This window comes from Caballeronia novacaledonica, assembly GCF_900258035.1.
GTDB lineage: Bacteria > Pseudomonadota > Gammaproteobacteria > Burkholderiales > Burkholderiaceae > Caballeronia > Caballeronia novacaledonica.
In genome coordinates this window covers 1-56,831 of sequence record NZ_OGTP01000022.1, presented here as the reverse complement: position 1 = coordinate 56,831, position 56,831 = coordinate 1, and the positions used below count along the sequence as shown (strand labels likewise).

The window sequence follows — 56,831 nt, the reverse complement described above, 5'->3', positions numbered from 1 at the left end:
TCGTTTCTCGCGGTGCTCACGTCGGTCGCTTTCTTCTCGCTCGCGGTGTGGAGTTCGGGCGATGCGCTCGTCGGCGGCGCGCACGACATGGTGGGCCTGCCGGTCAATCCGTGGACGCTCGGCACCGCGTACATGGTGTTCGCAGTGCTCGTGCTGATCGTGTGCATCTACGGCTTTCGCTTCATGCTGTGGGTCAACAAGATCGCCGTGTGGGCGGCGAGCCTCATGTTCGTGCTCGGCGCGTTCGCGTTCGCGAAGGCCTTCGACATGCACTACGCGGGCACGCTCCATCACGGCGGCGCGGGCTTCTGGGCCGCGTTCATCGGCGCGGCGCTGGTGGCGCTCAGCAATCCCGTTTCGTTCGCTTCGACGCTCGGCGACTGGGCGCGCTACATTCCGCGCTCGACGCCGCGGCATCGCGTGATGGGCGCCGTGTTCGCCGCGCAGATCGCGACGTTCGTGCCGTTCTTCTTCGGCCTCGCGACCGCGACGATCATCGCGACGCAGGCGCCGAGCTACATCGGCTCGAACGATTACGTGGGCGGTCTGCTCGCGGTGTCGCCGCGCTGGTTCCTCTTGCCGATGTGTCTCATCGCGATCATCGGCGGGATGTCCACGGGCACGACCGCGCTCTACGGCACGGGCCTCGACATGTCGAGCATGTTTCCGAAGTACCTCAATCGCGTGCGTGCGACGGCGCTGATCGGCACGCTCGCCATCGGCTTCATTTTCGCGGGCCGCTTTGCGTTCAACCTCGTGGAAAGCGTGGCGACGTTCTCGACGCTCATCTGCACGTTCAGTTGCCCGTGGATGGCGATCATGGTGATCGGCTTCGTGCAGCGCGGCGGCTTCTATCTCGCCGACGATCTGCAAGTGTTCAATCGCGGCGAGCGCGGCGGCCACTACTGGTTCACGCATGGCTGGAACTGGCGCGCAATGGGCGCGTGGCTGCCGGCGGCGTTCATCGGTCTCGCGTTCGTGAATCTGCCGGGACAGTTCGTCGGGCCGCTGGGCGCGCTTGCGGGCGGCTGCGATCTCAGCGTGCCGGTGTCGTTCGTCGTGGGCGGCGTGCTGTATCTGACGATGCTGTGGCGCTTTCCCGAACCCGACGCCGTGCATGGTCCGCAAGGCCGCCGCCTGATCGGCGCATCGCGCGGGCGCGATCTCGCGGGCAGTCGCGAACAGGCCGAATAACGCTGCACGTTTCGAATCGATCAATTAAAACGCTGGAGACACGCAGCATGAATTCAAAGATGGCCGTCGCGGCGACGATGCTGTTCGCGTCCGCCGCCGCGCAGGCGCAAAGCACGGTGACGTTGTTCGGCGTACTGGACGAAGGCATCAATCTGACGAGCAACGCAGGCGGACACAAGGCATGGCAAATGTCGAGCGTCGATCTGGTGACGAGCCGATGGGGCCTGAAGGGCAGCGAAGATCTCGGCGACGGGCTGCATGCGATCTTCGATCTGGAAAGCGGCTTCATGCTGGACAATGGCGCCGCCTATTACGGCGGCCGGCTGTTCGGCTATCAGTCGTATGTCGGACTGCAATCCGATACGCTCGGGACGCTCACGTTCGGACGCCAGCTCGATTCGGTGAGCGACGTGATCGGCCTCATGACGGCGAACGGTTACTGGGGCGGCTATCTGTTTTCGCATCCGCTCGACAACGACAATACCGACGCCACGTTTCACGCGAACAATTCGGTCAAGTTCACGAGCAACGACTACGGCGGCGTGTCGGCGACCGCGCTATACGGATTCAGCAATCAGGCCGGCGCGTTCGCGGGCAATCGCACGTATGGCGCGGGGCTGAAATACAGCTATGCGACATTCACGATTGGCGCTGTCTTTGAAAACCTGTCGGCTCCAGGCGCGACATCGACCGGTTCCGTGGCTTCGGACGAGGCGGGCTTCGTCGCGGCGAATCAGAAGATTTACGGTATCGGCGCGAGTTATGGAGCAGGACCGGCGACGCTGGGCCTCGTCTATACCCATGTGAACGTGCAGCAGCCGGTGTCGTCGCTTTATCTCGGCGATTTCGGCGTGAATGACGCGAGCCTGCATTTCGATAACATCGAATTCAACGCGAAGTACGACATTCAACCGGATTTATCGATTGCTGGCATGTACACGTACACGATGGCGCATCTGAAGCAGGGCGGTTCGGAGAGTTCGATGCACTGGAATCAGATCGGCGTGATGGCTCAGTATTTCTTGTCCAAGCGCACCGGCGTTTATACGCAGCTCGTCTATCAGAAGTTGAGTGGCGGCAATACGGGCACGCCACTCGATACGGCGTTCATTCCGGGCGCGGCGAGCCCATCGTCGAATTCGCATCAGATGGTGGCGCGAATCGGGATGACGCACTCTTTCTGACGTTCGGCGCGCCGCGCTCGTAGCTCGAATGTTGTTATCGCGGTTGTCCATGCCTTGTTATCGGCATGGACTTTTTTGCTTTTGAAGAGCTTTCATTGCTTATCGCGGCGCGTGCGAATTGGAACGCGGCACGGCAATTGCGGGTCAATGTTCATGCAGACGGCAATCGTCTGCGTCCATACTTCAGCCAGATTAAGGAGGGACGGAACATGAGCAAGGCAACCAGCGCACTTATCGCGGCCGTGGCCGCACTCACCCTGTCGGCGGGCGCTTATGCACAGAGCGCCGGAGGCTCGAACGGCGCGGGTTCGGCGGGCAGCACGGCAAGCCCCGCGAACCAGGTGAATGGCGCAACGGGCGGCTACGGCACGCCGGGCATGACGAATTCGGATAGCGGCATGGGCACCAAGGCGCCGAACTCGGGCCTGCCGAGCAGCACGAACAGCAACTCGACGTCGGGTACGGCGGCTCCCGCGACAAGCAATAACACGCTTGCCACTCCGAGCGTGAAGTCGCCTGCTGCCCAGTAAAAGCGGTAGAAACGACAACCAGCCGCGACACGCTGCCGGATTCGACAGCATGTCGCGTGCAACTAATTCCCGGTGACCAGTTCCTTTGTTTGCAGCGTAATCGCCGACAAACCTTTCTCCACGATTTCCCGCCAATCGCTGGAAACCACGACCTGCTTCGATTCTCTGACGTGCGTCTTCACGGTCTGAGCGCCATGAAGACCGCCGACATCGCCCGACAGTTGCAGTTCTGACTTCTGGTTTGTCGTAACCGACCAGAAGCCGGGCTGGAACCATGCCCAAAAATCGATGATTTTTGTAGCCAACCCGAAGTCAAGGCGTCGGCAATACAGCTGCTCGATTCAATACTAACGGCAGAAGCGGCGCGAACTTGAGAGTCGCATATGTCCTCTGCGCTCGCCAACTCTGTCCTGTCGCGGCAATGACACGAACCTTTCGTTTGAGACAAATTTTGATCTCTTCGATCGCGATGCTCGGTAGAATTCCGGCGAGCAAAAAAGATGAAACGGGCGTCCCGACGTTTTGAACGTCGCACTCTAAATTATTCCAACGTCGTGCCGTTAACCTGCTCGCAGGAAAAATCAATCACCGAATGGGTACGGGTGGCCCCGCCGCCGGATGGAGCGCATCCTGTCGTGCGGCCGCCGGTCGTCCCGGCCCGAGTACCACGTTTCCGAACGCGAATCACCGCATGCCCGATCTGCACTGGACCATTCCGGTTGCTCGCTGGTCTTTCTGGCCTGCCGCTGCATCCGCCGCTCCCGACCTTGGCTTCATCGAGCCATTGACGCGGCGCAGGCTCAGCACGCTGTCGCGGGCTGCGTTGAAGGTCGCGCACGACTGCGGCGCGCATCTGCCCGCCGTGCGTCTGGTATTCGCGTCGCGTCACGGCGAACTGCGCCGCACGACCGACATCCTGCACACCATCGACGCCGGCAAGACCGTGTCGCCCACCTCCTTCAGTCTTTCCGTGCTCAACACGATGACCGGCATCCTCGGCATCGTGCGCGGCGACCGCACGGCGGCCAGCGCGCTATCGGCGGGCAACGAGAGCCTCGGCTACGCGCTGCTCGAAGCATATGCGCAATATGCGACGGATCCGTCGAGTCCCGTGCTGATCGTTTTCGCCGATGAACCCGCCGACGCCACATACGGCCCGGTCGAAGCCGAAGTGGAAGGCGGCGCGCTGGCGATCCTGCTCGACGCATCCGCGCAAACCGGCCGGCTGGCATGTACGCGCGCCGCGCTCAGTGACCATGCCGATCCGTCGCGCATGCCGTTCGCATCGCAAAGCGCGGCCGTGCAGCACTGCCTCGAAGCGCGGACGTCGAGCGAATGGCAAGGCACGACATCTACGTGGCAATGGTGCTGGCATGAAGGCGCTTGACCGGCACTGGCGCCTCGCCGCGACGGCGCTGGCATTCGCGGCGTTCGGCGTCTGCGGGCTCGGCTTCTCGCTGATCCTGTTTCCGCTCGCGTCGATCTGGCCGCATCGCGATTCGAAGCAGCGCATCATCGTCGCGGTCATTCACACGTTCTTTCGCGCGCTCGTCGCCGTGCTCGTGCGCGTGGGCGTCATGAAACTCGATGTGCGCGGCGCGCGCGCGCTCAAGCGCAGCGCGGAGCGCCCGGCCATCGTCGTGGCCAATCACCCGACGTGGCTCGACGTGATGGTGCTCCTGTCGCTGACGCCGCGCGCGTGCTGCGTCGTGAAGAACGCGCACTGGAGCAATCCGTTCTTCTGGGGCGTGATGCGCGCCGCGGAATACGTGAGCAACGCGGACCCCGTCGAACTCGTCGAGGCGGGCGCGCGGCAACTCGCGCGCGGCTACACGATGATCATCTTCCCCGAGGGCACGCGCAGTCCGACACGCAACCGCCTGCACGCGTTCTCGCGCGGTTTCGCGCACATGGCGCTGCAGTCCGGCGCGCCGATCCTGCCCGCGCTGATGGACTGCGATCCGCCCGCGTTCACGAAGGACATGCGCTGGCACGACGTGCCCGAACGCGCCTTCCACATGCAAGTGAACGTGCTCGACGCCCTGAGCGCCGCCGAACTCGCCGCGAGCGACGAACCACCCGCGCTCGCCGCGCGATCGGTGACGAGCGCCATCGAGGCCCACATTACCCAGCATCTGATCGACTATGGATTCTTTAAAGCTTGAACTCAAACGGCTGCTGATCGAGGCGCTCGATCTCGAAGACATGCAGCCCGGCGATATCGACGACGACGCGCCGCTCTTCGAAACCGATGGCGTAGGGCTCGATTCGATCGACGCGCTCGAGATCGGCATCGTGCTGCGCGAACACTACCAACTGAACGTGGCGTCCAACGACGAAAACACGCGAGGGCATTTCCGTTCGATCAACACGCTCGCCGCGCTGGTGGCGAGCCAGCGCGAGCTTGCGCACGTTGCGGACGGCACCATGAAAGAAGGGGAATGACGGTGACCGACAACGAGATCCTTGAGCGCATCCGCGCCATCTTCGAAGAGAACTTCGCGATCGCGCCCGAGCGCGTGACGCCCGAAGCGCACCTGTATGAAGAGCTCGATCTGGACAGCATCGACGCTGTCGATCTCGCGATCAAGCTCCAGGAAATGACCGGCCGCCGCATCAAGCCGGAAGAGTTCAAGTCGGTGCGCACGGTCGCGGACGTGGTCGCCGCTGTCGGGTCGCTGCTCGTCGAACAGGAATGATCCAGCCGCCGAACGTCGGCGATGTGAAGGCGCGCGCCCGAAGCGGCTTCGCGCTGAACGTCGCGCTCAAGCTCGCCTATCCCGCGGTCATTCTCGGGACGTGGGTCTGGAACGCGCCGCGCTATGCCGGCTGCCTGCTGTTCGTGCTGATCTGGCTGCAACGCTGCATCGGCACGGGCGTGGTCGGCGTGTCGCTGCGCAGGCTCACGCGCGTGGACTGGATCGTGGCGTTCATGCTGAGCCTGGCGTCGGCTGCGATCGTCTGGACCGACAGCGAACGCCTGCTGCGCATCTATCCGTCGCTCGTCAATCTGGGCTTGCTGATCGCGTTCGGCGCGACGCTCGTGCGCGGCCCGTCGATGATCGAGAAGTTCGCCCGCGTCGGCACGCCCGATCTCAGCGAAGCGGCCGTGCGCCACACGCGCCGCGTCACGCAGATCTGGTGCGCGTTCTTCGTCGCGAACGGTCTGTTCTCGCTCCATACCGCGCTGCATTGGCCGCGCGAGGCATGGTCGCTCTACAACGGCGCGATCTCGTACGGATTCGTCGGCGCGCTGATCGTCGGTGAAATCGCATGGCGCTATCTCGTGATCCTGCCGCGCGCGCGGCGGGCGGAGGCGGCATGATCGCGTTGCACGATTTGCTGTGCGCGGATCGCGATCCGCTGACGCCCGTCTGCCGCGACGATCGCGCCGGCACCGCGAACGATATCCTCACGCACGCGGCGTTCCGCTCGCGCACGGCGGCGCTCGCCTGGTGGCTGCGCGAGCAGAACGCGCGACGCTATGCGTTGTGCATCGACGATCCGTTCGACTTCGCCTGCACGCTCTTCGCGCTTTTCGCATGCGGCAAGGAGCCGGTGATTCCCGCGAGCTCGGCGCCCGGCTATCTCGCCGATCTCGCCCACGCGTACGACGCCATGCTGACCGGCGACGACGTTCGCGCGCTCGCCGCCACGCAAGCGCTGCGGCCCGCCGCGCCGCTCTCGCGCATCGATCCGCACGCGCCGCTCACGCTCTACACGTCGGGCAGCAGCGGCAGCCCCAAGCCGATCCACAAGACGCTCGCGCAGTTCGACGCCGAAGTGCGTACGCTCGAGCGCGAGTGGGGCGCGCTCGTCGGCGACGCGACGATGCTCGCGAGCGTCCCGCATCGCCATATCTACGGGCTGTTGTTCCGCGTGATGTGGCCGCTCGCGGCGGGCCGCGCGTTCGATCGCGCCCTGTGCGCCGAGCCGAAGCAGATTCAGGCGCGCATCGCGAGCTGCGGCGCGACCGCGATGGTGTCGTCGCCGGCGCAACTCGCGCGCTGGCCCGCGCTCGCGGGTTTCGACGCACTGACGCCCGCGCCGCGCGTGTTCTTTTCGTCGGGCGGCCCGCTCGCGGCGGACGCGGCGCACGCCTGCGCGCGCGCGTTCGGCGCCGCGCCCGTCGAGATTTACGGCAGCACGGAAACGGGCGGCATCGCGTGGCGCAGGCAGAACGAAACGGCCGCGTGGCGCGCGCTTCATGGCGTGGACGTGCGCCGTACGGACGATGGCGCGCTCGAAGTGCGCTCGCCGCATCTGGGTCACGACGACTGGCATCGCACCGACGACGCGATCCACTTCGACGACGACGGCCGCTTCCGCCTGCAAGGCCGCCTCGACCGCGTCATCAAGCTCGACGGCAAGCGCATGTCGCTGCCCGACATGGAAGCGCGGCTCGCGCTGCATCCGTATGTGGCGCAAGCGTGCGTCGTGCCGCTTGCGGGGGCATCGCGCGAGCGCGTGGGTGCGGTCGTCGCGTTGAGCGATGCCGGCAGCGCCGCGCTGCGCGACGAAGGCCGCGTCGCGCTCGCGAAGTCGCTGCGCCGTCACCTCGCCGCGTATTTCGACGTCGTGCTGCTGCCGCGCCGCTGGCGCTTTCGCATCGCGCTGCCGTTCGACGTGCGCGGCAAGTTGCCGGTCGCGTCGGTTGCCGCGGCGTTCGGCGCGCGCGCCGAAGGCTTCGAGATGCTCTCGGAAGCGCGCGACGGCGACAGCCTGCGTTACGAGCTGCGCGTGCCGCCGACGCTTGCGCACTTCGGCGGCCATTTCCCGAATCTGCCGATTTTGCCCGGCATCGTGCAAGTCGATTGGGCGATCCGGCTCGCGTCGGAGCACGTCGCGGGCGCGCGCGATACGGCATCGGTCGATCGTCTGAAGTTCATGGCGCCCGTGCCGCCCGGCGCGGTGCTCGACCTGGAACTCGCGCACGATGCCGCGCGCCGCCGCGTGCGCTTCGCGTATCGGCTGAACGGGCGCGATTGCTCGTCGGGCGTGGTGGTTTATCGGGAGCACGCATGAGCGGCGCGAATCTGCGGACGTGCATCGTCATCCCGATCTACAACCACAAGGACGCGATCGGCGGCACGCTCGCGCGCCTGAGCGTGCACGGCCTGCCAATGTTCGTCGTCGATGACGGCAGCGACGAAGCCACGCAAGCCGTCCTCGCGCAACTCGCCGCCGAATACGGCGCGCGGATGACGCTGCTGCGCCTGCCCGTCAACGGCGGCAAGGGCGCGGCCGTGATGGCGGGTCTGCGGGCGGCGCGAAGCGCGGGCTACACGCACGCGTTGCAGATCGACGCCGACGGCCAGCACGACGCCAACGACGTGCCGCGCTTCATCGCGGCCGCGCGCGCCGAGCCGGGCGCGGTGATCCTCGGGCGCCCCGTCTACGACGAAAGCGTGCCGAAGTCGCGTCTCTACGGCCGCTACGCGACGCACGTGTGGGTGTGGATCGAAACGCTGTCGTTCACGATCCGCGACTCGATGTGCGGCTTTCGTCTGTATCCGCTCGACGCGGTCTGCGCGCTCATCGACAGCGTGCGGATCGGCACGCGCATGGACTTCGATATCGAAATTCTCGTGCGTCTGCACTGGCGGCGGCTCGCGTTTCGCACCGTGCCGACGCGCGTCACGTACTCGACGGACGGCGTCTCGCACTTCGACGTGCTGTGGGACAACGTGCGCATCAGCGCGAGCCACACGCGGCTCGTGTGCGGCATGCTGCTGCGTCTGCCGATGCTGCTCGCACACAAGGCGCTGCCGCGAAAAACAGCCGCCGCGCGCGCGGACGCGGGCTGGTGGCGCGTCGCGGAGCGCGGCAGCCGGCTCGGCATGGCGCTGCTCGCGCTCAGTTGCCGTCTGTTCGGCATGCGCTTCACAAGTCTGTGGCTGCATCCGATCGTCGGCTATTTCCTGTTGACGGGACGCGGTGCGCGCGTCGCGTCGCAACGCTATTTCACGCAACTCGAACACGCCGCGACGGGCGAGCGCACGCCGCAACCCGGCTGGCGTTCCGCGTACCGGCAGATGCTCGCGTTCGCGCAATCGGGGCTGGACAAGCTCGCGGCGTGGTCCGGCCGCATCGCCGAAGAAGACGTGATCTTCGACGATCCCGCCGCGTTCGAAACGCTCGTCGCGAGCGGGCGCGGCGCGCTCGTGATCGGCGCGCATCTCGGCAACCTCGAAATGATGCGCGCGCTCGCGGTGCGCAACGGCCGCGCGAAGGTGACGGCCATCGTCTACACGGAGCACGCGAAGCGCTTCAACAGCGTGCTGTCGTCGGCGCATGTCGATTTCTCCAGCCGTCTCATGCAGGTGAGCGACTTCGGCCCCGAGACGTCGATGATGATGAAGGCGCGCATCGACGCGGGCGAGCTGCTCGTGATCGTCGGCGACCGCGTGCCCGCGCACGAGTCCGGCCGCACGACGGACGCGCGCTTTCTCGGCGCGCCCGCGCCGTTCGCGCAAGGCCCGTACGTGCTCGCGCATGCGCTCGGCTGTCCCGTGTACCTCTTTTTCTGCCTGAAAGAGCAGGACGGCCGGCATCGAATGTATTTCGAGCCTTTCGCGGAGCGCATTTCGCTGCCGCGCCGCGAACGCGCGCAGCACATCGCGGCGTGGGCGCAGCGCTATGCGTCGCGCCTCGAACACTATTGCCGCAAGGCGCCCTATCAGTGGTTCAACTTTTTCGATTTCTGGGCGCGTCCCGGCAAAACGATGACGGAAGCCGCAGCACCCGGAGGAAACGATGTCCGAGCATGATCTGATCGACGAACTGCGTTCGCAGGCGGTGACTTTCGGCGGCCGGCGCCTGACGATCGAAGAAGTCGTATCGATCGCCACACGCCGCGCGCCGGTCGCGCTGAATCGCGATCCCGCCTGGCGCGCGCGCATCGAGCGCGGCGCGGACTTTCTGCGCCGTCATCTCGCGGCGGGCAAGACCGTGTACGGCGTGAACACCGGTTACGGCGATGCATGCGTCGTCGATGTGCCGATGGCACTCGTCGAAGCGCTGCCGCTGCAACTCACGCGCTATCACGGTTGCGGCATGGGCGCGCATCTCGACGATGAAGCGACGCTCGCCGTGATCGCCGCGCGTTTGAATTCGCTGGCGTACGGATTTTCCGGCGTGCGTTTCGTGCTGCTCGAACGGCTCGCGGACCTCATCAACCATCGCGTATTGCCGCGCATTCCGTCGGAAGGCTCGGTTGGCGCGAGCGGCGATCTGACGCCGCTGTCGTATGTGGCGGCGGCGCTCGTCGGCGAACGCGACGTGAAGTTCGGCGGCGCCTTGCGCGATGCCGCCGGCGTGTGGTCCGCGCTCGGCGTCGCGCCGCTCAGGCTCGCGCCGAAAGAAGGGCTCGCGCTGATGAACGGCACGGCGGTCATGACCGGCCTCGCGTGTCTCGCGTTCGCGCGCGCCGGTCACCTGACGCGTCTCGCCGCGCGTCTCACGGCGCTCTCCACGCTGGCGCTCGACGGCCGCGCCGCACACTTCGACGCGACGATCTTCGCGGTGAAACCGCACGCGGGTCAGGCCGAAGCCGCCGCATGGATTCGCGCCGATCTCGCGGGCCGCGACGACACGCCGGGCCATCGGCTGCAGGATCGCTATTCGATTCGCTGCGCGCCGCACGTGATCGGCGTCGTCGCCGACGCGCTCACGTGGATGCGCCGCGACATCGAGAACGAACTGAACAGCGCGAACGACAACCCGCTGATCGACCCGGACGCCGAGCGCGTGCTGCACGGCGGCAACTTCTACGGCGGGCATATCGCGTTCGCGATGGACGCGCTGAAGACCGCCGTCGCCAATCTCGCGGACCTGATGGATCGCCAACTCGCGCTGATCGTCGACGACAAGTTCAACAACGGCCTGCCGCGCAATCTGACCGGCGCGACGCACGCGCGCGCGCCGATCAATCACGGCTTCAAGGCCGTGCAGATTTCGGCGTCGGCGTGGACGGCCGAGGCGCTCAAGCACACGATGCCCGCCAGCGTGTTCTCGCGCTCGACGGAAGCGCACAACCAGGACAAGGTCAGCATGGGCACGATCGCCGCGCGCGACTGCCTGCGCGTGCTGGAACTGACGGAGCAGGTCGCGGCTGCGCATACGCTCGCCGCCGTGCAGGCGCTGAATCTGCGGCTGCGCCTCGCTCCGGACACGCCCGTGCCCGCGCCGTTGCGCGAATTTGCGGAAACGGTCGCGTCGGTGTCGCCGTTCGTCGATGAAGACCGCGCGCTCGAACGCGACCTGCGCGAATTGACGGCGCGCATCGCGGCGTGCGCGCTCGTCGATGCGAACGCGGAGAACGCGTGATGCCCGAAGTCATGCAGACGCGCACGCTCAAGGCGAGCGCGATCGTCGAAGTGCCGTTCCACGACGTCGATGCGATGAACGTGTGCTGGCACGGCCACTATCTCAAGTATTTCGAGGCGGGGCGCTCGGCGTTGCAACGCGCGTTCGATTACGACTATCGCGAGATGCAGGCGTCGGGCTATGTGTGGCCGGTCGTGGAGGCGCATCTGAAATACGTGCGTCCCGCGACTTACGGACAGCGCATCGAAGTGCGCACGGAACTGCTCGAATACGAGAACCGGCTGAAGATCGGTTATGAGCTCGTCGATTGCGAAACGGGCCAGCGTCTGACGAAGGGTTACACGATTCAGGTCGCCGTCGATGCGGCCACGCAGGAATTGCAGTTCCTGTCGCCGCCGGTCGTGTTCGAGAAGCTGGAGCGCGTATGGGCGCGTTGACGAAATTGCGCGCGGCGCTCGTCGCGTTGCTGCTCGCCGCGACGTCCGCGCAAGCCGCGAACGGCGACTCGACGCTCGTCTCGCAAGTGACGTCGCGCCTCGCGCAAATGAAGGGCGTGCGCGCGCAGTTCACGCAGACGCAGACACTCTCCGCGATGAAGCAGCCGCTCGTCAGCACGGGCATGCTCACGTTCCAGCGCGAGCGCGGCGTGATCTGGCGCGTGGACACGCCCTACGCGGCGACGTACGTCATCACCGACGCGGGCGTCGCGGAAGTCGATGCGAACGGCAAGCGCATCCGCACGAAAAGCGCACAGGGCGTGCGCGGCGTCGCGCAAGTTTCGAAGATGATGCGCGCGATGCTCGGCGGCGATCTGTCCGCGCTGTACTCGCAGTTCGATGTCGATGCACACGGCTCGCCCTCGGACTGGGCGCTCGACCTGAAGCCGAACCAGCCGCAGCTCGCGCAGGCCATCAAGGGTTTGCACATGACGGGCGGCGCGTTTCTGCGCAGCCTGCGCATCGATCTCGCCAGCGGCGACGTCACGCGCATCGAGTTCACGAAGAGCGAAGCCGCCGACGACCTGCCGTCCGTCGAACATAACTTGCTGGGCGCGCCATGACGCCGTGGCACTGGCAATGCACGACAACGTCGCCGTGGCGCATCCGCGCCGCGTGGTTCGCGTTCGCGCTCGTCGTCGTGCTGTATTGCGTGCATCGTTTCAGCGGGCCGTCGCCGCTGGAGACGAACCTGCTCGCGCTCTTGCCCGCGACGGAAGCGGATCCCGTCGCCGAAAAAGCCGTGGACCGGCTCGCCGGCGCGCTCGGCGACCGCACGGTGTTCCTCGTGTCGAGCCGTGACGCGGATCACGCGAAGGCCGCCGCCCGCCAGTTCGGCGCGGCGCTGAAGGAAAGCGGCGCGTTCGCGTCGGTGACGGCGGAACTGCCGCCGTTCGATATCGCGCAGATCGGCGCGCTCTACACGCCTCATCGCTTCGGCCTGCTGACGCAGGATGACCGCGACGCGCTTGGCGTTTCATCGTCCTTGCGCGACATGCTGATGCAGCGCATCTACAGCCCCGTGCGCGGTCCGCTCGCGACGCAGCTCGCCGCCGATCCGTTCGGCTGGCTCGAGCACTGGCTCGCCGACTTGCCGCTCGCGACGTCGAATCTCGAACTCGAAGACAACATGCTCGTCGCGCATCGCGGCGACGCGACGAGCGTGCTGGTCGTCACGACGCTGAACGGCTCGGCGTACGAATCGCGCGTGCAGCGCGCCGTGCTGTCGGCGGCGTCGCGGGCGGAGGCGTCGTTGCGGTCCGCCTGGCCCGACGCGGCCGTCGCGCGCGCGGGCGCCGTGTTCTACGCGGAGTCGGCGCGGCGCGCATCGGAGCGCGAGGTGCATCTGATCGGCATCGCGTCCGCTTGCGGCATCGCGCTCCTGATGCTGTGGGTGTTCCGCTCGCCGCGCTTGCTGCTGCTCGGATTTCTGTCGACGGCGCTCGGCATCGGCGGCGCACTGGCCGTCACGATGGCCGTGTTCGGCAAGCTGCATCTGCTGACGCTCGTGTTCGGCGCGAGCCTGATCGGCGAGGCCGTCGATTATTCGATTCAATACTTCGTCGTCTATCTCGGCGCGCCGCGCGAGTGGGACGCGAAGCACGGCGCCCGCTCGGTGCGGCCCGCGCTCTCGGTGGCGCTCGCCACCAGCCTGCTCGGCTATGCGATCCTCGCGTGGGCGCCGTTCCCTGCGCTCAAGCAGATCGCCTGTTTCGCGATGACGGGCATCTGCGTCGCGTTCGCGTCCGTCATGTGGCTGCTGCCCGCGCTGCTGCCGAAGGGACCGAAGGCCACGCAGCGGCGTCTGTTCGCGCGCGCGGCCGTGCTGCTCGTCCGCTGGCAGCGCGCGATCGGTGCGAAGCGTGCGTGGGCCGTCGCGGTCGCGCTCGTCGTCGTATGCGCGCCGGGCTGGCTGATGCTCAAGAGCGACGATGACATCCATCTGCTGATCCAGCGCGATCCGGCGCTCGTCGAGCAGGAAAACCGGGTGCGCGATGCGGTCGGCATCGACAACACCGCGCAGTTTTTCGTCGTGCAGGGCGCCACGCAGGAAATCGCGTTGCAGCGCGCGGAAGCGCTCGGCGCGAGGCTCGATGCGCTGCCGCAAGCGCAATCGGTGGACGGCTGGCGCGCGGTCACGCAGTTCGTGCCGTCGGCGCGGCGTCAGGCCGAAGACCGCGCGCTGCTCGCCGGGCGCGTGTTCGCCGATCCCGCCGCCTTGCGCGCGACGCTGCTGCAAGCGGGTTTTCGCGACGATATCGCCGACGCGTGGATCGCCTCGTTCGCGCAGACGGACGCGCCGCCGCTGACCGTCGAGCGCTGGCTCGCGGCGAACTGGTCGAAGCCGTTTTCGCATTTGTGGCTCGGCGCGGTCGAGGCGCACGGGGCGCGCGGATATGCGGCCATCGTGATGCCAGGCCGCGTCACGCCGCAAAACCTGCCCGCGCTGATCGAGACGGCGCGCGCGACGGAAGGCGTCGCGTTCGTCGACAAGGCCGCGAGCGTGTCGAAGCTCTTCGGCGCCTATCGCGTCGACAGCGCCATGTGGCTCGGCGGCGCGCTCGTGCTCGTGCTCGCGCTGGTGAGCGCGCGCTATCGCCTGCGCGGCGGCATCGCGACCATTTTGCCCGTGCTGCTCGCCGTCGGCGTGACGCTCGCGGCGTTCGGCTACGCGCGCGTGCCGCTCAATCTGTTCAACTGTCTCGCGCTGATGCTCGTGCTCGGCGTCGGCGCGAATTACGCGGTGTTCCTGCGCGAAGGATGCCTGCGCGACGGCGCCGATCTCGGCGCGGTGTGGACCGGCGTGCTGCTCTCGGCGGCGACGACGCTGCTGTCGTTCGGCATGCTCGGCATGAGCGCCATGCCCGCGCTGAAGAGCTTCGGCATCACGCTCACGCTCGGCATTCTCGTATCGGTGCTGCTCGCGCCGATGGGCATGCCAACTCAAGTGAGAAAACACGCATGACGTTTCCACCTGTCTATCTGAATGCGCTCGGCATGATCAACGCGCTCGGCGACGACACCGGCGCGGTCGCGGCCGCGCTCGCCGCGTCCCGATCGCCCGGCATGGCGGCGATGCCCATGAAAAACGGTGACGCGTTCGTCGGCCGCGTGCTCGCACCGCTCGACATCGCGCCGCCCGACGCGCTCGTCCGCTTCGATTGCCGCAACAACCGGCTGCTGCTCGCGGCGCTGGAACTCATCCGTCCGGAGATCGAGGCGGCGCGCGAGCGATACGGCTCCGGGCGCATCGGCGTGGTGCTCGGCACGAGCACGTCGGGCGTGAGCGCGGCGGAAGACGCCTTCGCGCATCGCACGAAGACGGGCGCGTTGCCGTCGAACTTCGATTATCGGCAAATGGAAATCGGCACCGCTGCGCCGTTCGCCGCGGCCGCGCTCGACGTGCAAGGCCCGGCGTTCACGATTTCGACCGCGTGCACGTCGAGCGCGAAGGCGTTCGCGGCCGCGCGCCGTCTGCTGCAACTGAATCTGTGCGATGCGCTGATCGTCGGCGGCGTCGATACGCTGTGCGAGCTCACCGTGCAGGGCTTCGCGTCGCTCGATTCGGTCAGCCCCGCGCGCACCAATCCCATGAGCCGCAACCGCAGCGGCATCAACGTCGGCGAAGGCGCGGCCCTGTTCCTGATGACGCGCGACGAAAGCGCCGTGCGTCTCGCCGGCGTGGGCGAATCGAGCGACGCGTATCACGTCTCGGCGCCCGATCCGCAAGGCGTCGCCGGCGAAATGGCGCTGCGCGCGGCGCTCGCGGACGCGGGCGTATCGGCTGGCGGCATCGGCTATGTGAACATGCACGCAACGGCCACGCGCAAGAACGACGAAATGGAAGCGCACCTGATGGCCCGCGTGTTTCCGGACGGCGTGCCCGCAAGCGGCACCAAGCCGTTCACGGGACATCTGCTCGGCGCGGCGGGCGCGACGGAACTGGGTTTCGCGTGGCTCACGCTCGCGCGCGACGACGCCACATTGCCGCTGCATCGCTGGGACGGCGAAGCGGATGCCGCATTGCCCGCGCTCGATCTCGTCGAGACGGAGCGCCGCCTCGCGCGCGCGGCGGGCTTGCGTTACGTGATGAGCAATTCGTTCGCATTCGGCGGCAGCAATGCCAGCCTGATTCTCGCGGGCTGACGACGATGAATTTCACCGACAAGCACGACACGGCCTTTCCCGCGATCGAATCGATCATTCCTCATCGCGGCACGATGCTGCTTCTGGACGCCGTGACATCGTGCGGCGACGAGACGCTGACGGCGCGCGCCACCGCGCGGCCCGACGCGTGGTACGCCGACGAGCACGGCGCGATGCCCGCGTGGATCGGCATCGAACTGATGGCGCAGAGCATCGCCGCGCACGTTTCGCTGATCGCGATGCGCGCGGGCGGAACCGCGCGCCCCGGCGTGCTGCTGGGCACGCGCAGTTATCAGGCGCACGTGAGCGCGTTCCCGCGCGGCGCGCGGCTCGCGATCGGCGTGCGCGAAGTGCTGCGCAGCGAAGAAGGCCACGGCGCGTACGAATGCACCATCGAACACGACGGCGTGCGTTATGCGGACGCCGTCATCAAGGTATTTCAGCCACATGATTTTCAGACGTTCATCGAAGGGAGCGTGAGCGCATGAGCCGTCGAGTTCTCGTAACGGGTGCGAGCCGTGGTATCGGCCGCGCCATTGCTTATCAACTGGCCGCCGACGGCTTCGCCGTCTCCGTGCATTGCCGCACGGGCCGCGCCGAAGCCGAAGCGGTCACCGCCGGCATCGCCGCGCAGGGCGGATCGGCGCGCGTCATCCAGTTCGACGTGCGCGAGCGCGACGCCTGCCGCGCCGCGCTCGAAGCCGACATCGCCGCGCATGGCCCGTACTACGGCGTCGTGTGCAGCGCGGGCGTGACGCGCGACGCCGCGTTTCCGGCGCTGACCGGGGAAGACTGGGACGTCGTGCTCGAAACGGGCCTCGACGCGTTCTACAACGTGATCCATCCGTTGACGATGCCGATGGTCCGCGCGAAGCAGGGCGGCCGCATCGTGACGATCGCGTCGGTGTCGGGTGTGATCGGCAATCGCGGGCAGGTGAACTACAGTGCCGCGAAGGCCGGGTTGATCGGCGCGACCAAGGCGCTCGCGGTCGAGCTCGCGTCGCGCAACATCACGGTCAACTGCGTGGCGCCGGGGTTGATCGAAACGGGCATGCTCGAAAACGTGCCCGTCGAACACGTGTTGAAGACCGTGCCGATGAACCGCGTCGGCCAGCCGGGCGAAGTGGCGGGCGTCGTCAGCTTCCTGCTGTCGGACGCGGCTTCGTATGTGACGCGTCAGGTCATCGGCGTGAACGGCGGGATGATCTGATGAAGCGCGTCGTCATTACGGGCATGGGCGGCGTCACGGCGCTGGGCGATTGCTGGCGCGACGTCGAAGCCGGACTGAAGGCGGGCCGCAACGCGGTGCGCCGCATCGACGAATGGGACTTCTTCGAAGCGCTGCACACGCGGCTCGCGTGTCCGCTGCCCGCGTTCGAACAGCCCGCCGACTGGCCGCGCAAGAAAACGCGCTCGATGGGCCTCGTGTCGATGTACGCGGTGCGCGCAAGCGAACTCGCGCTCGCCGACGCGGGCCTCGCCGGCGACACGTCGATCGGCGACGGGCGCATGGGCGTGGCGTACGGTTCGTCGTCGGGTTCGGTCGCGCCGATCCGCGCATTCGGCACGATGCTCAACACCGGGTCGATGACCCAAGTCACGTCGAATAGCTACGTGCAGATGATGCCGCACACGACCGCCGTCAACGTGAGCCTCTTCTGGGACTTGAAGGGGCGCGTGATTCCGGCGTCGTCGGCGTGTTCGTCGGGCAGTCAGGCGATCGGCTTCGCGTACGAGGCCATCGCGACGGGCAAGCAGACGATGATGCTCGCGGGCGGCGCGGAAGAACTCTCGGGACCGGCGGTCGCCGTGTTCGACACGCTCTACGCGACCAGCACGCGCAACGACGAGCCGCAGCTCACGCCGCGCCCGTTCGACGCGAAGCGCGACGGTCTCGTGGTCGGCGAAGGCGCGGCCACGCTCGTCCTCGAAGAATACGAACACGCGAAGGCGCGCGGCGCGACGATTCATGCGGAGATCGTCGGCTTCGGGTGCAATTCGGACGGCGCGCACATCACGCAGCCGACCGCGAGCACGATGGCGCGCGCCATGCAGCTCGCACTGGACGACGCACGGCTCGACGCAGAAGCGATCGCCTACGTGAACGCGCACGGCACGTCGACGGATCGCGGCGATCTCGCGGAAAGCCAGGCGACCGCGCAGACCTTCGGCGAGCGCATGCCGATCAGCTCGCTCAAGAGCTATGTCGGGCACACGCTCGGCGCGTGCGGCGCGATCGAGGCGTGGTGGACCATCGAGATGATGAAGCGCAACTGGTATGCGCCGACGCTCAATCTCACCGAGGTCGATCCTGCGTGCGCGCCGCTCGACTACATCAAAGGCGAAGCGCGCGCCATCGACGCCGAGTACGTCATGAGCAACAACTTCGCGTTCGGCGGCATCAACACGTCGCTGATTTTCCGGCGCGTTCGATGAGCGGCACGCGGGTCATGCAGCGCGTCGTCGTGACGGGCATGGGCATCGTTTCGTGTCTCGGCAATTCGCTCGACGCCGTGAGCCGCGCCTTGCGCGAAGGCCGCAGCGGCGTGACGCGGATCGACGCGTGGCGCGAACGCGGATTCCATTCGCAGGTCGCGGCGGCCGCGACGGTCGCCGACGAACCGCCGTTCAGCCGCAAGCTGGAACGCTTCATGGGCGACACGGCGCGCTTCGCGTGTCACGCGGCGAAGAAGGCGATCGACGACGCGCGGCTCGACGATGCGACGCTGCGCTCGCCGAAGACGGGCGCGGTGATCGGCTCGGGCGTGGGCGCGATGGCGGAATACGACGTGGCGATCGCCGCCGTGCGGGCGCATGGCATAGACCGCGCGCCGCCTTATACGATTCCGCGCGCGATGAGCAGCACGGCGTCGGCGAATGTGGTGCAGACATTCGGCATCGAAGGTGTCGCGTATTCGCCTTCGTCGGCGTGCACGACATCGGCGCTCGCCATCGGGCAGGCGATGCAGCTCATCCAGACCGGACGCCAGCACGTCGTGCTCGCGGGCGGCAGCGAAGCGCTGCACGACAACATGACGCTGATGTTCGATGCGATGCACGCGTTGTCGCGCGCCTTCAACGACACGCCCGCGCGTGCCTCGCGTCCCTACGACACGGCGCGCGACGGATTCGTGATCGGCTCGGGCGCGGGCGTGCTGGTGCTCGAATCGCTCGATCACGCGCTTGCACGCGGCGCGCGAATCTACGCCGAGCTGACCGGTTTCGGCGAAAGCACCGACGGCGCGGGCATGGTCACGCCGCACAGCGGCGGCATCGCGCGCGCGTTGCGCATGGCGTTGGACGAAGCGGGCGAGTCGCCCGAATACGTGAATACGCAGGCGCCATCCACGCCGCTCGGCGACGCGGAAGAACTGCGCGCGCTCCGCGATGTATTCGGTGCGCGCGTGCCGCCGTTTTCGTCGACGAAAGGCATGACGGGGCATCCGCTCGGCGCATGCGGCGCACATGAAGCGATCTACACGCTGCTGATGATGCGCGACGGCTTCATCGCGGGAACGGGGCGCATCGAGTTTCCGGATCCGCTCGTGCAGGGCATGCCGCTCGTGCAGGCGACGCGCGAGGCACGCATCGATCGCGCGATGTCGGTGTCGTTCGGCTTCGGCGGAAGTTGCGCGAGCCTGATGTTCAAGAAGTTTGACCGTTGCCCGTCGGCGCAAGTTACGGGCGTGAATCGATTAACAACGAAAGTGATGGAAGAAGAATGAAAACAAAATTCTTGTTGGGGGTCATCGCCGGCATCGTGATTTCGCAAGCCGGATGTACGACGCAGATTCGCTCGCTGCCGACGCCCGCCGACGTGCAGGCGCAAAGCAAGCAAGGCATTCCGCTGTATTTCGGCGATCAGCCGCACGCGAAAGTGAAGACGCTGATCGAAACCAAGGAAGTGCGCGTGCGTGTCGCGCGCGAAATGAGCGGACAGGAAGCGACGTGCAACATCGCGCTGAGCCGGGCGCTCGGACAGTTGCGCGACTACGCGAGCGCGCAGCACGCGAACGCGGTCGTCAACGTGACGACGCGCTTTCAGCGCACGGAGACGTCGTCGTCGAAGGAGTTCACCTGCGGTTCGAGCAATAACGGCTCGACGATCGCCGTGCGGGGCGACGTCGTTCGGCTCGACACCGAATAAACGCACGAGCACGAGGATCGGAACATGAAGCGTCAGATTATTTGCGCAGCGTTGGTCGCGGGCCTGATGTCGTCGCACGCGTTTGCGCGCGACACGGTCGAGAAGTATGCCGTCGAAGCCGCGCTGAAGAGCGAAAGCGGCAAGGTCGATCAGGACATTCCGCTCTATTTCGCGGGACAGAATCATCCGGGCGTCGCGAAGTCGTTCGGCGAATTCGCGACCAACAAGAAGACCAACGCGTTTGGCAAGAGCGATGAAGCGGCGTGCCGGCACGTGTTTCTCTCGGCGGTGCGCGAGTTGCAGGATCGCGTGCGCAAGGAAGGCGGCAACGCGGTCATCGACGTGAAGAGCAACTACCGGAACGTCGAGTTCGTCAGCGCGACGCAGTTCACGTGCGGTGCGGGTGCAATGGTGGCGGGCGTCGCGCTGAAAGGCGAAGTGGTGACGCTGAAGAAGTAAGGCGATGAAGCGCGGCGTGTTTCTGCATGCACGCCGCGCTTTGCGGTCAGCGGGTTTTGACGGCCGCGACGTTGACGAGCGTCTCGCGCCGCTTGCCGGGCTTCGGCGTGTAAAGGCCGATGCGCTCCAGCAGGCCGAAATCCTTCGCGCGGCTCCACCACAAATAGGGCAGCGAGACGTTCTGCTTTTCGAAGCTGAAGCCGCCCTTGCGGATCATGTCGAGATAGCCGTCGGCGCTCTTTTGCACCTGCATCGGATGGCGGAACAGCAGGCGGATGACCCACGACTTGATGTACGCATCCGTCGATTCGGCGAACAGCAGCACGCCGCCCGGCTTGAGCACGCGACGGAACTCGGCGAGCGCGCGTTCCTGCTCGACGAGGTGATGAAACGTCTGGTGGCAGAAGACGATATCGGCGCTTGCGTCGCCGAGTGGCAAATTGGCGCAATCGCCGTGCATCACGTCGATGCGCGTCGCGGCTGTGGCAGGATCCTGCCCGCACGCGCGCGCGGCTTGCGTGGCGAGTTCGAGCGAAGGCTGGTGAAAGTCGATGCCGACGATGCGTCGCGGCGCAAACGCTTTCGCCAGCAGTCGAAACGAAAGTCCCTGCCCGCAGCCGACATCGACGATTGTCGGGTGAGCGGGCAGTGGTGTGTCGATCAGGCCTTTGAGGTCGTTGATCGCGACACGCAATACGTGATGCTCCCACGTATGCGTGCGCAGGAACCAGACGCCGAACGCCGTTTCGGAAACGAATGGCACGCTGGATGATTCGGTGTTCTGCACAATTGAATCCGGTAAGAAAGTAGTGACTCTTTGATACGAAGGCGGCTCGATTGTAATCGCTGATGCGCCGCGCAAGCGTCGTATTTGACCGACGATTTTGCTCCGTCTTCATGAGAAATAGCAATGAATAAGGAATGTTCGATGAATGCCTCTGTCGATGTCGCCATCATTGGCGCCGGCCCTTCGGGTGCGGTCGCGGCGGCGCTCCTGCGAAAAGCGGGACGTTCGGTGCTCGTGCTCGAACAACAACACTTTCCGCGCTTTTCGATCGGTGAAAGTCTGTTGCCGCAAAGCATGGCGTATCTCGAAGAAGCGGGCATGCTGCAAGACGTCGTCGAGGCGGGCTTTCAGTACAAGAACGGCGCGCAGTTCGTCCATCACGATCGGGCGGCGGCTTTCGATTTTCGCGACAAGCATTCGGACGGCTGGGGCACGACCTTTCAAGTCGAGCGCGCGGTCTTCGACGATCTGCTGATTCGCCGCGCGGCGAAGCAGGGCGCCGAAGTGCGCTTCGGCCATTCGGTGCTGGATATGAAGACCGGCCATGCGCCCGTGCTCGAAGTCGCCGACGAGGCCGGCACGCGATACCAGGTGCATGCGCGCTTCGTGTTCGATGCAAGCGGCTTCGGACGCGTGCTGCCGCGTCTCCTGAATCTCGAAGCGCCGACGCGCCTGCCGACGCGCGCGGCCATCTTCACGCACATCCGCGACGGCATTCCGCCCGAAGCGCACGATCGCAACAAGATCACGGTCGCCGTGCATCCCGAACATCGCGACGTGTGGTACTGGATGATTCCGTTGGCGAACGGACGCTCGTCCGTCGGATGTGTCGCGGAAGCGGCGTTCCTCGACGTGCCGGAAGCGCAGCGCGAAGCGAAACTCCGTGCATTGATCCGCGGCGAGCCGACGCTGAACCGGCTGATCGGCGATGCGCCCTTTTTGATGCCGGTGCGGCATATCGGCGGATATTCGGCGAATGTGGAGCGGCTGCACGGCCCGGGTTACGCGCTGCTCGGCAACGCGGGCGAGTTTCTCGACCCCGTGTTTTCTTCGGGCGTGACGATCGCGTTGCGGTCCGCGCATCTGGCTGTCGAGACGCTGGAGCGTCAGTTGAAGGGCGAGGCCGTCGATTGGCAGGCGCACTACGACCGGCCGCTGCGCAAGGGCATCGATACGTTCCGGGCGTTCGTCGAAAACTGGTACACGGGGAAACTGCAGGACATCATCTTCGCGCGCGATCAGACGCCGGGCATCCGCCGCATGATCGCCGCGGTGCTGGCCGGGTACGCGTGGGACGAGACGAACCCGTATGTGGCCGAACCAGTGCGCCGGTTGAACACGCTGCACGAGGTCTGCATGCAGCGCGGGTGACGGGAGAAACCGCGCCCGGCTTATTCCGCGATTCGCTTGAAGCTGACGTAATAATCGTCGGTATAGAAACATTCGCCGGTCTGCCTGCGCGGTCCTCCGCACACGATCCGGCGCTGCCCGCGATCCGTCGAACCCGGCGTGCGAACCGTGTAAGCATGGTAGTAGCCGCGCGGATGCTTCGGCAGCAGGCTCGAACTGTTGCGGAACAGGACGCCGTCTTCGCCGAAAGGATAGGGGCCGCCCGCCTTGATCAGCCGCAGGGTTTCGGCTGCTTCCGCCGGCAACTGCGCCTTGGCGACGGTGCCCAGCACGCCCGATGCGGCGGGTGTTTCGCTCGCGCTTTGCGCCGGCTGAACCGGCGCCTGGCTCGCGGATGCACCCGATGCTTCGGTGGCGTTTTGCGATCCGCTCTTGTTACATGCGCCGAGAATCGCGCTCAGGGCAACGATGCCGGAGAAAACCCACGCTTTCTTCACGAAACGGCTCTCCACTCGTTGACCGGGATTCGACGACAGGGATGAATGTAAAGGTATCGCTAATAGCGGAGCGAAGCAATGTTCGGATGGGAATTGGCGCGTTTTGTATGACAAGCGGACGGGCTCGCCATACAGCATTTCGCGCCTTGATGCATTCGAATCAGATGTCGATGATCGATTTGATCCATCCCGCAAGCACCACGAGTCCGAGCGAGACGATGACGGCTTTGCGCGCCGTCGAAAGCCCGTGCTGCGGCGACTCGGTGTTGAACCTTCTCCAACGAAAGTTTCCGGCAACTGCGCCTGTCATCGCGCCCGGGAATGCCGCCAGCGACGCCACGCAGAGATAGAGCAGGACCGATGTCACACTCGACTCTAGCGTCGATGCCGCGTTCAGGTCGATCGTCACCAGTCCGCCGATGCTCATCACGATGCCCGCGATCGAACCCGCGCACAGACCGTACAGCGCATTGAACGCGCCGGGGCGCGATGCGGCGACGATCGCCGCGAGCGCAGCCACGAGCGCGATGGGCACGATCAGCGCATAGCCGCTGCTACCCGCGCGCACCGCGATGTGATGCAGCGCGGAGAACGGCGCATAGACCGCAGCTTCGATACCGCCGGGCAGGAACTTGCGATATCTCAGCAACTCGATCCAGAGACAAAACACCAGTCCGGCGCCGGCGCCCGTCGATATCGCGCGCGCCGGACGGAATTCGACGAGATGCGGCAAACGTCCGGCATGCGGTTCGGCATCGAGAAACACCCAGCCGGATACGGAGCGGTCGCGCCGCATGCGCACGAACCATCGCGCGGACCAGGGGAAGAGCCATGCCGCGAGCGCCGCCACGACCAGCGGCGGCGCGATCATCACGAGCGACGTGTAGAACGTGTTGTGAATCCCGAGCGCGACGAGCGTTGCGGACGCAAAGGTGCCCCACGCGAACATCCCCGCGACGACTGCGATCGAGATGCCGCCCGTCAGCATCAGCACCGGCAGCGGCGACCTGCTCTTCACGGTCACCTCGACCCATGCGGCGCCCGCACGTGCGATCCAGTCGGCGATGAGCCAGCATCCGGTCATCGCGAAGACGAGCGCGATGACATGAACTTCGAGCAGCGTCATCGCGGTGTCCACGCGGATGCGCGGCACCGATGCTCCGCCCCAGAGAAACTCCGCGCCGATCAGCACCTGATTCAGAAAGTATCCGAGCGCGAAGACCGCGCCGGCAGCCGCCGTGCCTTTCACCGGATCGCGACCGTTCAGGACGGCCGCGTAGGCGCCGCGCCAGATGCCGGTGCTGAGCGCGCCGATGGCAAGGATCATGACGACGAGCGGCACACCCAGCGCCGCCACGATGGACACGCGCGCGAGCGCGACCGCCGAACCCGCCGGAACGAAAGCGATCAGCAGACCCTGCGCCGTATCGATGACGACGCCCGCCGCAAAGCCGATGCCGAGTGCATCCCACTTGCCGAGGCTGAAGAGCGGGGTGGTGTCGGCGAGCACGGCGCGACGCATTGCCCCGCGCGGATGCAGGCTCAGAAAGGCGGCCGGTCCATGCGGCGAGGCGGCGCCGATACGCGCGAGCACGCGATCGACCTGCGCGGGCGAGCCGTCCCATTGGGATGCCTGCACATCCGCGTAAAACTCGCGAACGCGCAGCACCGACGCGCCCGAGAGCAGCACGAGCGCGCTCCACAACGTGGCTTTGGCGAGCAGAAACAGCGACGCATGCCAGACGCGTCCGCCGAGCAACGTGATCCCGAACAACGGAACCACGCTCACGATGACGAACGCGAGGCACGCCGAGATCGTCATGAACGTCTTGTCGATGTCGCGGTTTCTGATGTGCGCGAGTTCGTGAAGGATGATCGCGCGAAACGCGGGCCGGTCGGCGTAAAAGTAGTGCGCCACGAATGCGCCGCTCAGCGCGACGTAATAGTCGCCGCGTCGTCCGAACGTCACGGGCAGACCGTTCGCGAGCGGGTTCCATACGAAGGAGGGCGCAGCGCTCAGCCGCGCTTGCCGGCCAAGCTCGGTGAGGGCGTCGAGCAGGCCGGGAGGATCGTCCCGGCTGATCGGCGCGAGACGTTGCGACTTCAGCTTCCAGAGCGGAAAGAACCAGTAGAACAGGGCGCCGAGCGCGAGCGTGACCATGACCCCGGCGATCTTCCACGTCGTTTGCGGCCTGAGCAGCGCCATGCACGTTGCAACCTGCGGAGCGAAATCCGCGCGTATCTCCGACGCCGCGAGCACGTCCTGCGTGCGCAGGCTGGACTCGAATACGGCTGCGACGATATTCGAGGCGCACGCCGTCAGCGTGTCTCGTCCTTCGAGATGAACGCTTTCCCAGAAATGCGAGTAGAACTGGCTGCTGACACAGACGACGAGAACGATCAGCAGATCGAACCGCAACGTCATGTCAGACGGAAAGGGCAGCGGATTGAGCCGAGGCCGCAGAGCGACGTGTTCCGGCACGATGCATCACTTTTTCTGGAGGACGAACTGGGCGACGACGGCATCGGCGAGGCGCTGCGTCTGCGCGGATTCGAGGCGCAGCCGCTCGCCCGCCGCGATCACGTTTCGATGGACTTCGCCCAATTGCTCGCTGGTCAGGGCGGCATCGGCATTGGCGTCGTCCCGATGGAACATCTTCCGCACGAGCATCGAAACCTCTTCGCCGACGGCATTTTCCGTTACCTTGAGCGCGATGCTGCCCAGCACCGGCATGATTTCGGACACGATCTGGAGGACGAGCGGCGTCAAAAGGATCGAAAATGCGTCGGTTCCGAAGCCGAGCGCGGCGTCGCGGCTTTTCGATGCCTTCTTCGCCGCGGCCGGATCGGCGAACCAGGCCGCGCTGGCTGCCGGGAACAGCGGAAGCTCCTGGGGCGCGATCCGCGTGAGGACGTCGCGAGAGATGTCGCGGATCAGATCGTGTTCAGCGGCATTGCCCATGAGCCGGCCTCCGACTGTGGAATCCGTGGTATTCGGCTTGAAAGCTAGCTTTCGCCCTCGCCGATGTCAAAGGGATTCGTTCCGGATAACGGATTGAGTGGATGATTTGGCCGAATGAGAAAGGGATGGCGGGTGGACAATCGACATCGCGCAAACCGGTCATCGGCGACATGAGTTGAGGAGCACGGAGCATGGACAACACCAACGCGGTTCTGGCGGCGGCGGTCGCCTTCGTCGGCAGTCACTTTCTCTTGTCGCATCCGCTGCGCAAACCGGTGATCCGCGCAATCGGCGAGATGGGATTTCAGGGCGTCTATTCGCTGGTCGCGTTCGTGACGCTCGGCTGGATGGTCGTTGCCTACCTCAAGGCGCCCATGACGGCGCCCTTGTGGCCGGTCGGCGACGCGCTCTGGGCGATCGTGAGCGCCGTGATGCTGATCGCGTCGATCCTCCTGATGGGCTCGCTGATCCGCAATCCGGCGCTGCCCACTGGCGGACGCCCGGCCGCGTTTCCGGACGCGGCGCGGGGCGTGTTCGCGGTGACACGTCATCCGATGATGTGGTCGTTCGCACTCTGGGGGCTTTGCCACATCGCCGTGTTCCCGGTGACGAAGAACATCGTCGTTGCGGCGGCGATCGTCGTCCTTGCGCTCGTCGGCGCCGCTTTGCAGGATCGGAAGAAGGAACGCCTTCAGCCCGATCTCTGGCCGGCGTGGGAATCGAAGACGAGCTATCTGCCGTTCGCGGCGATCGTCGCGGGGCGTGCGCGGCTCGGCGGATTCGGCCTGCACGCGCTGCTGGGCGGGCTCGTCGTCTGGCTCGTCGCGACGTGGGCGCATATCCCGCTCGCCGGATGGGCGGCGGGAATCTGGCGCTGGCTGTAGGAGCGCATCGGCCGGCATGTCTACGTACGCAGCGGCCTCAGCCCCGCGCGGACTTCCGCGGCGAACAGTTCCGGCTGTTCCCACGCCGCGAAGTGGCCGCCCTTGTCGAGCCGGTTGTACCAGATCAGGTTGTGATAGGCGCGTTCCGTCCAGCTTCGCGGCGCCTGATAGTTCTCGCGCGGGAAGACGCTGACCGCGGCGGGCACCGACACGTCCGCCGCGCCGATGAAGTTGAAATGCGATTCCCAGTAGAAACGCGCCGCCGAGACGCCGGTGTTCGTCAGCCAGTAGAGCGTGATGTCGTCGAGCACGTCGTCGCGCGTCATCGCACCTGACGATTCTCCGTCGACCGTGCGCCCGAACACCGCCGAAGTCAGCGCCGCCGCCGGTTGCACGTAGCCGTCGCCGTGATCGAGCAGCCAGCTCGCGAGACCGATCGGCGAGTCCGCGATACCGTAGAGCGTCTGCGGGCGCGTGCCCATTTCGAGCGCGTAGGCGCGGCGTTTTTTTGCTGCGCTGGCGAGCTGCTCGTATGCGTGCTTCTCTTCATCGTTGAGGCTGGCGGGCGGCGGATCGCCGGCTTGCAGCGCCTTGGCGATATCGGCGGGAAGTGTCGCCGGGAAGTTGACATGAATGCCGAGCAACTCGGGCGGCGCCTGCTTGCCCATCACGTTCGCGACGACACCGCCGAGATCGCCGCCTTGCGCCGCGAACTTCTCGTAGCCGAGCCGCTTCATGAGCGTCACCCAGGCGCGCGCGGTGCGTTCGGGGCCCCAGCCGGTTTCCGTCGGCTTGCCCGAGAATCCATAGCCCGGCAAGGACGGAATGACCAGATGAAACGCATCCGACGCACTCGCACCGTGCGCCGTGGGATTGATCAGCGGATCGATGATCTTGAACTGCTCGATTACCGAACCGGGCCATCCATGCGTGACGATGAGCGGCATCGCGTTCTCATGCTTCGAACGAACATGGATGAAGTGAATGTCCAGCCCGTCGATCTCGGTCACGAAATTCGGGTAGCCGTTCAGTTTTGTCTCGACCTTGCGCCAGTCGTAATCGGTGACCCAGTGACGCGCGAGCTCCTGCATCATCGCGAGCGGCACGCCTTGCGAACCGTCGGACACGGTTTCGCGTTCGGGCCAACGCGTCGCCCTGATGCGTCGGCGCAGATCGGTAAGCTGTGCCTCGGGCACGTGCACGCGAAGCGGACGTATTGCTTCCTTGTCGCCATTCGCCGCCTTCGCGACTGAAACAATCGACGGATTCGTTTCGGCAAACGCGATCTTGCTCAGCGATACCGCCGCGACACCGGCCGCCGCCGCGCCCACGAAGCGGCGGCGTGACGGAGAAGGGGGAAGGGTCTTGTTGTCGAACATGAGAACTCCTGATGAAATTGATTTGATCCACGCAAGCGTCGGAAAGAACGATTCAGTCGATGCGCTCAGGCACGGGTGAATTCAGCGGCATGTTGTTGGACGAACTCGCGCATGCTCGTCGGCGCTTTGCCGGTGAGCTTGATGAGGTCGTCGGTGAGGCGGTCGTATCGTCCTTGCGCGTGCAGTTCGCCCATCGTCGAAAGATGCCGGACGAGATGTTCGGGCACGTTCATCTGACGAAGCTTGTCCGACCACGGTCCAACCGGCACGTCGCGATAGCGGATCGTCCGGCCGAGCACGTCGGAGAAAATCGTTGCATAGTGCGTGAGATGCGCCGACTCCGGCCCCGTCAGGTTATAGATCTTGCCGATGTGCGGCGCGGGATCGTCGAGAATCGCCGCGACCGCGCGCGCCACGTCCACCGCCGATACCGGCGACGTGCCGCCATTGCCGAGCGGCACCGCGAGTTCGTCGCGCTCGCGCACGCCTTCCGCCGCGAGCAGCCGGAAGAAGCCCTCCAGAAAGACCGTGGGCCGCACCGTGACGACCGGCAGCCCGGACCATTGCAGCGCCTGTTCGGCGAGCCAGTGCAGCTTGTGCTGCGGGCTGTCGGTGGTCTCGGTGATGCTCATCTGGGTCACGGTCATCTGCGACATGTTCACGAACGCTTCGACGCCGTGATGACGTGCGACCGCCGCGGTGTTGACCGTGGCTTCCAGATATTGCGCGGACACGGACATGCCGAAGTAGATGCGCGAAACGCCTTCGATCGCGCGATGCATCGAGGCAAGGTCGGTCAGGTCGCCCTGCACGACTTCGGCGCCGAGTCGCCGTAGCTCGGCGGCCCGATCGTCTTCACGGCGCACGAGCGCGCGCACTTCATGTCCTTTTTCGAGCAGCATTTCCGTGAGACTTCGGCCGATGCCGCCCACCGCGCCGGCAGCGCCCGTCACGAGAATCGGACGATCGTGTCCAGATGAGTTCTTCATTTCAATCACCTCTTCAAACTGTGCCTGTTCATGTGAGACGGTCGCGAGCGTTCAGGCGCCCGAGCCGCGAAGCTCTTCCGCGCCGGATTCGTTGCCCGTCACCGCATGCGCCGTGCGTTCGTGCACGTGCGCGGCAGGCGTGCGGTCGATCACGAGGCTGAGCAGTTCAGGACGGTTGTAGTGGCCGGCCGCATCCATCAACATCTTGCGACGGTCGATCAACGTGAAGTCCAGATCGACGATAACCTCGCCTTCGCCCGAGCGCAGCGGTTCTGCCATCAGCATGCCGTCGGGCGACACGATCGTGGTGAAGCAGCCGCCCGAGATCGGACCGATTCCACAGCCGGTGTCCTTCATGATCTGCGCCTGCTGATCGGCATCGAGCCACGCCGTCGCGTTCACGACGAACGCGCCCGACTCCAGCGCATGCTGACGGATATTGATCTCCATCCGTTGCGCGAATCCTTCGCCGAACGCGGAGCCCGGATACATCGCGGAATGGATCTGCTCGCCGTCCGCGATCAGCGCGTAGCGCGCCAGCGGATTGTTGTGCTCGAAGCAGGCCAACTGGCCGATGCGACCAGCGGCGCTATCGACGGCGCGCAGGCCCGATCCGTCTCCTTGCCCCCAGATCATGCGCTCGAAATGAGTGGGCGTGATCTTGCGGCGGCGCTGGATCAGCGTGCCATCGGCATCGAAGAGCAACTGCGTGTTATAGAGCGTGCCGCCGTCGCGTTCATTCACGCCGATCGACACCACCATTCCCGCCTTGCGAGCCGCTTCGCCGATTGCGTCGGTGGCGGCGGACGGCACCGTCACGGCCTGTTCGAGCAGCCGGAGATGCTCGGTGCCGGAGAGCAGTTCGATGCCCGTTTGCACCGCCGAAAAGTACGGGTAATACGGCACGACCGTTTCAGGAAACGTGGCGAACTGCACGCCCTTTTCACCGAGTTCGAGAATCTTTTGCACAACCTTTGCGACCGTCGCCTCGCGACTGTAGAGCACGGGACTGAACTGAACTGCGGCTGCTTTGACGACCTTCATTGCAAACTCCTTTGCTGGTGATGACGAGCGCGGCTCGCCAGGGCGATCTTGCATATGCAACATCGATTAAAGGGGAAATTCAGCTCAGGCGCGGCGGCAAGTCGCCCGCGATGTGCATGAGCGCGTCGAGGCCCGCTTCGCCGAGAAGCGACGTGGCTTGTCCTTGCGCGGCGCACCACGCGGGCGCGGCGGTGTCGAGCAGCGCACGGCCGGCGTCGGTGAGCGAGAGCGGGCGGCTTCGTCCGTCGGCGCCGGGCGCAGCTTCGGCAACCCAGCCCCGCGCGATCAGCGCTTGCAGGTTTCGCGTCAAGGTCGATCGATCGTGCTGATTCTTGCGGCCGAGATCCGACCGGCTCAGCGGGCCGAGCTCCGCGACGAGCACGAGCAAGGAGAACTGCGATGCCGCGATGCCGAAGGGCCGAAGCGCGTCGTCGTAAATCGCGGTCAATGCGCGCGAGATTTGTCGCGTGCGGGTGAGGACGCAGTTGAGCGCAATCTCGTGACTCACGGCGTGTTGCATATGCAATACCTCGTTGTCCTGTTTGACGCCGCTGAACGTGCGGCATGCGATGGACGTATTGAAGCGTGCGGACGTATCCCGCACGTGTCGAAAACGAGGCGTTGTGTATGCGCGCGTATCCGCAAATGCCGCAGATACGTTGCGATACAAAGTCGAGGGAATCGACTCAGGAAGAAGAATCGGCCGCCGGGTGCGGCGATGTCAAAGAGGCATCGGGCTCTTGTATTTGTCGGATGACCCGATGCCTCTGCGATGCGAAATCAGAAGCGCGTCCGGATTCCCACGGTGCCGACCACCTGATTCGCCGTGGACGAAGCGCCCCCCGACGTGTTGATGAACGCCACGTATTGCGCGCCGATCGCGTGCTGGTACATCGCCTCCGCATAGACATCCGTGCGTTTGGAGAACGAATAGACCGCCTGCACATTGACCTGATTGAACTTCGGGTCCGCGCCGAAGGTTCGGCTGTTGGCGGCGTGGCCGTCGGTGTACGTATCGGCTATGCCGAAGCTGATCGATGGAGTGAACGCATACTTCGCGTTCAGTTCATAGTTGTTGAAGCTCATCGCGCCGTTGACCGAGTTGAACGACGTCGTGCCCTGATAGACGCTGCGGGTAAAGACGAAGCCGACCAGCGCGGGCCCGAAGGCGTAGTTGACGCCCGCGCCGAGCACCCACTGCCGGTTCGCGCCGAGCACGAATCCGCCCGTGCCGTTGGCCGTCGATTCCGCGACATCGATCGCGCCGCTCGTATTCGTGCTGTTCGAGCCGTTGATCTGCAAGTAGCCCACGGCGACATTGAGAGGACCATAGCTGTAGCTGCCGCCCGCGCTGTAGGCGCGGTTCATCGCGAAGTCCGTGTTATTCGAAAACGCATACAACGCGCCGAACTTGAACCCCGCGTAATTGGCGCTCGCGTACTTGACCGCGTTGCTCATGCGAATCGAGTGATTCAGGTTATCGTTGTCGAATGGATGCGCGAAGCCGGTATCGCCGAACGTGCCGGCGGTTGCCGAAAGCGGCGCCACGAAGTCGACCAGCGAATCGTACTGGCGACCCAGCGTCAGCGATCCGTAGCTCGTGGCGGAAAGTCCCACGTACGCCTGTCGGCCGAACTCGCGGCCATTCTGTCCAAGCCGGCCGTTCTGCACGTTGAAGCCATTTTCGAGCACGAATATCGCTTTGAGGCCGCCGCCCAGATCTTCGGAGCCGCGCAGTCCCCAGCGGCTTCCGTTGATGTTGCCGCTCGTCGCCTGCCACAGCGAACCCTGCGTTCCGCCTTTGGCGACATTGTTCGTATACATGATGCCCGCATCGATGATGCCGTATAGCGTGACCGAGCTTTGTGCGTGAGCATAGCCGCTCAGGGCGAGAGCGGGTATCGCCAGTGCGATGTGCGACCTTTTCATTGACTGACCTCCGGACGGGATGACGGATGTTCAATCGCAGAGGCTAGCTTTCATCGATGTCGAATCAAATTTCGGAGATCGAATTTTGTTCGATCTGTTGCTTCAATGACGATTGCTCCGTGCTTCGAACGGCCTGTCGCAGATTCGCCATATATCGGCGATAGATTGAAGAGTTTGCCAAACCGAAGTCTGCACGAGCGTTCGTTCCGTTTGCGAGCCTCTGGGTCATATCGCTGTCAAGCGCTGGACACACAAGCGGAACATCCTTGCAAAGCCTATATTGGCCATAACATGCGCGAGCACGAGGATAGATCATGGACGACATGCCCACCTTGCGTTTACCGACCGCCGCCGAACCGGCGCGCAGCGGACTCGGCGTCGAGGCGCTTCGGCGCGACATCGTCGATAACCTGATCTGCCTTCAGGCGCGCTATCCGGAAATCGCGACTCCGCACGACTGGTACATGGCGCTGGCCTACGCTGTCCGCGACCGGATGATGACCCGCCGCGTCGCGACCACACACACATATGTCGCGCGTGATGCGAAGGTCGCCTGCTATTTCTCCGCCGAGTTTCTGATCGGGCCGCAACTCGGTAACAACCTGATTAACTTGGGCATCGAACGCAATGCTCGTGAAGCGTTGCAAACGCTAGGCCTCGATCTCGATGCACTGATTGCGATCGAGGAAGAACCGGGCCTCGGCAACGGCGGCCTCGGACGTCTGGCCGCGTGTTATCTCGACTCGCTTTCCACGCTCGAAATTCCGGCCATCGGTTATGGCATTCGTTATGAATTCGGCATCTTCGATCAGGAGATTCGCGACGGCTGGCAAGTGGAAGTCACCGACAAATGGCTGCAAAAGGGAAATCCGTGGGAAATCCTGCGCCCGGACGTTGCCTTCTATGTGAACTTCGGCGGCCGCACCGAGAGCGGCACCGATAATCAAGGGCGCTTCAGCGTGCGCTGGATTCCCGCATACACCGTCAAAGGCGTGGCCTGCGACACGCCGATTCCCGGTTTCCGCGTCAACACATGCAACAGCCTGCGGCTGTGGAAGAGCGAGGCCGTCGAGTCGTTCGATCTTCAGGACTTCAACGCCGGCGATTACTACGAAGCCGTCCACGAAAAGGTTCAATCCGAGACGCTGTCGAAGGTGCTTTATCCGAATGACGAACCGGAAGCGGGCAAGCGGCTGCGGCTCGCACAGCAATACTTCTTCGTCTCGTGTTCGTTGCAGGATATGTTGCGGCTGCTCGCGCTCAAGGGCGAGCCGATCGAGCGGTTGCCGGACATGTTCACCGCGCAGATGAACGATACCCATCCTTCGATCGCCGTCGCCGAGTTGATGCGTCTGCTGGTGGACGAACGGCAACTCGCGTGGGACGAGGCATGGGACATCACGCGGCGCACGCTCGCCTATACGAATCACACGCTGTTGCCCGAAGCGCTGGAGACTTGGGGACTGCCGCTCTTTCAAGGTCTGCTGCCGCGCCTGCTGGAAATCATCTACGAGATCAACAGCCGCTTCCTCGACGAAGTGAGGCAGCACTATCCGGGCGACGATGCACGCCTCGCGCGCATGTCGTTGATCGATGAAAGCGGTGCGAAGCGCGTACGCATGGCGCATCTGGCGACCGTCGGCAGTCACGCGGTGAACGGCGTCGCCGCGCTGCATTCGCAGTTGCTCGAAGAAACCGTGCTGCGCGATTTCGCCGAGCTGTGGCCCGGACATTTCCGCAACGTGACGAACGGCGTCACGCCGCGACGCTTCCTGATGCTCAGCAATCCCAGCCTTGCGTCGCTGCTCGACGAAACGCTCGGCGAGGGCTGGCCGACCGATCTCGGCAAACTGCGCGGGCTGGACAAGCACGCTGACGACGCCGCGTTTCAGGAGCGCTGGCGCCGTGTGAAGCAGGCGAACAAGGAAACGCTCGCCGCGCAGATCAAAACCGCGACGGGCATCGTCGTCGATCCGTCGGCGCTATTCGACATTCAGGTCAAACGGATTCACGAGTACAAGCGGCAGCATCTGAACGCGCTCTATATCGTGTCGCTCTATCAGCGCTTGCGCCGCGATCCGCAACTCGCGCTGACGCCGCGCTGTTTCGTCTTCGGCGGCAAGGCGGCCCCAGGCTATGCGATGGCGAAGCTCATCATCCGCCTCATTAACGGGATCGCCGAAGTCGTGAATGACGACCCCGTCGTGAACGGACGCTTGAAAGTCGTGTTCTTTCCCGACTTCAACGTGAAGAACGCGCATTTCATCTACCCTGCCGCCGATCTCTCCGAACAGATTTCGACGGCCGGCAAAGAGGCATCGGGCACCGGCAACATGAAGTTCATGATGAACGGAGCGCTCACCATCGGCACGCTCGACGGCGCGAACATCGAGATTCGTGAAGAAGTCGGCGACGAGAACTTCTTTCTGTTCGGCCTGAGCGCCGCCGAAGTCGAACGCGTCAAACGCGAAGGCTATCGCCCGGCGGACTTCGTGAACGCGAATCAGGAATTGCACGAAGTGCTGGAAGTGATCGCGAGCGGTCACTTCTCGCGCGGCGACCGCGAAGTGTTCTGTCCGCTGGTCGATAACCTGCGCTATTCGGATCCCTTCCTCGTGATGGCCGACTATGCCTCCTACGTCGCGCGACAGGAAGACGTCAGCACGGCCTGGCGGGATACGCGGGCCTGGACGCGCATGTCGATCCTGAACACCGCGTATTCCGGCAAGTTCTCTTCGGATCGGGCGATCCGCGAATACTGCGAGCAAATCTGGAATATCGGGCCGGTGAGAATCGCGCTCGATCAGCGAGGCTGAGGGCGTTCGCACATAGCGAGATCGCAGGCGATCCGCCGGGTATGATGCTTGTCCGTGAGTCAATCTTCATCGATATCCATGGAAAAAGCATTCAGCGAGGCGGATCGCGAAGCGGTCTATCGCGCCATTCACGAACGTCGCGACATGCGTCACTTCGTGAGCGATCCCATTGCGCCGCCGGTCATGCAGCGGCTCATCGACGCGGCGCTGCATGCGCCGAGCGTCGGCTTCATGCAGCCTTGGCGCATCCTGCGCATCACGTGTGCGCAGATTCGCGGGCGCTTGCAAGACGCCGTCGAACGCGAGCGCCTGCTCACCGCCGACGCCCTCGGCGAGCGGCGCGATTCGTTCATGCGGCTCAAGGTGGAAGGCTTGCGTGAGTGCGCCGAAGTGCTCGTCATGGCGCTGATGGACGGCCGCGAAAACTACGTATTCGGACGACGCACGCTGCCCGAAATGGACCTCGCTTCAGTGGCTTGCGCGATTCAGAACATGTGGCTCGCGGCGCGCGCGGAAGGACTCGGCATGGGCTGGGTTTCCCTGTTCGATCCGCAGGAAGTGGCGGCGCTGTTGAACATGCCTTCAGGCGCGAGGCCCGTCGCGATTCTTTGCGTCGGGCATGTGGAACGCTACTACGATGCACCGATGCTCGAAACCGAGCATTGGGCGAAGCGCCGCTCCATCGACGAATGCGTGTTCGAGAACGCGTGGCCGTCAGCGAAGGAATAGGGCGGGCGAGCCTCCTTATTTCTCCGCGCCGATGGTCGTCACCGGTTGCCATTTCATCGACTTCACCTGATAGAGCGTCGATGTCGGATTGTTCAGGTCTCCGTATTTATCGAACGAGATATGTCCGGTGATGCCGTTGTACTGCATCGTGCGCAGCGTCTGCATGAACGTGGCGGGCTTCACCGAGTTCGCCTGTTTCATGGCGGTGATGGCGAGCCACGCGCAGTCATAGGCGAACGGCGCATAGGTCAGCGTGTCCGCGCCGAAGCGTTTCTTGAACTTCTCCGCGAACGCGCGGCCTTCAGGCAATGAATCGACGGGCCGGCCGTATTCCCATGCCATCGCACCTTCGGCCGCGCTTCCGGCGGAGCTGATGAAGACGCTATCGGCGATGCCGCCGCTTCCGACGAATTGCGCGCGTATGCCGAGCTGCTTCATGCGCTTGACGATGAGACCCGCCTGGCCGTCGAGCCCGCCGAAATACAGCAGGTCCGCATTGGCCGCCTTGATGTTCGTGAGTTGCGCGTTGAACTCGACGGCCTTGTCGGTGGTGTATTCCTCGGACACGATCTGGCCGCCGGCCGCTTGCACGGCTTTCTTGAATTCTTCGACTGCGCCTTGTCCGAAGGCGGTGCGGTCGTCCATCACCGCGATCCGCTTCGCTTTCGTGACCTTCACGGCATACGTGCCGGCGTTGCCGGAGTTTTGCGTGTCGGTCGCGATGATGCGGAACACGTTGTTCAATCCCTGCCGCGTGATGGCCGGATTCGTCGCCGCCGGATCGATCAGCGGAATGCCCGCGCGCGCGAAGATCGGCGAGGAGGGAAGCGCGACGCCGGAGTTGTAATAGCCGACCACGGCGACCACGCCGTCATCCACCAGCTTTTGCGCCACCTGAACGCCGATGCGCGGATCGCCCTGATCATCGACGGAGGCGAGCTCGAACTGAACCGGCTGTCCTCCGATATTGATGTGTTGCGCGTTCGCCTCTTCCACGGCGAGACGCACGCCGTTTTCGATGTCCTTGCCATTGGCCGCGCCGAGGCCCGTGAGCGGTGCCGAAACGCCGATACGAACGGCTTGCTGAGCGCTGGCGACGAGCGGGGCCATGCAGAGCGCGGTCGCCGCGAAGAGGGAAAGGATCGCATTTTTCATGACAGGGCGCTCGTTGAGAGGAATGTCACGCGGTCGAGCCGGCGTCGCGAGGATTGCCGATCGTTCGTACACAAAGACGTGATCGGCAACGTGGGAGCCATTTTCCGCCGAAATCGGCGTTTCGTTGCTCCGGGTAAATTCCTATCCATAGCGGCGGGCCGGCGGCGAGTCCCGCAGCCGGCCCACGCAGCGAAGCAAACCTCGCTTACTGCCCGATTTCGCGGATCGTCAACGCGTTCTTGACGGACGTCACCCCGGCCGTTCCCTTTGCGGCCTCGGTGGCCTTGTCGATCTGCGACGCATCGGGGACGGTGCCCGCGAGTGTCACGGCGCCGCCGTTGGCACGAACCGATATCTTCGACACGCTCAAACCCTTAACCTTGGTCAGGCTCCTGCGCACGTCCTTGGCGAGTTGCCGATTGGCGGCTTTCGTCGATTTCGCGCTCGGTGCGGCCGATGTCGTCGCTGCCGCGTCGCTGCTCTGAGCATAAGCGCTGCCCATTCCCACGTTGATCGATACGGCGACGGCGAGCATGCCTGCTGCAACTGCAAGAGATTTTCGTGACTTCATTGTGAGTCTCCCTTTGACGAAGTTGTCCAAACGCACTGCGCGACGGTTATAAGGTGCAGTGCGCTGGGAAGTAAAGATACCCCGATCTGCGAAGTGTTGTCAGATGAGCGCGCTTATATCCGATGCGGCAATGTCGGCGGCGCTATCTTTAGCGTGTTTCACCACGCAAACGATTGCGCATTCGCCCGCTGTCTCACTCAGGCCACCTTTCTTTTGTCTGTCATATAAAGTACACACTTAAACCGTAGCGTGCGATGTTTCGTCATACGTCCACCGCGTGCCATGCAGCCAGCGTTCTCGAGGTTTCGCCGTTCTTCGCAGATTGAGCCACGCACTGCGGGAGACCTGTGCCAGGAAGTGCCGTTCGTAGACGCAGAGGACTCCAACGCTCTCGTGATGGAGATCTTTTCGGCCCGTCGCGACATGGGAAGTCTCGCGGTCATCGACGGCCTTCGTCCTATCGGCTTGATCAATCGCGATATTTTCATGTCGCAGATGAGCAAGCCTTTTCATCGCGAGCTTTACGACAAGAAGACCTGCATCGCGTTCATGGACAAGGAGCCGCTGATCGTCGATGCGGACGAGAGCATCGAAACGCTCGCATTCAGGACTGTCGAGGCCGGAGAGAAAGCGCTCGTCGATGGTTTCATCGTCACGCGCGGCGGACGCTTCACGGGCGTGGGCAGCGGTCTGGAACTCGTCAGCGCCGTAGCGGAAATGCAGGCGGAAAAGAATCGCCAGATCATGCAGAGCATCGAGTACGCCAGCGTGATCCAGCGCGCCATGCTGCGTGCTTCCGACGAGACCTTGTCGACGCATATCCGCGATGCCGCGATGGTGTGGGAACCGCGCGACGTGGTCGGCGGCGACTTCCATCACTTCGCGGCGTCCTCCAATGGCTGGTTCGGCGCGATCGCCGATTGCACCGGCCACGGCGTTCCCGGCGCGTTCATGACGCTGCTCGCTTCGGCGTCCTTGTCGAAGGCACTCGAACAGATGGGGCCGCGCGATCCGGCCGCCTTGCTGTCTGCGCTCAATCGCAACGTGAAGGGTTTGCTCGGGCAGGTGAACAGCGCGAGCGGAGGACCGCAATCGAATGACGGTCTGGATTCCGCGTTCTTCTGGTTCGATGCCGCGCAAAACGTGCTGCATTTCGCGGGCGCGAGGATTGCGCTGCATATCCTCGCGCCGGATGCGACGCAGTTCGAGACGATCGCGCCCGATCGCATGGGCGTGGGTTATGTCGACAGCCGTGCGGACTATGAATGGAAGGCGCACGCCATTTCGATATCAAAAGGCAGTCTCTTGTTCATCTGCACGGACGGACTGACCGATCAGATCGGCGGGCCGCGAAGCATTGCTTTTGGCCGGCGCCGCATTCTCGACGTGATTCGCGAACATCGGGCCGATTCGCCTTCCACGATCTGCGAAGCGCTTCGCCTCGCACTCGTCGATTGGCAACGCACCCAGCCGCGCCGCGATGACGTCACGTTCTTTTGTGCCCGTATCTAGTCAATTTTCAGAATGTCTCAACTACTCGATCAAGACAGCGCCTTTTTCGATCTGGCGCAGCGACGCAATGTTCTCTTCTATCACAAGGGCTATTTCTCGCATAACATCGTCGCGGCGATGGGCGAAGTCGTAAAGCTGCAATTGGAAGTCGCGGGCGTGAATGCTCCGACTCGCCGCAAGCTTTTCTCTTCCTTTGTCGAGCTTTCGCAGAACATCGTTCATTACTCGTCGGACGCGTTGAAGGCGGGCGGCGAGACGACAGGAGCCATACGTGAAGGCGCCGTCTGCATTTCGAAGGACGGCGAGCATCACGTGATGTTATGCGTCAATCCGATATCGACCGCGGAAGTCGAGCATTTGCGCAATAAGCTCGAGCCTTTGCGCAATATGTCTCTCGAAGAAATCAGGCAGGCTTACAAGCTATCATTGCGGTCCGATACGCCGGAGGATAGCAAGGGCGCCGGCCTTGGTTTTCTGACGATGGCGCGCGATGCGAGTGCGCCGCTCGAATTTGCTTTTCACCCGCGTGCCGACGATCCCGGAACCACGCTGTTTTGCCTCATGGCCACCATCTGAGCAGGAAGGCGCAATAACATGGATAACCTCTACATCGCCGCCACGACGACGTCGCCCGAGGTCGATTTTCGTTTCGACCAGCACGCGTTGTTGCTCAAGGGCGAGTCATACCCGGAAAACGCGGCGGCTTTTTATGCGCCCGTCATCGAGCAGATGCGCGCGTATTTGGCCGAGAACGCAGGCGCGGTCATCACCATCGACGTCGCGCTCACTTACTTCAACAGTTCGAGCACCAAGATGCTGTTCAGCATGTTCGACGCGCTCGATCAGGCGGCTCAGTCGGGCAGCCGCGTGCTGATGAACTGGTATCACGATGAAGAAGACGAGACGATCGCCGAATTCGGCGAAGAGCTGAAAGCCGATTTCGACGCGATCGAATTCACGGATCGTCCCATCGTCTATCAGGGACGTTGAGGATGCCTTCGACATCCTCGCCCGATCTGTTTCAGAAGGAGAGCGCGGCGCTCGAGAAAGCCCGCGCCGTGCATGCGGCAGCCGACGCGGATGCGGACGGATATCGTCAGTCGCTGGGCGAGCTCATCGAGCATTTCGAGCGCCTGATGCGGGAAACGCGGCGTCTGATCGGCAGAAGCGACCGTGCCGAACGCGAGATGCAGGCGCTTGCCACGCAGCTCGCGCATCGCGCGTCGCACGATGCGCTCACCGGCGTGTTGAATCGCAGCGCCGTGATCGAGCGGACCAGCAAGACGCTGCGGGCGAATAGCGCGGTGATGATCGTTCTCGACATCGACGAATTCAAACGGATCAACGACGATTTCGGTCATCCCGTAGGCGACGCGGTCATTCTGGGCGTCGTCGATTGTCTGCGGCGAATCGTGGGCGAAAGCGGTTTCATCGGGCGAGTGGGCGGCGAGGAATTCACCGTGCTGTTGCCGGGTCACGATGCGGCCAGCGCCGCGAATCTCGCGGAGCGCATGCGCGAAGCGATCAGCGATTCGCTGATCGTCCCGCCGGTGGATCGCCGCATCACGGCGAGCTTTGGCGTCAGCCACAACGAAGCCGGAGACGGCTTCGACACGGCGTACGCGCTGGCCGACGCGGCGCTGTATCGGGCGAAACGCGGCGGACGCAATCGCGTCGAATTCGCCGATCAGTAAGCGGGCTCCATCACTGCCACGGCCGGCTCTGTCGACACGCTTCGCCTCGCCTGTCACTGAAAGCGAGTAACCTGAACGTCATTTGTTAGGCGGATCATGACCGACTGAGCGCGGCCAGAAAGGGCGTGCCATCCCGCCATTTCAACAGGAGAACCGCAATGACAGAGCTAGACAGATCCCTCGACGCGGCTTCGCTCGAAGAGCGTCAACGCCGGTTTCAGGAGGACCTCATCGATGCGTATGACGAGGAACTCGAAATGGAGATCGACGATCGCATCCAGGATGGGGATGCCGGGCTGACCGAAGAGGCTCGCCTGTCGCGCAAGCGTTATTTTCGGGAACTGTTTCGTCTGCAGGGAGAACTCGTCAAGTTGCAGGACTGGGTGCAGAAGACGGGTTATCGGCTTGTGGTGGTTTTCGAAGGGCGCGATGCGGCGGGCAAGGGCGGAGTCATCAAGCGGATCACGCAGCGGCTGAATCCGCGAGTCTGCCGCGTCGCGGCGCTGCCCGCGCCGAACAATCGCGAGCGCACGCAATGGTATTTCCAGCGGTACGTGTCGCATTTGCCGGCCGGCGGCGAGATCGTGCTGTTCGACCGTAGCTGGTACAACCGGGCGGGCGTCGAGCGCGTGATGGGCTTCTGCACGGACGACGAGTACGAAGAATTCTTTCGCTCCGTGCCCGAGTTCGAACGCATGCTCGTTCGCAGCGGCATCAAGATCGTCAAATACTGGTTCTCGGTCACCGACGACGAACAGGAACTCCGCTTCCAGGCCCGCGTGCAGGATCCGTTGAAGCAGTGGAAACTGAGCCCGATGGATCTCGAAAGCCGGCGGCGCTGGGAGGACTACACCCACGTCAAAGAGGTGATGCTGGAGCGCTCGAATATTCCCGAGGCGCCGTGGTGGGTCGTCCAGGCGGTCGATAAGAAGCGCGCCAGACTGAATTGCATCACGCATCTGCTCGGCCAGGTGCCGTACGAGGAAGTCGAGCACGAGCCCGTCGTGCTGCCGGAGCGCGTTCACCATGCGGAGTACATTCGCCATCCCGTGCCCGAATCGATGATCGTGCCGGAAGTGTTCTAGCCTGTTCGCGCCGATATGGGCATGCGCATCGAGCGTGTGCCCGATGCGCAATACGTTGCGTGGATGAAATTTGAGATACGAACTGCGATAATGGGCGCGGCCCCTCACGCAAGACTACGACGATGAACGACCCCGCCCAATCCGCTGAACAGTCCCTGAACCTGTCCCCGCCCGTATTCGCGGATAACGAGATACAGTTCTCGGCCTTCGCGCTCGGCTGGGGTTTCTGCTCTTATGCATTGCCGTTTCGCCTTGTCGTCGCGCAGTTGGGCGCTTCCAATTCTTCAGAGCAGCAACTCAATCTGGCGTTCCAGCTCAATCGTCATCGGATATTGGCGGCCGTCGCGGAAGGCGGGATGCAGGATCCTGGCAGGCGCGTCGTTCTTTTGAAGATCTAGCCGGACAGCCGCGTCTTTTCCACGCAGTGCTTCATCAAATCGTCACGAAATCCGGATTTCGAGTACTTCGCTGTGGTAAGGTCGAGGCCAATGTAAATTTGTATGAATCGAGGCCTCGATGGTGGATATGGATGCTGACTGGCCGTTGCCCCGGCCGATCAATTTCTTCAAGGAAAGCCGGCGCCCCGCCGATTCACCCACTCCCGACGCGGATTCAATCGCAAGCACGTTTTCATCATTGGCGGCGCCTGTCGTCGCCGAAGCCGTGCGCCGCGCGCGCGAGTTGTCCACGAATTGCGATGCCGAAGGATTCCACCAGCTCCGCGTCGCCTTCAGAAAACTGCGGGCCTTGTACTGGGCCTACTCGCCTTATCTCGGCGAAGAGGCGACCGCGCACGCCACCGAGGAATTCAAGCGGCTGGCCGCTGTCGCCGGCGGAACGCGCGACTGGGATATCGCAGGCGATCTTTTGAAAGCCGCGCAGGCGTCGCGCGCATCGATGGGAATTCTCGTGGCCGCCGCGAAGGAAAAGCGGGCGCAGGCCGTCGCGCATAGCCAGACGATGATCAAGTGCGATGACGTCGAATCGTTCCTGAACGACGTCCTGCTGCGCGCGCAAATGCAGTTGGAGTCGAGCTGCAATGACCTTCCGATTCGCGACTTCGCGGAAGATCGCGTCCGGCGGGCGGAGCGCGCGCTGAAGAAGCGCAGCCGATATGCATCGCGCAACGAGACCGCTCACGAAGAAGATCTTCACGATGTCCGCAAGGCCGGCAAAAAGCTGCGGTATCTGCTGGAGTTTTTTCAGCCCGTGATCAAGGGCGGCCACGATCGCACGATCAAGGAACTGACGTCGGTGCAGAACAAGCTCGGCCTGTTCAACGACATCGCCGCAAGTGAAACCCTGATCCGGAGCGCTTCTTTCGACGACGTTCCGCCCGAAGTCGTGCAGGAGTCGCTGCAATGGCTGGAAAAGCAGAAATGCCGGCGCATGCGCGCTGCGGCCCGGCGCGTTCGAACCATCGCCGGTTGACCGTCCGCGCTTGTGTGCGATTGCTCACACTTTGTTTCAATTTGTTTCAAACGGCCGAGACGCCCGCCTGATAAGGCGTTGCGGCTTGCGCGAAAGCTCGCGGTCGGTCGCGCCGCCTCGCGCATGGTGAAGATTTCAAACCCCGGACCGTTAAAGGAATCAACAGTCGGGAGTTGACACCATGAAGATCGAATCCATCAGTTACACGCTCGCAAGCGCCCAGAACGACGCGCAACGCGCGACCAACAACGGTGACGCGAAGAGTGCCGTGCAGGCGGTGAGCGCCGCCGGCGCGCAGAACTCGACGGTGAATTTGTCGTCGATGGCCGCGCTCGGCAAATCGAGCGATGCCGATATCGATACGGCCAAGGTCGAGTCGATCAAGGCCGCATTGCGCGACGGCAGTTACAAGATCGACTCGGCCAGTATCGCCGACGGCATGCTGAGCACCGCGCGCGACCTGCTGCAAGGCAAAGCCCGCACCTGAGTTCGCTGAAGAACGCGGTGGCGTCCCAGCCGGCGATGCGTCCACCCCGCCATTCGCGCGTCACTTGTCCTTATGCCCCGGCAATACCGCGCCGAGCACCTGCTTCGCCGTATCGACGATCACGCTTGCCTGGCTCGGATCGCCCTTCATGAGCGTGGTCGCGAAAGCCTTTGCCTGCTGCATCGTGATGTGTGGCGGCAATGGCGGCACGTCAGGGTCGGCCTTCACTTCGATCACGACGGGCCGATCCGCCGCCAGCGCTTCATCCCATACGGCGGCCATGCGTTCGGCGTCGTCGACATAAAAGCCCTTCAGACCGATCATTTCCGCGAACTTGTGATAAGCCACCGACGGAATGTCCTGTGATGCTTTGAACTTCGGATCGCCTTCCATCACGCGTTGCTCCCACGTGACCTGATTCAGATCCTCGTTGTTGAGCACCATGCAGATCCAGCGCGGGTTCGACCATTGCTTCCAGTACTTCGCGACCGTGATGAGCTCGGCCATGTTGTTCATCTGCATTGCGCCATCGCCGACGAGCGCGATCACGGGCCGCTCCGGATACGCGAACTTCGCGGCGATCGCGTAGGGCACGGCCGCGCCCATCGATGCGAGTCCGCCCGACAGCGAGCACATCATGCCGCGCTTCACCTTCAGATCGCGCGCGTACCAGTTCGCGACCGATCCCGAATCGCTCGTGACGATCGCGTTCGCGGGTACGCGCGGCGACAGCTCCCACACCGTGCGCTGCGGATTCACGCCGGCCTTCACGGGCGTTATCGCGCGCTTCTCCAGCGTTTTCCACCAGTCCCCGATCCAGCCTTCGATATCCTTGCGCCACGCGAGGTCCGTCTTCTGTTGCAGCAAGGGCAGGAGCGCACGCAAGGTTTCGGCGCTGTCGCCGACGAGATTCGCTTCCATCGGATAGCGGATGGAGAGCATGTCGGCCTTGAGGTCGATCTGCACGCCGCGCGCCGCGCCTTCTTTCGGCAGGAACTCGGCGTAGGGAAAGCCCGAGCCGATCATCAGCAGCGTGTCGCATCCGTTCATCATCTTGTAGCTCGGTTCGGTGCCGAGCAGGCCGATGGAGCCGGTGACGAAGGGCAGATCGTCGGGCAATGCGGCCTTGCCGAGCAGCGCTTTCGCGACGCCCGCGCCGAGTTTGTCCGCGACGGCGATAACTTCGTCGGTCGCTTCCAGCGCGCCCGCGCCGACGAGAATCGCGACCTTCCTGCCTGCGTTGAGGACATCGGCGGCGCGTTGCAGGTCGTCGCCATAAGGCACGATCTTCGGCGCACGGAAGCCTACGCCGGAATGCAGCGTGCCGTGCTTGCGGCCCGGCGGTTCGTATTCGAGATCCTGCAGATCGTTCGGCAGAATGAGCGCCGTGACTTTGCGTTCCGACAGCGCGATACGCACCGCCCGATCGACGAGATGCCGAACCTGCGACGGCACGCTCGCCTGCTGCACGAAGGCGCCGGCGACGTCTTTGAACATCGCGGGAAGATCCACTTCCTGCTGATAGTGGCCGCCCAGCGCCGCACGCGCCTGCTGGCCCGCAATGGCGAGCACGGGCATGTGATCGAGGCGCGCGTCGTAGAGACCGGTGATGAGATGCGACGCACCCGACCCCGATGTCGCGATGCACACGCCGAGCTCGCCGGTGAACTTCGCATGCGCGCAGGCCATGAAGGCGGCCATCTCTTCGTGCCGTGCCTGGATGAACTCGATCTTGCCTTTCGCGCGATTCAGCGCGCCGAAGACGCCGTTGATGCCGTCGCCCGGATAGCCGTAAATGCGGCGTACGCCCCAGGCATGCAAACGATCGATCAGAAAATCGCCGACGGTGGGATTCGACATGACGCGATGCTCCTCTTGACGTCCAGGCTGCGACGGATCATCTCGACGCGCAAGACGCGTGCCGCTCAGCGGCTCGTCATTGTCCGGCCGGACCGACGTAGCGCGCCCGTGGCCGGATCAAGCTGCCTTCCATGACCTGCTCGATCGAATGCGCCATCCAGCCGACGCTGCGCGCGATGGAAAACAACGCGAACGCCGCTTCGTCGGGAAGCGGGCAATGCTCGACGAGCGCGGCAAGCGCCATGTCGATGGCGGGCGGCTTGCCTGTCAATCGCTCGACGCATTCGATCAGCTCGCGTGCGTTGCTGGGCGCTTCGAAGGCGGACAGGAGATCGGCCGCGCGCGGATCGCCCTGCGGATAAAGCTCGTGACCGAAGCCGGGCAACGGTTCGCCATCCGCGATCCTGCGCCGGACAACTGGCTCGGTTCCGGATCGTTTGGCCTCGTCCATCAGTTCACGGACGCGCACGATCGCATTGCCGTGCATGGGGCCGGAGAACGCGGCGAGCCCCGCGATCATGCTCGCCCCGAGCGACGCCCCCGTCGATGCGGCCACGCGCGCCGCGAATGACGAACTCGTGAGTTCCTGATCGGCCAGAAGCACGAGCACGCGGCGCAGCAGATCGGCATGACGCGCCACGCCCCAGCTATGCGCGATCCGCAGATGCAACGGGCCGTCATTCGAATGCAACTCGACGAAATTGCTCGCGAGGCGGCCGACCAGTTCCGCGGCCTGATCCGCCTTGTTCGCAACGCCGGCGGCCGGTGTCTGCCGATCGTGCGCCGCGTCGCAAGCGAGGGCCGCGAAAACGCGCGCACCGATGGAGCCGTCGAACTCGATCGGCGCGAACGACGCGAAGCGCGGCGTATCGGTCACGTTCCAGAGCAGCCGCGCGATGTCTTCCAGCGTCGCCGATGCAGCCAGTTGCACCGCATCCTGCCCACGATAGTAAAGCCTGCCGCGCACGACGGTGGAGATGCGCGTGTCGATGATCGGCTCGCCCCAGGCCATCGTGCTTGCGGCGATGTTCTTGCGCGCCCGTCCGAGGCTGCGCTTCTTCACGAGCGTCGCGATGTCCGATGCCCGATACAGATTCCGGTTCGGGTGTTGCGGGTCGCCCTGAACCTCGATCCGGCCGCGGCTGACGTACGCGTAGAGCGTCTGTTTGCGCACGCCGAGCGCTTCGCAGGCCTCTTCCTGAGTCATCCAGTTCTTCACGTTGATCGAATCAATCAAGATTGACGGTCATCCACGGCGTCGGTCTAATGCGGAACATAAACCACCCCGAGAGAAGTCCGGCCCGCAGGCCGAAAGGCTTTCGCACCGCGCGTTCGCGCGCACCTTCAGGGGCATGAAAGAGGAGATATCGGTGGCTACAGAGCGAACGACCCAGTATATAGTCAGCACGGCTGCCCGCACGACCCGCACCCGCTACTCGATCCTCGCGATGATCCTGCTGTTGGCGACGGTGGCTTATGCGGACCGCGCCATTCTCTCGATCGCCGGACCCGGCATATCGAAGGAATTCGGCCTGAGTCACGTGCAGCTCGGGTACGTGTTGTCGGCCTTTAGCTGGGCGTATGTCGTCGGCCAGATTCCCGGCGGCTTGCTGCTCGATCGTCTCGGCACCAAGACGATGTACGGCGCCACGCTGATTCTGTGGTCCATCGCGACGATGCTGGTCGGCTTCATCGGCAACTTCACGTCGGATCTGTCGGTCGCGCTGGGGCTTTTGTTCGCGCTGCGCTTCGCACTCGGACTGATCGAGGCGCCGAGCTTCCCCGCCAACGGCCGCGTCGCGGTCATGTGGTTTCCCAAGGAAGAGCGCGGACTGGCGACGTCCCTGTTCGCATCGGCTTCGTATTTCGCGGTCGCCATTTTTTCGCCGTTCGCGGGATGGCTCACGGTGCGCTTCGGCTGGCCCGCGCCGTTCATCGCGCTGGGTCTCATCGGGATCGCGGCGGCGGGCGTGTGGGCGGTCGTCATGTATGAGCCGCGCAAGCATCCGCGCGTGTCGAGCGGCGAGCTCGATCACATCATCGCGGGCGGCGCGATGATCGATATCGATTCGAAGCACGAGCTCACTTCGCGCCCGGTGCTCGCACCCGGCTCGATTCGCGCGCTGCTCGGCAATCGCATGTTGTGGTGCGCGTATATCGGCCAGTATTGCACCATCGCGCTGAGCTATTTCTTCATCACGTGGTTCCCCATCTACCTCGTTCAGGCGCGCGGCATGAACGTGATGCAGGCCGGCTTCGCAACGATGATTCCGGCCGTCGCGGGCTTCGTCGGCGGCATTGCGGGCGGCACGATTTCCGACTGGCTCATTCGTCGCGGATGGAGCGTGTCGTGGGCGCGCAAGACGCCGTATATCGTCGGCATGGCGGTGGGCTGCAGCATCGTGCTTTCGGCCGTTGCGCAAAGCAATGTCGTGATCGTGCTGCTGATGGCGCTGGCCTTCTTCGGCAAGGGCGCGGCGGCGGGCGCGGGAACGTGGGCCATCGTGAGCGATACGGCGCCGCGCGAGGCGGTTGGACTGGCGGGCGCGATCTTCAATTGCATCGGCAATATCGGCGGCATCGTGACGCCGATCGTCTTCGGCTACCTCGTGCAGGCGACGGGCGGCTATACCGTCGGACTGTACTTCGTCGCGGCGCATTGTCTGATTGCGGCGGTCGTCTATCTGTTCTTCATGGGCAAGATCGAGCGCGTGAAGATGAGCTGAATCGCCGACGCCGCGCCCTGCATCTTGCACAACGAGCCTGACGCGACCCGTGCGCGCCGGGCGATCATCATCGAATTCGAATCATGACCAAGCCGATCATTCTCAACGCGGCAGAACTGCCCGAATGGACTCATGCGGAACTGAGAGCGCTTTTCAACGTGCTCGATCTGCCGGGAGAGCCCGGGGCCGCGAAGGCGTTTCTGAAGGAACACGGAAGCAAGGTGCGCGGCATCGCGCTGCGCAAGACGAAGATCGATGCGGCTTTCCTCGACATGCTTCCCGCGCTCGAAATCATTTCGAGCTATAGCGCGGGGCTGGATAACGTGGATATCGGCGCGACGCGTGCGCGCGGGATTCGCATCGAGAACACGTCGCATATTCTGGCGGAAGATGTGTCGAATGCGGCTGTCGGACTGGCGCTGGCCCTCACGCGCGACTTCGTGAACGCCGATGCTTACGTTCGCTCGGGACAATGGCCCGTGCAAGGTCACTACCGGCTCGGGCGTTCCATTTCGCGCATGAGAGTCGGCATCGTCGGATTGGGTACGATCGGGTCGGCCATCGCACATCGTTTGCTGGCGTTCGGCTCGAAGCTCGCGTATTTCGGGCCTAACCGCAAGCCGGTCGATATGCCGTATTACGACGACGTGACCCGGCTCGCGCGGGACTGCGACATGCTCATCCTCACGTGTCCGCTGTCGCGCGCGACGCATCATCTCGTCGATGCGAGCGTCATCGATGCGCTTGGCCCCGATGGGTTCCTCGTGAACATCGCGCGTGGTCCGGTGGTCGATGAACAGGCGCTCGTCGCTGCGCTTGCATCGGACAGGCTCGCCGGCGCCGCGCTCGATGTGTTCGAGCACGAGCCGCATGTTCCCGACGCGCTCATGCGCGATCGCAGGCTCGTGCTCACGCCGCATATCGGATCGGGAACGGAGGAGACGCGTCGCGCGATGGCGGAGAATGTCGTCGATGCGCTTGCGGGGTATTTTGGGATCGAGCGTGTGCGTACGAAGGCGGGTATGGATGCCAAATCAGACGAGTCGCGACGCTGTACCCGGAACAGTCGATGCTCCGAGCCCGCCATGTGATGTCGCGAGCTCACTGTGCATCGACTTCGAAGTGTTGCTTTTCGTCATTTTCGTAGACGATATGACGTGCGTCAATCAGACGCGCGCGCGTGCGACATTCCGCTGGGCATTGCAGTCTGTGCGAGTCAGGATCGGGGGACAATGCAAACGCACTCAGGTCTTCAGGAGATCGAGTCAGACCTGTGCGGGGCATAATCAACAAAAAACGATCCATTCATGGCAAATCGCAATATCACGCGCGAAGTCGGGAACGAGCTATATCGCGCCGTGCTGAACGATATCGAAGGTCTGCTTCATCGACTCGGCCGCGAAAACGACGATGAACGCGTCTCGCAAGCGCTCGAACAAGTCAAGCAGTTAATCAGGCCGATTCACGATGAACTCGTCACGCGCATCGAATCGTTGCGTGAACATGCGCGCTGGGACAAGTTCACGATCGCGTTCTACGGTGAGACGAACGCCGGTAAATCGACGATCGTCGAAACGCTGCGCATCCTTCTCGGCGAAGAGACGAAGACTCATGAGCACGCGAAGTTTCACGCGCTTCAAAGCGAGCACGGGCTGAGCGAAGCCGCGCTGTCCGAACTGCAGGAGTCGATCCTGCGCGACGAGACGCAACTGGACAGCTTGCGCTCGAACGCTCTCATGAACGAGGCGCGTCGCGATGCCGAGCGGAAAACACTGGAAGGTGAGATGCAGTGCCTGCGTGAGCAGGTCGATAGGGAGAAGCGTTCCGCATCGCTGTGGCGGAAACTCTTGCGGTTCTTTCGAAAAGCGCCCGAAGAAATCGCGTTCGCGGAGGCCGCTCAGCGGCAAGCCGAACTCGCCGTGACTCATGAGGCCGAGCGCGCTGCCGGCCAGATAAATATCGAAGCCGCGCGCGCCGCTCTTCAGGAGAGCAATGATCGGCAGGCCGAATTCCTATCGAAGCTTGCCGAGCTCGAAGTTCTGGCCGACGGACATATCATCGGAACGGGCCGCTCCGACTTCACGCGCTACACGCAGGCCTATACGTTCGAAGCCAATGGCCAGCGCTTCGAGTTGCTCGACGTGCCCGGCATCGAGGGCAAGGAAGCGGAAGTCATCGACAGCATTCTTGGGGCGGTGCAGTCGGCGCACGCGGTCTTCTATGTCACCGGCAAGGCCGCGCCGCCGCAGACGCGCGACGCGGACGGACATGGCACGCTCGAAAAAATCCGCGCGCAACTCGGCGATCATACGGAAGTCTGGTCGATCTACAACAAGCGGATCGCCAACCCGATTCCGCTTGGAAAGGCCGAATTGTTGAGCGACAGCGAACGCGGCGGCCTCGTCGCGCTCGACGAAACGATGCACGAGCATCTTGGATCGAAGTATCGCGGCTGCACCGCACTGAGCTCGCAGCCGGCATTTCTCGCCTCCTCCGAATGTCTCGTGCCGGGCTCGGACCTCGTGCGCAACCGCACGAAGTTCCTCGCCAGGTTCAGCGTCGAGGACGTGCTCGCGAAATCCGGCTTCCGGCCGTTCGTCGACCGTCTGACCGGCTCCATGATCGAGGATTGCGAGGCGCGAATGCGCGCTGCGAACGTCAACAAGGTTCAATTCGCCGTGAAAGAAGCGGAGAACACGCTCATGTCGGCGCAACAAGAGACGATCGGACCGCTCGCGCAAGCATGCGGCGACGACTGGGTGCGGGTCGAGCAGCAACTCGATCTGACGGTCGGCGGGCTCGGGCGAAGCATGCAGAACCTCGGGACGGACGCCGTCTACTCATTCGAAAGCCGAGTGCGTGTCAACGTCTATGAAAGGATTGAAGCCGGAATCGGCAACGACGATTTGAAATCGTGCCTGAGGAGTCAGATTCACGCGGAGCAGGACATGCTCGAAGGCCGGCTGAAGCAACAGATCGGCGAGAACCTGGATCGCTTTCAGGACGATGTCGCCAACGTGCTGGATCGCTTCCGCGAGCGCATCAACGAGGTTCGGAACGCGTATCGCGCCTTTGGTGATGGCCGCTTCAGGCATGAATTCGAATTCGTCATGCAGTTCGACAGCGGCGTGCAATACGCATCGCTCGTTGCAGCCCTCGTGGGCGGCGCGCTGATGTTCTGGAACCCGGCGGGATGGATTTCGCTCGCTATTGGTGGACTGACCATCATCGTGAGCATCGCAAAGGCGCTCTGGGGGCTGGTCGACTCGGACTTCAAAAAAGCACAGCAGCGCAAGGCGACCGATGAGAATCTGGAGCGAGTCGTGCGGTCCATGCATGACGCGATGAAGACGAATGTCGATGAATTGTGCGCGAACGTGGACGAGCGCATGAGCGCGATCAAGGCCGAGATCAAGCAATCCGTCGATCAGGTGGCGGACGTCAATTCCGCGATGATCGAAGTGTGCGCGAACCTGAACCGGTTTTCGAAGACGATCGTCCCGTCGGGCGATGGCATTCGACACGACACGAAGGAAGAGGCAGTGGCATGAAAGACACGGTGCGAACCCACAAGGAACGGCAGGCTGAAACGCTGAACGTGCTGCGGGAACTGGAACAGTTTCTGACGGATGGCGAAGCGTTCGGCATCGACGTCGATACCGCTCTGAAAGCAAAGCTCGGCCACGCGATCCGCAGCGCTCAGGACGACACGTTGCGTATCGCGCTGATCGGTGGTTTCTCCGAAGGCAAGACCGCGATCGCGGCCGCGTGGCTCGAAAAGCTCGACAAGTCGACGATGAAGATCAGTCACGAGGAGTCGTCGAATGCCGTGACCGTCTATCAGGCCGGGCCGGAATGCCTGCTCATCGACACGCCGGGACTGTTCGGCTTCAAGGAGCAGGAGAATGAGACGACGCATGTCATCGAGAAGTACAAAGATCTGACGCGCAAGTATGTGAGCGAGGCGCATCTCGTCCTCTACGTCATGGATCCCGCCAATCCGATCAAGGCGAGTCATGCCGACGACCTGAACTGGCTGTTTCGCGAGCTGAACCTGCTGCCGCGCACGGTATTCGTTCTGAGCCGCTTCGATGCCATCGCGGACGTCGAGGATGAGCGCGACTATGGACATAATCTGACCATCAAGAAGGAGAATGTCGCGGGCCGCCTGCGCGACCTGATCGCGCTGACCGAGTTGGAAGCCGCGAGTCTTGCCGTCGTGGCGGTGGCGGCCGATCCGTTCGAGATGGGCACCGAACACTGGCTCTCGGATCTCGACCGGTTCCGCGCGCTGTCGCGCATCGCGTTGCTTCAGGACGCGACGTCGAAGAAAGTGTCGGCGGCGGGCGGCGTCGCGGCGGTCGTCGACGAAACGAAGAGAAGCATTGCTCGCGACGTGATCGGAAAGCAGTTGCCCATCGCGCTGGAGCAGGACGACAAAATCGCCCAGGAGGTCCAGCAACTCGCGACAATGAGCCGCCAGTTGAACACGCAGTTGGGCGCGGCCAGCCGGCGCATTCTGGAGTCGCAGATCGGCTTGCGCGAATTCGTCGTGCGCTTCTTCTCCGATCTGATTCTGAAGGCGAGAGGGCAGACGCTTGAGGCATTCCCGGAGTTTTTCGAGCGGCAGATCGGCGCGGGCGGCGCGGTGCTGAACGCCAATCTGCAAAACGCCTTCGACCGGCAACTGAGTTCCGCCAGACTGGAAGTCGACAAGATGGCGGTCGGCTTCGTCGCTGAAGTGAATCACTTCAACGAGACCATGTTCGCATTCGGCAAGCAGGGGCTGCAGTACGCCATCAAGAGCGGAATGATCAATAACGCCTCGGTGCTCGCGGCACGCGACGGCATTGTCGGCGTGGCGAAGGTCGTCGGACTCGATATCGGCAAGATGCTGAAATTCAAGCCTTGGGGCGCCGTCAAGCTGGCGAAAGGACTCAATGGCGCGCTGTCGCTCATCGGCCTGGGGCTGGAGGCGTGGGACTCTTATGACAAGATGAAGCGCGAAAAGGCGTTTCGCGAAATGCTCGCGGACATGATCGAGAACTTTGAACAGCAGCGCGCCGAACTGCTCGCGCTGATCAACGGTGACTCGTTCGAAGCGCAATTCTTCCCCGAGATGACGGCGCTGCGCGGCGAAGTCGAAACGGTCGAGCAGAATGTCGCCGAGAGTACCAGGCGACGCGCGCAATTCCGTGCATGGTGTGAGCGCGGCAAGGCGATCGACGTGGAGTTTCGTATGCTGAGTGCTGCCTGAAGTGGCGGAGGCCACTGCCACTTCTCAACTCACCTCGATCCCCGCAACCATCTCCTCAACCGCACGCCTCAACTTCGTCGTCCCGAACGCACGCTCGCCCACGCCTTCCTCGACATCGATTCGACCAGCATTGTGCGCATCGAACAGTTCGATGATGAGCCGCGCGTGCTGATCGCTCAGGCCGCCGCGCGCAAGCGTCGCGGCCCATTGATCGCGAGGCAGCGCGAGTGCCTTGACGGGGCGTCCGCTTGCATCCGAGATCGACTGCGCCACATCGATCGCGCTGACACGCGACGGCCCTTCGACGCTCACGATGCGCGTCCCCTCGACGTGCGACGTTTCGCTCAGCAAACGCGCCGACACGACGCCGACATCGCCCGCGGATATCGTCGGGAAGCGCTTGTCGACGGGATCGTGAAAGCTCGGCAGCACGCCGCTCGACAACGCAACCGGCAACACACGCATCCAGTTCTGCATATGTTCCGCGGAGCGCAGCAGCGTGAGTTTCGCCGATGCATCGCGCAACGCCGCTTCGAAGTGATGGAACAGCATGGTGATGCCGGTGTCCGTATCGAGTTCGGCGCCGTAGTCGGATAGCGCCAACACATGCGCATCGCGATGAGCCGCGAGCGCACGCGCCGCGATGTCGATGGTCGAGCGCATCGTGTCGGCCGGACGGGGATCGTCGCGCGGCAACGGAATCAGCATCTGAACCGCATGCGCGCCGTCGAGTGCGCGGCTGAGCGCATCGACGTCATGCAGATCGGCGACGGCGATCTCGCAACCCATCTTCGCGAGCGCATCGCCTTGTGCCGCATCGCGCACGACCGCGCGCACCGGCAGCGCCGCGCGCCGCAATGCCATTGCCGTCGCTCGTCCTGCTTTGCCTGCGGCACCGAAGATCACATGCATCGCTCGACTCCCGTCCGATTCGTATGAGTCGAGCGTAGAGCGGTATCGAATGAGCGTCGCGCATGAATGGATTGTCCTCAGCAAGAACGGATGATTGCGTGCTCGAAGCAGTTCGAAAAAGACGCATGCATAATGCGCAAAAACCCTTCTGCGAAGGTTCAAACCGTGAATGCGATCGATCCCCCCGCGCGAACGCGGCTACGCTCCAGCGAGCATCTCGACTGGTCCGGCTTCGGCGCGGAGCTGGTTCTTGTCGCGGCGGGCGCGCATCGCGTTGCGGCGATGGACGAGCATCGCGTCGGCGTGCATGTCGGCGCGCCGGTGACCGCGCATTGCCGTTGCGACGGGCAGCGCATGTCGCGCGTCCAGACTCAGGGCGATGCGGACGTGATTCCCGCGGGCCTCGACGGAGAATGGGCCGACGATGCCGATTGCACCATCCTGCGCATCGGTTTCACCGACGAATTCGCGCGACGCACGCTGTCGCAGATCGGAACGCGCGGCGCGAGCGCGCGAATCATGCCGCGCTTCCAGTGGCGCGACGCGCGCTTTCAGCATCTCGCGTGGGCGTTGCGCGCGGAACTGGAAGCCGAGCGCGCATCCGATGCGCTCTACGCGGAAAGCCTCTGCGTCGCCATGATCGTGCGTCTCGCCCATGCCGACGACGCCTTCGCCACCCGATCATCCACACCGATGCTGACGCGCCGCCTCGCCATGCGCATTACCGATTACATCGACGCTCATCTCGATGCGCGCTTGACGCTCGCCGAACTCGCTGAAGTCGCCGGACTCAGCGTGCCTCATTTCAAGGTGCTGTTTCGGGCGACGTTCGGCGCGCCGGTTCATCGCTATGTCGTGGCGCAGCGCATCGAAAGGGCGAAGCGGCTGCTCGCGCAAGGCCATATGACCGTCAGCGGCATTGCGCTGGAATGCGGCTTCGCGCACGCGAGCCACATGGCTTACTGGATGAAACGCACGCTCGGAGTCACGCCGCGCGAGATCGTTCCAGAGGACAATTCATCTCGATAGAAGAACAGTGCATTCTTTATCGAGAGGATTCCGTCGAAACGGCGAACGGCGCACCATGCAGTCATTCACCATCTCACAGGAAATCGCATCATGACCTCGATTCCAGTCGTTCGATACAAGACCGAATCCATCGATGGCGTCAACGTGTTCTACAGAGAAGCCGGCCCGACGGACGCCCCCGTCGTGCTTCTGCTTCACGGTTTCCCGACGTCGTCGCACATGTTTCGAAATCTGATCCCGATCCTCGCGCAGAAGTACCGCGTCGTCGCGCCCGATTACCCCGGCTTCGGTCAGAGCGATGCGCCCGATCGCGCTACGTTCAGCTACGGCTTTCAGCGCTACGCCGACATGATCGACGTATTGCTGGGCCGTCTGAATATCGATCGCTTCGCGATGTACGTGATGGACTACGGCGCGCCGGTGGGCTACCGGCTCGCGCTGAAGAACCCGGCGCGCGTGGCGGGCCTCATCGTTCAGAACGGCAACGCCTATACCGAAGGCCTTCGCGAGTTCTGGAATCCGATCAAGGCGTATTGGGCCGATCAATCGGTGAAGAATCGCGAAGCGCTGCACGGCCTCGTCACGCTCGACACGACGATCTTCCAATACACCGACGGCGTCTCCGATGTGTCGAGGATCAGCCCCGACAACTGGCTGCACGATCAGGCGCTGCTCGACCGTCCGGGCAATCGCGAGATTCAGATGGATCTGTTCCTCGATTACGGGACGAACGTGCCTCTTTACCCGGCGTTTCAGGCGTTCTTCCGCGAGCATCGGCCGCCGACGATCATCGTGTGGGGCAAGAACGACAAGATTTTTCCGGAAGAGGGCGCACACCCGTATCTGCGCGATCTTCCCGATGCGGAAACGCACATTTTCGACACCGGGCATTTCGCGCTGGAAGACAAGCTCGACGAAATCGCGCCGCTGTTGTCGAGCTTTCTGGATCGGTCGATCGGCGCCGAGTCCGGCAAGGCATAAAGCGCCGCGACCTCGCGTGCCGGACACGCCGGCACGCGAGCGGCGACTCAAAAGCACGGCCTCGGCGCGTTCGCCGCCATCTTCCGGTTATGGAAAGCGCTCAGTCGTGGTGATGACGCTTATGCCGCTTGCCGTGACTACCGCGGCTATAGTCGTCCGCGTACGAATTCGAACGCGAGACATTGCCGCCCAGCGCGGCACCCGCGCCGCCGCCTAGCGCCGCGCCGATCAGGCCGCCGCCGCGACCGCCCATCGCATTGCCCGCCGCCGTGCCCGCGCC

Annotated in this window: 54 protein-coding genes and 1 pseudogene (1 of these 55 running past the window's edge); 39 read left to right on the top strand and 16 right to left on the bottom strand. The window is 63.9% G+C overall.

Features of this window, described 5'->3' with window-relative positions; all coding sequences use genetic code 11:
- From NOV72_RS24985 to NOV72_RS24975, 3 genes are all read left to right on the top strand, one after another.
- Positions 1–1,194: the 3' portion of a purine-cytosine permease family protein gene (locus tag NOV72_RS24985; RefSeq protein ID WP_106857234.1), read on the top strand. It extends 315 nt beyond the left edge of the window; 1,194 of the gene's 1,509 nt are visible here — the last part of the coding sequence; its start codon lies beyond the left edge, outside the window; it ends in the stop codon at positions 1,192–1,194.
- Between the two features lie 47 nt (positions 1,195–1,241).
- A complete protein-coding gene (locus NOV72_RS24980) occupies positions 1,242–2,378 on the top strand; it encodes a porin (protein WP_106857233.1) in 1,137 nt (378 codons plus the stop codon).
- A 209-nt stretch (positions 2,379–2,587) separates the two neighbouring features.
- Positions 2,588–2,908, top strand: coding sequence for a hypothetical protein (locus tag NOV72_RS24975; protein ID WP_106857232.1), 321 nt, complete (start codon positions 2,588–2,590; stop codon positions 2,906–2,908).
- A 62-nt stretch (positions 2,909–2,970) separates the two neighbouring features.
- On the opposite strand, the gene NOV72_RS24970 is transcribed toward NOV72_RS24975, so the two are convergent.
- Positions 2,971–3,213 carry a hypothetical protein gene (locus NOV72_RS24970; protein ID WP_245933143.1) on the bottom strand — a complete coding sequence of 81 codons (243 nt, stop codon included), beginning with the start codon at positions 3,211–3,213 and terminating at the stop codon, positions 2,971–2,973.
- Between the two features lie 386 nt (positions 3,214–3,599).
- Between NOV72_RS24970 and NOV72_RS24965 the strand changes: the two genes are divergently transcribed.
- The 18 genes from NOV72_RS24965 to NOV72_RS24880 are packed head-to-tail and all read left to right on the top strand — an operon-like array spanning position 3,600 to position 20,485.
- Positions 3,600–4,295, top strand: a complete 696-nt coding sequence (locus NOV72_RS24965) for a beta-ketoacyl synthase chain length factor (protein ID WP_106857231.1) — start codon at positions 3,600–3,602, stop codon at positions 4,293–4,295.
- Positions 4,282–5,073 carry a lysophospholipid acyltransferase family protein gene (locus NOV72_RS24960; RefSeq protein ID WP_106857230.1) on the top strand — a complete coding sequence of 264 codons (792 nt, stop codon included), beginning with the start codon at positions 4,282–4,284 and terminating at the stop codon, positions 5,071–5,073. The genes NOV72_RS24965 and NOV72_RS24960 overlap by 14 nt, the downstream gene beginning before the upstream one ends.
- Positions 5,054–5,353 carry a phosphopantetheine-binding protein gene (locus NOV72_RS24955; protein ID WP_106857229.1) on the top strand — a complete coding sequence of 100 codons (300 nt, stop codon included), beginning with the start codon at positions 5,054–5,056 and terminating at the stop codon, positions 5,351–5,353. Before NOV72_RS24960 ends, NOV72_RS24955 begins: the two co-directional genes overlap by 20 nt.
- A 2-nt stretch (positions 5,354–5,355) precedes the next feature.
- On the top strand, positions 5,356–5,607 hold the full coding sequence (locus tag NOV72_RS24950) for an acyl carrier protein (RefSeq protein ID WP_181291158.1): 252 nt from the start codon (positions 5,356–5,358) through the stop codon (positions 5,605–5,607).
- Positions 5,604–6,233, top strand: coding sequence for a COG4648 family protein (locus NOV72_RS24945; protein WP_106857227.1), 630 nt, complete (start codon positions 5,604–5,606; stop codon positions 6,231–6,233). The genes NOV72_RS24950 and NOV72_RS24945 overlap by 4 nt, the downstream gene beginning before the upstream one ends.
- Complete coding sequence (locus NOV72_RS24940; protein WP_106857278.1) at positions 6,230–7,933, top strand: ApeI family dehydratase; 1,704 nt, start codon at positions 6,230–6,232, stop codon at positions 7,931–7,933. Before NOV72_RS24945 ends, NOV72_RS24940 begins: the two co-directional genes overlap by 4 nt.
- Entirely contained in the window at positions 7,930–9,678 is a 1,749-nt protein-coding gene (locus NOV72_RS24935) for a glycosyltransferase family 2 protein (RefSeq protein WP_106857226.1), read from the top strand. The genes NOV72_RS24940 and NOV72_RS24935 overlap by 4 nt, the downstream gene beginning before the upstream one ends.
- Entirely contained in the window at positions 9,665–11,236 is a 1,572-nt protein-coding gene (locus NOV72_RS24930; protein ID WP_106857225.1) for an HAL/PAL/TAL family ammonia-lyase, read from the top strand. The genes NOV72_RS24935 and NOV72_RS24930 overlap by 14 nt, the downstream gene beginning before the upstream one ends.
- Complete coding sequence (locus tag NOV72_RS24925; RefSeq protein WP_106857224.1) at positions 11,236–11,673, top strand: acyl-CoA thioesterase; 438 nt, start codon at positions 11,236–11,238, stop codon at positions 11,671–11,673. The genes NOV72_RS24930 and NOV72_RS24925 overlap by 1 nt, the downstream gene beginning before the upstream one ends.
- Positions 11,661–12,296: a LolA family protein gene (locus tag NOV72_RS24920; RefSeq protein ID WP_106857223.1), complete on the top strand. Its 636-nt coding sequence runs from the start codon at positions 11,661–11,663 to the stop codon at positions 12,294–12,296. Before NOV72_RS24925 ends, NOV72_RS24920 begins: the two co-directional genes overlap by 13 nt.
- Entirely contained in the window at positions 12,293–14,698 is a 2,406-nt protein-coding gene (locus tag NOV72_RS24915) for an MMPL family transporter (RefSeq protein ID WP_106857222.1), read from the top strand. Before NOV72_RS24920 ends, NOV72_RS24915 begins: the two co-directional genes overlap by 4 nt.
- The gene (locus tag NOV72_RS24910; RefSeq protein ID WP_106857221.1) at positions 14,695–15,879 is read left to right on the top strand and encodes a beta-ketoacyl-[acyl-carrier-protein] synthase family protein; all 1,185 of its coding nucleotides are present in this window, start codon (positions 14,695–14,697) and stop codon (positions 15,877–15,879) included. The genes NOV72_RS24915 and NOV72_RS24910 overlap by 4 nt, the downstream gene beginning before the upstream one ends.
- Before the next feature lie 5 nt (positions 15,880–15,884).
- On the top strand, positions 15,885–16,367 hold the full coding sequence (locus tag NOV72_RS24905) for a hotdog family protein (RefSeq protein WP_106857220.1): 483 nt from the start codon (positions 15,885–15,887) through the stop codon (positions 16,365–16,367).
- Positions 16,364–17,089, top strand: coding sequence for a 3-ketoacyl-ACP reductase FabG2 (locus NOV72_RS24900; RefSeq protein WP_106857219.1), 726 nt, complete (start codon positions 16,364–16,366; stop codon positions 17,087–17,089). The genes NOV72_RS24905 and NOV72_RS24900 overlap by 4 nt, the downstream gene beginning before the upstream one ends.
- Positions 17,089–18,315 carry a beta-ketoacyl-ACP synthase gene (locus NOV72_RS24895; protein ID WP_106857218.1) on the top strand — a complete coding sequence of 409 codons (1,227 nt, stop codon included), beginning with the start codon at positions 17,089–17,091 and terminating at the stop codon, positions 18,313–18,315. The genes NOV72_RS24900 and NOV72_RS24895 overlap by 1 nt, the downstream gene beginning before the upstream one ends.
- On the top strand, positions 18,312–19,604 hold the full coding sequence (locus NOV72_RS24890; protein ID WP_245933142.1) for a beta-ketoacyl-[acyl-carrier-protein] synthase family protein: 1,293 nt from the start codon (positions 18,312–18,314) through the stop codon (positions 19,602–19,604). The genes NOV72_RS24895 and NOV72_RS24890 overlap by 4 nt, the downstream gene beginning before the upstream one ends.
- Complete coding sequence (locus NOV72_RS24885) at positions 19,601–20,026, top strand: hypothetical protein (RefSeq protein ID WP_106857217.1); 426 nt, start codon at positions 19,601–19,603, stop codon at positions 20,024–20,026. The genes NOV72_RS24890 and NOV72_RS24885 overlap by 4 nt, the downstream gene beginning before the upstream one ends.
- A 24-nt stretch (positions 20,027–20,050) precedes the next feature.
- Entirely contained in the window at positions 20,051–20,485 is a 435-nt protein-coding gene (locus NOV72_RS24880) for an excinuclease ABC subunit A (RefSeq protein ID WP_106857216.1), read from the top strand.
- A 46-nt stretch (positions 20,486–20,531) separates the two neighbouring features.
- On the opposite strand, the gene NOV72_RS24875 is transcribed toward NOV72_RS24880, so the two are convergent.
- Complete coding sequence (locus NOV72_RS24875) at positions 20,532–21,272, bottom strand: class I SAM-dependent methyltransferase (protein ID WP_106857215.1); 741 nt, start codon at positions 21,270–21,272, stop codon at positions 20,532–20,534.
- A 123-nt stretch (positions 21,273–21,395) separates the two neighbouring features.
- On the opposite strand from NOV72_RS24875, the gene NOV72_RS24870 reads away from it, so the two are divergent.
- Positions 21,396–22,643: an NAD(P)/FAD-dependent oxidoreductase gene (locus tag NOV72_RS24870; RefSeq protein WP_106857214.1), complete on the top strand. Its 1,248-nt coding sequence runs from the start codon at positions 21,396–21,398 to the stop codon at positions 22,641–22,643.
- A 20-nt stretch (positions 22,644–22,663) separates the two neighbouring features.
- Here NOV72_RS24870 and NOV72_RS24865 read toward each other — a convergent pair whose 3' ends face one another.
- From NOV72_RS24865 to NOV72_RS24855, 3 genes are all read right to left on the bottom strand, one after another.
- Positions 22,664–23,119 (bottom strand): ribonuclease, encoded by a 456-nt coding sequence (locus NOV72_RS24865; RefSeq protein WP_106857277.1) that lies wholly within the window; start codon positions 23,117–23,119, stop codon positions 22,664–22,666.
- A 160-nt stretch (positions 23,120–23,279) separates the two neighbouring features.
- Positions 23,280–25,544, bottom strand: a complete 2,265-nt coding sequence (locus NOV72_RS24860) for a M48 family metalloprotease (RefSeq protein ID WP_106857213.1) — start codon at positions 25,542–25,544, stop codon at positions 23,280–23,282.
- A gap of 63 nt (positions 25,545–25,607) precedes the next feature.
- Complete coding sequence (locus NOV72_RS24855; RefSeq protein ID WP_106857212.1) at positions 25,608–26,081, bottom strand: hypothetical protein; 474 nt, start codon at positions 26,079–26,081, stop codon at positions 25,608–25,610.
- Between the two features lie 191 nt (positions 26,082–26,272).
- Between NOV72_RS24855 and NOV72_RS24850 the strand changes: the two genes are divergently transcribed.
- Positions 26,273–26,965: an NnrU family protein gene (locus NOV72_RS24850; RefSeq protein ID WP_106857211.1), complete on the top strand. Its 693-nt coding sequence runs from the start codon at positions 26,273–26,275 to the stop codon at positions 26,963–26,965.
- Positions 26,966–26,985: 20 nt separating this feature from the next.
- On the opposite strand, the gene NOV72_RS24845 is transcribed toward NOV72_RS24850, so the two are convergent.
- From NOV72_RS24845 to NOV72_RS24825, 5 genes are all read right to left on the bottom strand, one after another.
- Positions 26,986–28,344: an epoxide hydrolase family protein gene (locus NOV72_RS24845; RefSeq protein ID WP_106857210.1), complete on the bottom strand. Its 1,359-nt coding sequence runs from the start codon at positions 28,342–28,344 to the stop codon at positions 26,986–26,988.
- A gap of 65 nt (positions 28,345–28,409) precedes the next feature.
- Positions 28,410–29,333 (bottom strand): SDR family NAD(P)-dependent oxidoreductase, encoded by a 924-nt coding sequence (locus NOV72_RS24840; protein WP_106857209.1) that lies wholly within the window; start codon positions 29,331–29,333, stop codon positions 28,410–28,412.
- A 51-nt stretch (positions 29,334–29,384) separates the two neighbouring features.
- Entirely contained in the window at positions 29,385–30,377 is a 993-nt protein-coding gene (locus tag NOV72_RS24835; protein WP_106857208.1) for a carbon-nitrogen hydrolase family protein, read from the bottom strand.
- A 79-nt stretch (positions 30,378–30,456) separates the two neighbouring features.
- Positions 30,457–30,897 carry a MarR family winged helix-turn-helix transcriptional regulator gene (locus NOV72_RS24830; RefSeq protein WP_106857276.1) on the bottom strand — a complete coding sequence of 147 codons (441 nt, stop codon included), beginning with the start codon at positions 30,895–30,897 and terminating at the stop codon, positions 30,457–30,459.
- Positions 30,898–31,157: 260 nt separating this feature from the next.
- Positions 31,158–32,306, bottom strand: a complete 1,149-nt coding sequence (locus tag NOV72_RS24825) for a porin (protein WP_106857207.1) — start codon at positions 32,304–32,306, stop codon at positions 31,158–31,160.
- Between the two features lie 314 nt (positions 32,307–32,620).
- On the opposite strand from NOV72_RS24825, the gene NOV72_RS24820 reads away from it, so the two are divergent.
- Positions 32,621–35,122, top strand: a complete 2,502-nt coding sequence (locus NOV72_RS24820; RefSeq protein WP_106857206.1) for a glycogen/starch/alpha-glucan phosphorylase — start codon at positions 32,621–32,623, stop codon at positions 35,120–35,122.
- A gap of 78 nt (positions 35,123–35,200) precedes the next feature.
- Entirely contained in the window at positions 35,201–35,851 is a 651-nt protein-coding gene (gene bluB / locus NOV72_RS24815) for a 5,6-dimethylbenzimidazole synthase (protein ID WP_106857205.1), read from the top strand.
- Positions 35,852–35,866: 15 nt separating this feature from the next.
- On the opposite strand, the gene NOV72_RS24810 is transcribed toward bluB, so the two are convergent.
- Positions 35,867–36,961 carry a branched-chain amino acid ABC transporter substrate-binding protein gene (locus NOV72_RS24810; RefSeq protein ID WP_245933145.1) on the bottom strand — a complete coding sequence of 365 codons (1,095 nt, stop codon included), beginning with the start codon at positions 36,959–36,961 and terminating at the stop codon, positions 35,867–35,869.
- 250 nt (positions 36,962–37,211) lie between these two features.
- Positions 37,212–37,577, bottom strand: a complete 366-nt coding sequence (locus NOV72_RS24805; protein ID WP_106857203.1) for a BON domain-containing protein — start codon at positions 37,575–37,577, stop codon at positions 37,212–37,214.
- Between the two features lie 396 nt (positions 37,578–37,973).
- Between NOV72_RS24805 and NOV72_RS24800 the strand changes: the two genes are divergently transcribed.
- The 8 genes from NOV72_RS24800 to flgM all read left to right on the top strand — a co-directional run bounded on the left by NOV72_RS24800 (position 37,974) and on the right by flgM (position 43,786).
- On the top strand, positions 37,974–39,089 hold the full coding sequence (locus NOV72_RS24800; protein ID WP_106857202.1) for a SpoIIE family protein phosphatase: 1,116 nt from the start codon (positions 37,974–37,976) through the stop codon (positions 39,087–39,089).
- Positions 39,090–39,101: 12 nt separating this feature from the next.
- The gene (locus NOV72_RS24795; protein WP_106857201.1) at positions 39,102–39,665 is read left to right on the top strand and encodes a SiaB family protein kinase; all 564 of its coding nucleotides are present in this window, start codon (positions 39,102–39,104) and stop codon (positions 39,663–39,665) included.
- Positions 39,666–39,683: 18 nt separating this feature from the next.
- Positions 39,684–40,079, top strand: a complete 396-nt coding sequence (locus NOV72_RS24790; protein ID WP_106857200.1) for a DUF1987 domain-containing protein — start codon at positions 39,684–39,686, stop codon at positions 40,077–40,079.
- A 2-nt stretch (positions 40,080–40,081) separates the two neighbouring features.
- Complete coding sequence (locus NOV72_RS24785) at positions 40,082–40,783, top strand: GGDEF domain-containing protein (protein ID WP_106857199.1); 702 nt, start codon at positions 40,082–40,084, stop codon at positions 40,781–40,783.
- 158 nt (positions 40,784–40,941) lie between these two features.
- Positions 40,942–41,868: a polyphosphate kinase 2 gene (gene ppk2 / locus NOV72_RS24780; protein ID WP_106857198.1), complete on the top strand. Its 927-nt coding sequence runs from the start codon at positions 40,942–40,944 to the stop codon at positions 41,866–41,868.
- A 122-nt stretch (positions 41,869–41,990) separates the two neighbouring features.
- Positions 41,991–42,266: a hypothetical protein gene (locus tag NOV72_RS24775; RefSeq protein ID WP_245933141.1), complete on the top strand. Its 276-nt coding sequence runs from the start codon at positions 41,991–41,993 to the stop codon at positions 42,264–42,266.
- Between the two features lie 121 nt (positions 42,267–42,387).
- On the top strand, positions 42,388–43,299 hold the full coding sequence (locus NOV72_RS24770; protein WP_106857274.1) for a CHAD domain-containing protein: 912 nt from the start codon (positions 42,388–42,390) through the stop codon (positions 43,297–43,299).
- A gap of 181 nt (positions 43,300–43,480) precedes the next feature.
- The gene (flgM, locus tag NOV72_RS24765) at positions 43,481–43,786 is read left to right on the top strand and encodes a flagellar biosynthesis anti-sigma factor FlgM (RefSeq protein WP_106857197.1); all 306 of its coding nucleotides are present in this window, start codon (positions 43,481–43,483) and stop codon (positions 43,784–43,786) included.
- A 60-nt stretch (positions 43,787–43,846) separates the two neighbouring features.
- Here the strand turns inward: flgM and NOV72_RS24760 are convergent, their stop codons facing one another.
- Entirely contained in the window at positions 43,847–45,646 is a 1,800-nt protein-coding gene (locus NOV72_RS24760) for a thiamine pyrophosphate-requiring protein (protein ID WP_106857196.1), read from the bottom strand.
- 76 nt (positions 45,647–45,722) lie between these two features.
- The gene (locus NOV72_RS24755) at positions 45,723–46,883 is read right to left on the bottom strand and encodes a citrate synthase family protein (protein WP_342753432.1); all 1,161 of its coding nucleotides are present in this window, start codon (positions 46,881–46,883) and stop codon (positions 45,723–45,725) included.
- Positions 46,884–47,016: 133 nt separating this feature from the next.
- Here NOV72_RS24755 and NOV72_RS24750 point away from each other — a divergent pair, with 133 nt between their 5' ends.
- From NOV72_RS24750 to NOV72_RS24735, 4 genes are all read left to right on the top strand, one after another.
- A complete protein-coding gene (locus NOV72_RS24750) occupies positions 47,017–48,372 on the top strand; it encodes an MFS transporter (protein ID WP_106857273.1) in 1,356 nt (451 codons plus the stop codon).
- 83 nt (positions 48,373–48,455) lie between these two features.
- Complete coding sequence (locus NOV72_RS24745; protein WP_106857194.1) at positions 48,456–49,463, top strand: 2-hydroxyacid dehydrogenase; 1,008 nt, start codon at positions 48,456–48,458, stop codon at positions 49,461–49,463.
- A gap of 216 nt (positions 49,464–49,679) precedes the next feature.
- Positions 49,680–51,923, top strand: a complete 2,244-nt coding sequence (locus NOV72_RS24740; protein ID WP_106857193.1) for a hypothetical protein — start codon at positions 49,680–49,682, stop codon at positions 51,921–51,923.
- On the top strand, positions 51,920–53,629 hold the full coding sequence (locus NOV72_RS24735; protein ID WP_106857192.1) for a LeoA/HP0731 family dynamin-like GTPase: 1,710 nt from the start codon (positions 51,920–51,922) through the stop codon (positions 53,627–53,629). The genes NOV72_RS24740 and NOV72_RS24735 overlap by 4 nt, the downstream gene beginning before the upstream one ends.
- 24 nt (positions 53,630–53,653) lie before the next feature.
- Here NOV72_RS24735 and NOV72_RS24730 read toward each other — a convergent pair whose 3' ends face one another.
- The gene (locus NOV72_RS24730; RefSeq protein ID WP_106857191.1) at positions 53,654–54,541 is read right to left on the bottom strand and encodes an NmrA family NAD(P)-binding protein; all 888 of its coding nucleotides are present in this window, start codon (positions 54,539–54,541) and stop codon (positions 53,654–53,656) included.
- Positions 54,542–54,706: 165 nt separating this feature from the next.
- On the opposite strand from NOV72_RS24730, the gene NOV72_RS24725 reads away from it, so the two are divergent.
- Both NOV72_RS24725 and NOV72_RS24720 read left to right on the top strand, forming a co-directional pair.
- Positions 54,707–55,570 (top strand): helix-turn-helix domain-containing protein, encoded by an 864-nt coding sequence (locus NOV72_RS24725; protein WP_245933140.1) that lies wholly within the window; start codon positions 54,707–54,709, stop codon positions 55,568–55,570.
- 90 nt (positions 55,571–55,660) lie between these two features.
- A complete protein-coding gene (locus NOV72_RS24720) occupies positions 55,661–56,551 on the top strand; it encodes an alpha/beta fold hydrolase (RefSeq protein WP_106857190.1) in 891 nt (296 codons plus the stop codon).
- 100 nt (positions 56,552–56,651) lie between these two features.
- Here the strand turns inward: NOV72_RS24720 and NOV72_RS24715 are convergent.
- Positions 56,652–56,831: pseudogene (locus tag NOV72_RS24715) on the bottom strand (hypothetical protein); the annotation flags it as partial.

Excerpts from the sequence above, each read along its gene's own strand:
- NOV72_RS24760 (WP_106857196.1), bottom strand. The coding sequence starts at position 45,646 with ATGTCGAATCCCACCGTCGGCGATTTTCTGATCGATCGTTTGCATGCC.
- NOV72_RS24855 (WP_106857212.1), bottom strand. The coding sequence starts at position 26,081 with ATGGGCAATGCCGCTGAACACGATCTGATCCGCGACATCTCTCGCGAC.
- NOV72_RS24905 (WP_106857220.1), top strand. The coding sequence starts at position 15,885 with ATGAATTTCACCGACAAGCACGACACGGCCTTTCCCGCGATCGAATCG.
- NOV72_RS24825 (WP_106857207.1), bottom strand. The coding sequence starts at position 32,306 with ATGAAAAGGTCGCACATCGCACTGGCGATACCCGCTCTCGCCCTGAGC.
- NOV72_RS24745 (WP_106857194.1), top strand. The coding sequence starts at position 48,456 with ATGACCAAGCCGATCATTCTCAACGCGGCAGAACTGCCCGAATGGACT.
- NOV72_RS24840 (WP_106857209.1), bottom strand. The coding sequence starts at position 29,333 with ATGAAGAACTCATCTGGACACGATCGTCCGATTCTCGTGACGGGCGCT.
- NOV72_RS24900 (WP_106857219.1), top strand. The coding sequence starts at position 16,364 with ATGAGCCGTCGAGTTCTCGTAACGGGTGCGAGCCGTGGTATCGGCCGC.
- NOV72_RS24955 (WP_106857229.1), top strand. The coding sequence starts at position 5,054 with ATGGATTCTTTAAAGCTTGAACTCAAACGGCTGCTGATCGAGGCGCTC.
- NOV72_RS24975 (WP_106857232.1), top strand. The coding sequence starts at position 2,588 with ATGAGCAAGGCAACCAGCGCACTTATCGCGGCCGTGGCCGCACTCACC.
- NOV72_RS24925 (WP_106857224.1), top strand. The coding sequence starts at position 11,236 with ATGCCCGAAGTCATGCAGACGCGCACGCTCAAGGCGAGCGCGATCGTC.
- NOV72_RS24800 (WP_106857202.1), top strand. The coding sequence starts at position 37,974 with ATGGAGATCTTTTCGGCCCGTCGCGACATGGGAAGTCTCGCGGTCATC.
- NOV72_RS24870 (WP_106857214.1), top strand. The coding sequence starts at position 21,396 with ATGAATAAGGAATGTTCGATGAATGCCTCTGTCGATGTCGCCATCATT.
- NOV72_RS24915 (WP_106857222.1), top strand. The coding sequence starts at position 12,293 with ATGACGCCGTGGCACTGGCAATGCACGACAACGTCGCCGTGGCGCATC.
- NOV72_RS24830 (WP_106857276.1), bottom strand. The coding sequence starts at position 30,897 with ATGCAACACGCCGTGAGTCACGAGATTGCGCTCAACTGCGTCCTCACC.
- NOV72_RS24740 (WP_106857193.1), top strand. The coding sequence starts at position 49,680 with ATGGCAAATCGCAATATCACGCGCGAAGTCGGGAACGAGCTATATCGC.
- NOV72_RS24940 (WP_106857278.1), top strand. The coding sequence starts at position 6,230 with ATGATCGCGTTGCACGATTTGCTGTGCGCGGATCGCGATCCGCTGACG.
- flgM (WP_106857197.1), top strand. The coding sequence starts at position 43,481 with ATGAAGATCGAATCCATCAGTTACACGCTCGCAAGCGCCCAGAACGAC.
- NOV72_RS24895 (WP_106857218.1), top strand. The coding sequence starts at position 17,089 with ATGAAGCGCGTCGTCATTACGGGCATGGGCGGCGTCACGGCGCTGGGC.
- NOV72_RS24735 (WP_106857192.1), top strand. The coding sequence starts at position 51,920 with ATGAAAGACACGGTGCGAACCCACAAGGAACGGCAGGCTGAAACGCTG.
- NOV72_RS24795 (WP_106857201.1), top strand. The coding sequence starts at position 39,102 with ATGTCTCAACTACTCGATCAAGACAGCGCCTTTTTCGATCTGGCGCAG.
- NOV72_RS24835 (WP_106857208.1), bottom strand. The coding sequence starts at position 30,377 with ATGAAGGTCGTCAAAGCAGCCGCAGTTCAGTTCAGTCCCGTGCTCTAC.
- NOV72_RS24805 (WP_106857203.1), bottom strand. The coding sequence starts at position 37,577 with ATGAAGTCACGAAAATCTCTTGCAGTTGCAGCAGGCATGCTCGCCGTC.
- NOV72_RS24935 (WP_106857226.1), top strand. The coding sequence starts at position 7,930 with ATGAGCGGCGCGAATCTGCGGACGTGCATCGTCATCCCGATCTACAAC.
- ppk2 (WP_106857198.1), top strand. The coding sequence starts at position 40,942 with ATGACAGAGCTAGACAGATCCCTCGACGCGGCTTCGCTCGAAGAGCGT.
- NOV72_RS24810 (WP_245933145.1), bottom strand. The coding sequence starts at position 36,961 with ATGGCCCCGCTCGTCGCCAGCGCTCAGCAAGCCGTTCGTATCGGCGTT.
- NOV72_RS24860 (WP_106857213.1), bottom strand. The coding sequence starts at position 25,544 with ATGACGTTGCGGTTCGATCTGCTGATCGTTCTCGTCGTCTGTGTCAGC.
- NOV72_RS24785 (WP_106857199.1), top strand. The coding sequence starts at position 40,082 with ATGCCTTCGACATCCTCGCCCGATCTGTTTCAGAAGGAGAGCGCGGCG.
- NOV72_RS24885 (WP_106857217.1), top strand. The coding sequence starts at position 19,601 with ATGAAAACAAAATTCTTGTTGGGGGTCATCGCCGGCATCGTGATTTCG.
- NOV72_RS24850 (WP_106857211.1), top strand. The coding sequence starts at position 26,273 with ATGGACAACACCAACGCGGTTCTGGCGGCGGCGGTCGCCTTCGTCGGC.
- NOV72_RS24730 (WP_106857191.1), bottom strand. The coding sequence starts at position 54,541 with ATGCATGTGATCTTCGGTGCCGCAGGCAAAGCAGGACGAGCGACGGCA.
- NOV72_RS24910 (WP_106857221.1), top strand. The coding sequence starts at position 14,695 with ATGACGTTTCCACCTGTCTATCTGAATGCGCTCGGCATGATCAACGCG.
- NOV72_RS24960 (WP_106857230.1), top strand. The coding sequence starts at position 4,282 with ATGAAGGCGCTTGACCGGCACTGGCGCCTCGCCGCGACGGCGCTGGCA.
- NOV72_RS24930 (WP_106857225.1), top strand. The coding sequence starts at position 9,665 with ATGTCCGAGCATGATCTGATCGACGAACTGCGTTCGCAGGCGGTGACT.
- NOV72_RS24965 (WP_106857231.1), top strand. The coding sequence starts at position 3,600 with ATGCCCGATCTGCACTGGACCATTCCGGTTGCTCGCTGGTCTTTCTGG.
- NOV72_RS24820 (WP_106857206.1), top strand. The coding sequence starts at position 32,621 with ATGGACGACATGCCCACCTTGCGTTTACCGACCGCCGCCGAACCGGCG.
- NOV72_RS24980 (WP_106857233.1), top strand. The coding sequence starts at position 1,242 with ATGAATTCAAAGATGGCCGTCGCGGCGACGATGCTGTTCGCGTCCGCC.
- bluB (WP_106857205.1), top strand. The coding sequence starts at position 35,201 with ATGGAAAAAGCATTCAGCGAGGCGGATCGCGAAGCGGTCTATCGCGCC.
- NOV72_RS24890 (WP_245933142.1), top strand. The coding sequence starts at position 18,312 with ATGAGCGGCACGCGGGTCATGCAGCGCGTCGTCGTGACGGGCATGGGC.
- NOV72_RS24720 (WP_106857190.1), top strand. The coding sequence starts at position 55,661 with ATGACCTCGATTCCAGTCGTTCGATACAAGACCGAATCCATCGATGGC.
- NOV72_RS24845 (WP_106857210.1), bottom strand. The coding sequence starts at position 28,344 with ATGTTCGACAACAAGACCCTTCCCCCTTCTCCGTCACGCCGCCGCTTC.
- NOV72_RS24880 (WP_106857216.1), top strand. The coding sequence starts at position 20,051 with ATGAAGCGTCAGATTATTTGCGCAGCGTTGGTCGCGGGCCTGATGTCG.
- NOV72_RS24790 (WP_106857200.1), top strand. The coding sequence starts at position 39,684 with ATGGATAACCTCTACATCGCCGCCACGACGACGTCGCCCGAGGTCGAT.
- NOV72_RS24775 (WP_245933141.1), top strand. The coding sequence starts at position 41,991 with ATGAACGACCCCGCCCAATCCGCTGAACAGTCCCTGAACCTGTCCCCG.
- NOV72_RS24920 (WP_106857223.1), top strand. The coding sequence starts at position 11,661 with ATGGGCGCGTTGACGAAATTGCGCGCGGCGCTCGTCGCGTTGCTGCTC.
- NOV72_RS24945 (WP_106857227.1), top strand. The coding sequence starts at position 5,604 with ATGATCCAGCCGCCGAACGTCGGCGATGTGAAGGCGCGCGCCCGAAGC.